This window comes from Micromonospora sp. NPDC093277 (assembly GCF_044765245.1).
Lineage (GTDB): Bacteria > Actinomycetota > Actinomycetes > Mycobacteriales > Micromonosporaceae > Micromonospora.
In genome coordinates, this window is record NZ_JBIWJO010000009.1 from 286,632 (window position 1) to 337,437 (window position 50,806).

Sequence of the window (50,806 nt, forward strand, 5' to 3'; positions counted from 1 at the left end):
CCTTCCGCCCGGCGGTAGCCTCTGGGTCGATCCTCACGCTCGGCGGGGTCCGGCGCCAACAGGTTCCAGAACCGTAACGAGCAAGGACCTGTCAATCACGGTCGAAACGAAGGCCGGGTTTAGGCAGGTGAGCCGGGGGTAAGGCGCCGAGGTGCGCCAGGGGCCGCTCGCGAAGAGTTATCCGGGAGCCGTGGCCCTCGTCGTCTGTTCCCTGGTCCCGTACCTGGTCCTGACGGTGGCCGTCCTTCTGCTCGGAGAGCTCATCTCCACGGGCCTGGGCATCTCCCGCCCCACGCTGCAGCTGACCGTGAGCCTTTCCGCCGGAGCGTATGCCGTCGGTACTCTGCTGGCCGCCCAGTTCGCCATGCACTTCCCGCCACGACGACTGCTCGTCGGTTATGAGGTCTGTTTCTTCGTCGCGTCCCTGCTCGCTGCCGGGGCCCCGAACGCGCCGGTGTTCATCACGGCCTTCATCGCACAGGGGCTGTTGACCAGCCTGATGCTGATCGCCGCGTTGCCTCCGCTGGTCACGTCGTGGCCGGCGACCAAGATACCGATCAGCGCCGGCATCTTGAACCTGTGCATCTTCGGTGCCGTGGCCGTCGGCCCGACTGTCGGCGGACTGCAGGCCGCCGCGGGTAGCTGGCGGATGTTGTTCTGGGGCGTCGCAGCGGTGTCCGGCTTGGCGCTCCTGTTCTCCGTGCTGACCTTCAGCGACACCCCGCCCCAGGACCCCGGCGCGCCCTGGGACATCGTTGCGCTGGTTCTGGGCGTCACCGGCTGCGGCGCGGCCTTCTATGGAGCGGGTGTACTGCAACCCGGGACGAGCGTCGGCGCGCGCTCGCTGGTTCCCCTCATCGTCGGAGTCGCCCTGATCGCGTTCCTGGTCGCCTACGAGTACCGGCTGCCCCACCCGCTCGTACCGGTCAAGGCGCTCACCACCTCGGTGCCCCTGGCAGGGCTCTTCGCCGCGCTCACCACCAGTGCCGCCGCGTTCGGTGCCATGGAGCTGCTCCTGGTGGTGCTGCGTACCGCCAGCACACCCATCACCACTGCTCTCATCTTCCTCCCCGAGTTCGTCGCCGCCATCGCTGTCGCCGTGCTGTTCGCGGCACTGTTCCGTACCCGGTTGACGCCGTTGCTGACCGCGGGCGGGCTGGTGATGGTAGTGGCGTCCGCGGCGCTGCTGGTGGTCGCACTCCCGGCGATCGGTCCCGCCCTCGCGGCGGCCACCGGCCTGATCGGGCTGGGCGTGGCTGCGGCGGTCTCGCCGGCCCTCTTCCTGGTGGGCCTGTCCCTGCCGGCGAGATTGCTGCAGCGGGTGTTCGCCCTGGTCGAGTTGCTGCGGGCCGTGACCGCTTTCCTGACCGCTCCGATCCTTGTATTCCTCGCCGGAATCCTGGGCAGAGACCAGACGTCCGGCACTCGTGGTGCGCTCTGGATCTGTCTCGGCATCGCCGCCGTGGGGCTCGCCGGAGCATCCGCGCTGTACCTGTCGGGCCGTCCCCGCCTGGAGGCGCCGGACCTGGAACGCTGGCAGGGCCGTGGGGAACCCGCGTGGGAGTCCCCGCCCCTGCTCAGTGCCCTGCCACGCAAGCGGCGGTAGGCGCGGTCGCCATGCCCGCTCAGGCGGCCGGCGACGGATGTGCGAACTCCCTCGGGGCGTGGCCGACCTGCCTCAGGGGAGGCCAGACCCCTTGCCCGCCGAGCGTGCTGTAGCTAATCTCCATGGTTCCTGCCCGTCTTGCAGATTTTTTTAGGCAGCTCGACGATGGAGGGTGCATTGACATTGACAAAACGAACGCTGGCAGTCCTCACTGTCGCCGTCCTGGCGCTGGGCCTGGGTACCCCGGCGAATGCGGAACCGGAAACGGTGACGCCCCAGCAGTGGCGCAGCTACTGGGTCGACGGGTTCAACGAGGGCATCTACAACCCCGCACAGGTCACCAATCTCGTCGAGGACGCCAAGAAGATCAACGCCAATGCGCTGATCGTCCAGGTTGGTCGGCGCTATGACTGCTTCTGCAATCGAGCGCTCTACCCGCGTACCGACGCGGCGATCGCGCCACTGCCCTACGACCCGCTCGACGAAATGATCACGCAGGGCCACGCGGCGGGCCTCGAGGTACACGCCTGGGTCAACGTCAACACCATGTGGAACTCGGCCACCCGGCCTTCCTCACCCGAGCATGTCTTCAACAAGCACGGGCAGTCCGCCACGGGATCCGACCGCTGGCTCAACAAACGCCACGACGGCCAGGAACTCGTCGGCGCCAACGCATTCATGGATCCGGCCAACCCGGGTGCGGTCAACTACATCGTCTCGGGGATCCAGAGCATCGTGCGGCAGTACGACGTCGACGGCATCAACCTCGACTACGTGCGCTACCCCGACTACAGCTCCACCACCACGCACAGCGACTGGGGTTACAGCGAGACCTCGCTGGCCCGGTTCCGCGCCGTCACCGGCCGCACCGACACACCCCTGCCCGCCGATCCACAGTTCTCCGACTGGCGGCGCGCGCAGATGACCAACCTGGTCCGCAAGATCTACCTCGGCATGTGGGAGGTGGACCGGCAGGCACGCCTGTCCATGGACGGCATCACCTACAGCTTCGGCCCGCAGACCATGGGCGGTTGGGAGAAGACCCGGCCGTACACCGAGGTGCTGCAGGACTGGAAGGGCTGGATGGCCGAGGGAATCATGGACACGGTCGTGGCCATGAACTACAAGCGCAACTGGATGCCCGACCAGAAGCAGATGTACGACGAGTGGACAGAGGTGCTCGCCGACTGGCAGGGCGAGCGGCAGGCGGTGATCGGCCCGGCCCTCTACCTCAACGACATCTCCGACAGCGTCGAGCAGGTCCGCCTGGCGCTCGCCTCGACCGCCTCGGGCAACTCCGCCGCGGGTTGGAGCGGCTATTCCTACGCCAACCCGACCCAGGCCGGCGTCAACCAGTCGCCGTCCGTCCGCAGTGCCGAGCGGGACCGGCTGGCCCAGGCGTTGACCACCGGGCCGGACGCCCCGTTTGCGAACAAGGCGGCCGTGCCGGTGATGCCGTGGAAGGCGAGCCCCACCGAGGGGCACATCTCCGGCCGCGTGACGCTGCGTACGGGCACGCCGCTCGATCAGGTCAGGGTCACCCTGCGGCCGCTGACCGCCAATGGTGCGCCGATCACCCGGCTCGCCGACGGCGACGGATGGTTCGGCTTCGTGCACCTGCGTCCCGGGGTGTATCAGGTTCAGGTCGACCTGCCCAACGGCGTCGTCGGCCAGCCGATCGCGGTTGCCAAGGTCCGCGCCGGCGCGGTTTCCAAGGTGGACCTGACCAACCTCGTGCAACATTAGCCAGGTGCGTTCCCGCCCATCCGAGAATGGATGGGCGGGCCGCATCCTCCGGCTGCACCCAGCCGGTCACCCAGGAGTGCTTGGCGGAGCAGACCCGCCGGCGGCTGTTTCCGGCCAGTGCCTTGCCGCCTGAGCAGCCGTTCGACAACGGGCGGTGGGAGGCGGTCTCGGTGGAGCCCGGCGTGCCGGACCCGCCGGAAACCGTGCCGGAACCGGAGGCACAAGCCAGTATCGAAGGCCGTCGTAGCCGAACCGTACCGGGCGCGAAAGCGAATTATTCCCGCAACTAGACTCCGGCGGGTGGACGAAACCGCCGTCATTCCCCCCGTACCCGAACCGCCCCCGGTCTTCGTCGACCCGAGCGGACGGCGGCGGCGGTGGCTACGCCGCCTCGCGTACGGCTTCGGCGCGCTCGGTGTCGGCTACACGGTGGCGGTGGGGGTGAGCTTCGCCGGCGGTCCGGCGCGTCCCGAGACCATCGTGCCGTTCGTCGAACCCACTGTGAGCCCGACCTGGCAGCCGCCCCCCACCCTGGCACCCGACTCGTCACCCACCACCCGCACCTCGGCGAAGCCTTCGTCCCGGCCCACCCCGCTTCGTACCGGCACGTCAACGGCCGGCACCAGCGCGACACCCCGTAACTCCGCGTCGCCCAAGGCAACCGCGTCCCGCCCGTCCACCCAGGCCACCACCCCCACGCCGCGGACCACGTCGCCGAAGCCCAAGCCGGGGACGTCAGCGCCCAAGTCGCCGGGCCCGACCGGGTACGGGCATGTCGGTGAGTAACCGCAGTGGCGCGCGGCCGGGCGCGCAGCCCCGCCATCCCCGCCGGGCCTACCGGCGCATCGTGCCGCGCCCCAGTTGGACGGTCCTCGCGATGGTGCTCGTGCTCCTCGGGGGACTGCTCTTCGTCGAGGCGTACGCCAACGCCGCCTTCGTACCCGATCACAAGGCCACCTCGGGAGGCCAGAACAGGGTGCCCGCCGAGGTACTCGCCGGCGGGCCCATCCTCAACGTCGGCGCCGACGGGCGCACCCAGTCACACCGCCTGCCGCCCCGCACCCTGGCACTGACCTTCGACGACGGGCCGGATCCGCGCTGGACACCGGAGGTGCTCCGCGTGCTGGACCGGCACCAGGTGAAGGGGACCTTCTTCGTCCTGGGCACCCAGGTCGTCCGGCATCCCGAGTTGGCCAGCAAGATGGTGGCGGCCGGCCACGAGCTCGGCGTGCACACCTTCACCCACGCCAACCTCGCCGACCTGCCCGCCTGGCAACGCCAACTGGAGTACGAGCAGACCCAGATGGCGATCGCCAGTGCCACCGGCATCCGGACCTCCCTGCTGCGCTTCCCGTACTCGTCAGAGGCGGACGCCTACACGGACGTGGACTGGCCGTTGCTGCGGCAGGCCGGTGAACTGGGCTACCTCACGGTGGTCAACGACGTCGACAGCAGGGACTGGGCGAAACCCAGCATCGAGACGATGATCGCGAACGCCACACCGTCGGGCTACGCGGGAGCTGTCGCGCTGTGGCACGACGCCGGCGGTGACCGCTCGGGCACGATCGCCGCCCTCGACCGGTACATCCCCCTGATGAAGGCGCGCGGTTACCGCTTCACCACCCTGACCGAGGGGCTGAACCTCACGCTGGCCGACGCGGGCGTCGTGGTGGCGGGGCACACCCCGGCGGTGTCCGGCGAGCAGTGGCGCGGTGACGTGCTGGCGCTCGCGGTGCGCGGTGCCGATGCCATGTTCAGCGTCTTCGGTGTGCTCTTCGTGATCGTCGGGGTGCTCACCCTCGGACGTACCGCCCTGCTGTTCGTGCTTGCCCTGCGGCACGCACGCCGGCGCCGGCGTCACGACTGGTCGTGGGGTCCGCCGGTGACCGAACCGGTCTCGGTGGTCGTCCCGGCGTACAACGAGAAGGAGGGCATCGCCGCGGCGGTGCGGTCCCTGGCGGGCGGTGACCATCCGGGCGGAATCGAGGTCATCGTGGTCGACGACGGATCCACCGACGGCACCGCCGACATCGCCGAGGCCCTCCGGCTGCCGAACGTACGGGTGGTTCGCAAGCCGAACGGCGGCAAGCCGAGTGCGTTGAACACGGGTGTCGCGTTGGCCCGGTTCAATCTGATCGTCATGGTGGACGGGGACACCATCTTCGAGCCCGACTCGGTCCGGCGACTGGTCCAACCGTTCGCCGACCCGCGCGTGGGTGCCGTGGCCGGCAACGTCAAGGTGGGCAACCGCGGCAGCCTGATCGCCAAGTGGCAGCACATCGAGTACGTCATCGGCTTCAACCTGGATCGCCGTCTGTACGAGACGCTGCGGTGCATGCCCACCGTTCCGGGCGCGATTGGCGCGTTCCGCCGGCAGGCGCTCAACCAGGTCGGCGGAATGACCGACGAGACGCTGGCCGAGGACACCGACATCACCATGGCGCTGGGCCGGGCCGGCTGGCACGTGGTGTACGAGGAGACGGCCCGCGCGTGGACCGAGGCGCCGACCACCGTCGGACAACTGTGGAAGCAGCGGTACCGCTGGAGCTACGGCACCATCCAGGCGATGTGGAAACACCGGCGCTCGGTCCTCGACCAGGGCACCTCGGGACGGTTCAGCCGACGCTGCCTGGCCTTCCTGGCGGTGTACGGGGTCCTGCTGCCGCTCAGCGCGCCGGTGATCGACCTGCTCGCCGTCTACGGCCTCGTCTTCCTCGACCGGACGGAGACCGTGCTGGCCTGGCTGGCGATGCTCGGCCTGCAGTTCGTCACCGCGATCACGGCGTTCCGACTGGACCGGGAGAAACTCGGAGTGCTCTGGGCGCTTCCGCTGCAGCAGTTCGCCTACCGGCAACTGATGTATCTGGTGCTGCTCCAGTCGGTGATCACCGCGTTGACCGGTGGACGGCTGGGCTGGCAGAAGCTGCGCCGGACCGGGCTCGCGCCGCCGGCACCCAGCCGGCCGTAGCTGGCGCCCGTCCTATGGTGGTCCCGGGCCTGCCCGGGCTGGTGACGCCGTGGCAGCCCGGGTCAGCCGGCCGGATTGCGGGCGAGCCCGAGGGCGTACTCGGGCCACCAGGCCCCGCGCTCGGGCTCACCGGGGCGGCAGGCTCCGTCGGACTCGCCCGGGTACTTGATCCAGAGCAGCGCGTCGACCCGGTCCAGGCCGGGGGAGTCGGTGGGTTCCTCGCCGAGCGCGCGGCCCGGCGGGTTGCACCAGCTCGGCGCGCCGTCCACGGTGGCGCCGGCGGCCGGGCCGTTGCCGTTGCGGCTCGTGTCGATGACGAACCGGACCTCGCCGCCGAGCGCGTCGGACAGCCGGTGGCCGTAGCGGACGTTGTCCTGCGTACGGATGAAGTTGGCGACGTTGAGCGCGAAGCCGTCGGCGTCCCTGACACCGGCCTGACCCAGGGCCGTGGCAAGCGATGCGGTGTCGCTGATCCAACCGGGATGCCCGGCGTCCAGATAGACCCGGGCCGTGCCGGTGCTCTTGAGCACGGCGACCGCGTCGCGCAGCAGCAGGAGCCGTTCCTTGAGGTTACGGGCGCACCGATCCACGGTGTCTGCGACCGCGCCGGGTTCGAGGACCACGGTGACCGGCCTGCCCTTGATCCCGGCGGCCAGTTCCCGGATCCAGCGCTGGTACTCCTGGCCGGTCGCGGCTCCCCCGGAGTCCTGCCGGCCGCAGTCCCGGTCCGGCACGTTGTGGATGACCAGGATCGGTGTCTGGCCCGTGAGCGCCGCCTGGGTCAGGTAGGAGTCAACCTCCTTGCGAACCGGCGCATCGCCGCTGACCAGCCACTTCGCGCTCGGGCGGGTGCTGATCCGGCGGAGCGTCTCCGCGTCGGCGGCCCGGCCGGCACGCTCCCACCGGTCGACCTCCTGAGCGGCCTCGCTCTCCGGGTCCACGTAGAAGACCGGTGGCGGCGGTGGCGGCGTGAACGGCGCCGAGTCGTCGGTGCCACGTTCCGGAGCACCACCGCCACAGCTCGCCAGCAACGCGGTGAGTACGATCCCGGCCGGCACAAGAACCCAGCGGCGCCGCGCGGGGCGGTAGACGGTGCGAACCACGGCGGCCAGGCTACCCGCGTCCCCCGCAGCGGCTCGGAGGTGTCTCCCCGATCTCCGCGGAACGCGGACCGGCCGCCTGGTTTCCCTGTCCGGCGGTCGACCCGGTACGGACAGGTCGGTGCATCAGCACCGCCAGTGGCGGGCCTATGCCAGCTCGGCCTGGTGGGCGGTGGCGTACAGCCGGACGGCGTTGACGGTGGCGCGGGCTGTGTCGAAGAACATCGCGTCGGTCTCCGCGACGAAACCGTTCTCCCGTCGGCTGCGTTCGACGCCCGATGCTGACATGGTGGCGATCAGCGTGAACGCGAGCCGGCCCTTGTCGTCCTCGCCGATCTCGTTGCTGATGGTGGTCAGGTAGGGGCTGTCCAACTGCTCGAAGACGATCCGGTGCTGCGGTTCGAGCAGCACCCGTTCCCGTACGGTGATGCTGCCGCGGACGACGATGCGGCGGAGGAACTCGTTGCCGGCATCGTCGATCACCTCCGAATTCGTGATCGAGGGCACGAACAGCTTCGGATTCCTCGACTTGTGCATGAGGATCGTCCACAATTGGTCGGCCTTGAGCTCCGGAAGTTCGTCGTCGCCGTTGACGGGGACGGTGTGCACGAAGTTGATCAAAGCATTCCTTCCGGTGCGGTCATCCACGTCGGCTGGCGAGGAGAATTCCTCAGCAGCCTTCCGCGCCGGCCCGCACCGAGGCATCCCGCATTCCCGTGATCTGTGATCGCCGTGGCGAGGTGTTGCGCCGATATCGCGACAACGCGTGATGCCGCCGCGACCGCCGGCCGAAACGATGGGGTGTCGACCATCGTCGACCTTGCGGGCAGGCGAGCCGGAGAGCGATTGCGATATGGGTGCTGCTGAGGTCGGAACCTACGGCGCCGGAGTGGCGCGCGTCGCCCCGCGGAACCCGTGGACGATATTCTGGGTCCTCGCCCTGATCGAGTTCATCTCGGTCATCGACGCGTCCGCGGTGCACGTGGCACTGCCCAGCATCTCGGCGGGGCTCGGCTTCTCGTCCACCACGATCGCCTGGGTCGTCGACGCGTACATCGTGGGTTTCGCCGGGTTCATGCTGCTGGCCGGCCGCGCGACCGATGTCGTCGGACGGCGCCGGCTGTTCATCGTCGGGGTCGTCCTGTTCGCGGCCTTCTCGCTGGCCTGCGCCCTGTCGGTCACGCCGTGGCAGTTGGTGGCCAGCCGCCTGTTCCAGGGGCTCGGCGCGGCCCTGGTGACCCCCGCGGCGCTGGCCCTGATCACGGACATCTTCCCCGAGGGCGCCGGGCGGAACCGGGCGTTGGGCATCTTCAGCGGCATGGCCGGCCTCGCCGCGCCGGTCGGACTCGTCCTCGGCGGTCTGCTGACCAGTGCGGCGTGGCAGTGGATCTTCCTGATCAACCTGCCGATCTGCCTCGGGGTGCTGCTCGCCGCGCCACGCCTGCTGCCCCGGTCCGGGCGCCTGCATCAGGTGCGGCTCGACCTCGTCGGCGCGGTCGCCGTCACGAGCGGCCTGGTCCTGCTCATCCTCGCCGTGTTAAGGGGCAGCGCGCAGCGATGGACCTCCGGCCTCACCCTCGGTGAGTTCGTCCTCTCGGCCGCCCTGCTCCTGGTATTCGTGCTGCGTCAACTCCGTGGACCAGCACCGCTGCTGCCGACCGAGCTGTTCGCGCGACGCAACGTCGCGGTCGGCAACCTGATCTTCCCGCTGGTCGGCGCCGTTCTCATCTCCACCCTGTTCTTCGTCGCCCTCTTCCTCCAGCAGGTCCGCGGCTACCGCCCCATCGAGGCGGCGTTCATCACCCTGCCGATACCGCTGGCCATGCTCGCCGGCACCCAGACGGCACCGAGAGTCCTCCGTTGCGGCCCGCCGAACGTCCTCGCCGCCGGACTGCTCATCCAAGCGATGGCGCTGGGCCTGTGGGCGGCGGTGATCAGCGACAGCCGGTCCATCGCGGTCGCCTTCGCGCTACCCGCGGCGATCTGGGCCTTCGGCGTCGGCATGTCGATCGTGTCGTCGTTCGTCGTGTGCACGACGGGCGTCACCGGCGCTGTCGCCGGCGCGGCATCCGGTCTCGCCACCACCACGTACCAGGCCGGGGGAGCGCTCGGTCTCGCGGTCCTGGCAGTGGTCGCGGACAGCCGCACCGCCGCGGTCACTGGCCGGATGGACGGTACCGACGCGGTGGTCTCCGGCTACGCGTGGGCCCTGTCCTGCGCGCTCGCCGCAACGCTGTTCGGGGCCGTACTGACCCGCTTGATCGTGGCTCGCACCACCGCCGCCACCGCGTCCACCTCTGGTTGATCAGTTGTCCGAATCGTCGAGGTCGGGGCTGTTGGTCATCACCACCCGGGTCAGCTCGACCCTGCTGGACAGTTGCAGCTTGCCGAAGGCGTGCCGGACGTGGCTGTCCACCGTGTGCCGGGAGAGAAAGAGCTGCGTCCCGATCTCGCGGTTCGTGAGCCCCCTGGCGACCAGACGGACCACCCGCAGCTCCGACTGGGTCAGGCTGTCCCATCCGGTCTTGGGCCGTCGCGAACCACGCCTGGACGAACGCCGCGAGGTCATCGCCCGCAGCCGGTCCCTGGCCCGCTTGGCGTCCCGGCGGGCACCCGCGTCGGCGTAGAGGCTCAGCGCCAGCTCCATCGACTGCGCCGCGGCGTCACTGCTGCCGCGGCTCTGCTCCGCCACGGCCAGATCCTCCAACGCCGACGCCCGGCACAGCGGCCGCGGACTCGCCCGATACGCGGTCGCGGCCGCGCGCAGCGCGTCCAGGTCGCCGCCGAGCAGCCCTTCGGTGTGCAGGGCGGCGCCGGCGAGCGAGCACACGGACGGATTGCGATCGGCCAGCCGCCGGATCGCAGCGGCCACCGTCTCCGCCTCGTCCCGCGCGGTGGCCTGGAGCGCGAGCCGGGTCAGGTGCGGCGCCGCCAACGGCTCCTGTACCAGCAGATACGGCCGCCCCCGAAGCGTCGGGTAGATGCCCTTGACGGTCTCGAAGGCGGTTGCCGGATCCCCCTCCGCGTCTTGGAAGAGCGCCAGTTCCCAGCGCACCTCCTCGGGCGTGACGCTCACCCCCTCGTCCAGGTACTGCCGGACCCGATGCAGGTACCGCCGGGCCGCCAGCTGGTCGGCCCGGCGGACGGCAAGGTGTGCGAGGGTGGCCAGCAGCGAGGGTGCGCAGGCGGTGGCGCCCAGCTGTTCGGCGGCGAGCAACCCGGCCTCGGCCTCCGCTTCCGCGTCCGCGAGCTGCCCGGTCGCGAGCAGCAGGTCCGCCCGGAAGAGATAGGACAGCGGGTGGGACCAGACCGTGCCGAGCTGCTCCGAGATCCGCCGGTCGGCCGCGAACACCTCGGCGGCCTGTTCGGTCTGGTCCAGTGCCGCCAGCGCCAGGCCCAGCCACAACCGCGGGTGCCGGTGCCGTGCCTCGCCGTGCACCCGATTGGTCAGGGCGACCGCGTCGTCGGCGTGGCGCAGTGCCACATCCAGCTCGCCGCGGGCGTACGCGACCGCGCTCTGCGCCGAGCCCCCGGAGACGATGGCCGGATGGTTGCCGCTCAGCTCGCCGAGTTCGATCGCGCGGCCGGCGCTCTCCTGGGCCGCCGGAAGGTCGTCGAGCTGCAGCAGCGCGTGCGCCTGAACGGCGAGCAGGTTGGCGCAGTCGCGGGTCGGCACCCCCTGCTGGTCGAGGGCGCGCGAGGTGTAGCCCACCACCTCGCGGTTCTGGCCCACGTGTTTGAGCGCCTCGGCCAGCCCGAGCTGGATCGCCGCCGCGTCCGGGATGGGCAGCTCACAGCCGAGGTAGATATCGCCGAGCCGCTGGGCCTCGGCGAGCCGGCCGGCCGAGGCGAGCAGGCGGATGGCGTCGGCGATGAGCCGGAGCCGGGCCGGGTCCTGCTCGGTCAGCAGGTCGAGCGTACGCAGGATGAGGTCGGCAGCGGCACCGGGTGTGGAGTGTGCGACCTCGTCCAGTGCCTCACGGAGGATCTCCATCGCCTGCGGGCCGACGTGCTGCGCCCCGCTCACGAAATGCGCGGCGACCTCGGGAGAGGGGCGCCCCTCGGCGCGCAGGACGGCCGCCGCGTCCCGGTGCAGCGCCTTACGCGCCGCGCCGGGTAGCCCGTCGTAGACGGCGTCGCGGATCAGGCTGTGGCGGAACCACAGCCTGCCGGCGTCGTCCACCAGCGTTTCGCTCTCCACCGCGCTGCGGGTGGCATCGAGCAACTCGGCCGCGGGCTGCGCCAGCAGACCCGCCACCTCGTGCAGGGTGAAGGGGCGTCCGAGCACCGATCCGGCTTCCAGCAGCCGGCGCGTGCCGGCCGGAAGTTCGGTGAGTCGGCGGTCCACGGCCGTCACGAAGCTGCCCGGCAGTCGGTCCCCGGAGATCTCGGCGAGGTCGTCGACGCGCCTGATCCGGCCGGCCGACTGGAGCGTGGTGAGCAACTCCTCCAGCAGGAACGGGTTGCCGCCGGCACCGTCGACGAGGGCGAGCAGGTTCGGGCCGGGTCGGGCATCCAGCAGGTTGGCGGAGAACGCCGCCGCGACGCCGGGGTCCAGTGGGCCGAGCGACAACCGCCGTGCCCCCTCGCCGACCAGCCAATCCACCGTGTCGTCCGCAGGGGACCGGGCGGCCGGATGGCGTCGGGCGAACAACCAGAGCAGCGGCGCGGAGCTGAGCGCGGGCACCATCATCCGCAGCGCCAGGGAGGTGAGTTCGTCCAGCCACTGCGCGTCGTCCAGGGCGATGACCAGGCAGCGGTCCCGGCAGTAGCCCTCCACGAACTCGCAGAGCCGGTCGACGAGCCAGAACTTCGCGTCCTGGTGCCGGGTGAGGTCGGCGAGTCGGGACTCGTCGAGCACCGGCGGCGCTGAACCACGCAGGGCTGCCAGGAAGGTGGTCAGCGGGGCCACCCGGTCCAGCTCGGTGGCGCGCCCGGCGGCGACGCTGACGCCCCGCGCGCCGGCCAGCTCCATGGCCGTCGCCAGTATGCGGGACTTGCCGATCCCCGCCGGCCCCTCGACGACGACGCAGCCGCCCGTTCCCCGGGCCACGGCCGCCACCGCGCTGTCCAGCACCGCCATCGTGTCGTCCCGGCCGACGAGCGGGAACTGGCGTGGCATCCTGCCGCCTCCTCGGCTCGATCGCTCACCGGCACGAACGAGCCACACCCCCGCGGCCGGCAACGGATCAACGGACGAACGCGCCCATCACCGGGTGCAGCCTACACCTCGCTGATCGTCGACATCGGCACCAAGTGGCCTCCACGGGACAGGTCGTGCGGTCGGGTCGGTGACACCATCGGGCACCGGGCATGACGCGCCACACCCGGTGCCCACCTGGCAACCCCAGGATCGGAGGTCAGAGGATTCCGCCATCGGCGTAGATGGTCTGGCCGGTCACCCAGGCGGCGTCCGGTCCGGCCAGGAAGGCGACCACGGCGGCCACGTCGGCCGGTTGCCCCAACCGGCGCAGCGGCGTCTGACCGGTGATCGCGTCGAGGTTGGCACGGGCGTCCGGTGCCAGCAGGTCGGTGTCGGTCGGCCCGGGGGCGACCGCGTTGACGGTGATGTTGCGCGGCCCGAACTGGTGGGCGAGGGAACGGGTCAACACGTCCACGCCGGCCTTGGTGGCGCCGTACACGCCGAGCATCGCCACCGCCGCGACCGGGGTCCGCGCCGAGATGTTGATGATGCGGCCGCCGTCGGACAGATGCCTGGCCGCCTCCTGCGCCGACACGAAGACACTGCGCAGGTTGACCGCGATCACCCGGTCGAAGTCCTCCTCGGAGATGTACTCGACCGGGCCGCCGACCACCGTGCCGGCGTTGTTCACCACGATGTCGACGGCGCCGAACTGGGTACGGGCCACCTCGTACAACGCGCGGATGTCACCGGCCACCGCGACGTCACCGGAAACCGAGACGGCCTCGCCACCGGCCTGCGCGATGATGCTCACCACCTGCTCGGCCGCCTCCTTGTTGTGCTGGTAGTGCACGACGACCTTGGCGCCGTCGCGGCCCAGCCGCTCGGCCACGGCCCGGCCGATCCCGCGGGAAGCACCGGTGACTATTGCGACCTTGCCCCGAACACCCATTCGATCTCCTCCGTCGATCACAGTTCGGCCGCGTCCCGCCGAGGTTCACGGCCCTCCACGATCCTCGTGAGCTGACCGCGTGACGGCATCACGCGCTTTCGTGATTTTTCGCCGGCCGGGCGGGACCGGAAGCGCTCAGGCCCGCCCGGGCAGCCGTACGGACTGGGCGTGCCGGAACACGTCCGCCGGATCCCAACGTGCCTTGACCCGTTGCAACCGGGGGTAGTTGTCCTTGTAGTAAAGGGTCTGCCAGCCCAGCCCCGACCGGTTCCACCGGTCGTCTCCCAGGTCGCCGTCCGGGTAGTTGATGTAGCAGCCGTCGGTCAGGTCGTTCGGCACGGGCACACCACCGCTTTGCGCGAAGAGTTGCCCGTAGGTCTCCCGGACCCAGCCGATCTGGGGCCCGTCGTCGGCGGCTTCGGACCAGAACGATTGCACCAGCAGCTTGAGCACCGAGTCACGCTGGGCGACCGCCGTCGCCGACGGTGCCACGGCGTTCACCCGTCCACCGTGCGAGAACAGCACCACCCCGGCTCGGGGATTGGCCGGTCCCGCCTCGGTGAGCTGCCGGTACAACACCTGGCTCGACTGCTCCGGGAGCGCCCGCCGTAGGTAGGCGGCCTTGTGCGCGCCGCGTTGCAGGGGATCGGTCAGCGCCGGCGTGTTCGTGCCCAGGTAGCTGGTCGCGTGCAGCCACGGCCAGTGGCGTGGCTGCGCCAGCGCCGGCATCGGGCCCAGGTGACCCAGCGGTGCGGTCGGCTCGGCCGCCCGGGCGGGGTCCACCACGCCGTCGAGCACGGCCGCGAAGAATCCGTCCAGCAACCCGGCCGCGTCCCGGGCATCGCCTGCGACCTGCGCGAGCAGCGCGTTGCCGCCCGCACTCAGGTGGTTGAGCGCGAGCACCGCGCTGAGCGCCGTCGCGGGCGAGCCCGGCGCGCTGTTGGCTTCGTGCCAGCGCCCGTAGTTGGCGACCAACCGGACGAACCGGTCCTCGTTCAGGCTGGCCCAGTCCAACCCGCTCGCGCGCAGCAACACGGTGCTCGGGGGGCGGGGCAGCGCCGACGCCGGGTCGGTCCCGGTGGCGTCGGGCGACCGCAGTAGATACCGGGTGACGATCCCGAAGTTGCCTCCTCCACCGCCGGTGTGCGCCCACCACAGATCGTTGTTCGCGTCGTCCCGGGTGGCGACGACGCTGCGGGCGCGCCCGGCGGCATCGACCACCACCACCTCCACCCCGTAGAGGTGATCCACGGTCAGGCCGTGCCGGCGGGACAGGAAACCGTAGCCCCCGCCGACGATGTGTCCACCGGCGCCGACCGAGTAGCAGCTGCCGCCCGGAATCGTCACCCCCCAGCGCCGGAACAGGGTGCGGTAGACCTCGAGGAGCGTCGCCCCGGGTGCGACCGAGATCGACCGGAAGTGCGGATCGAAGTCGATGTCGCGGAACTCAGACAGGTCGATGACCACCTGGGCGTTTCGGTGGTAGACGAAGTCCTCGTAGCAGTGCCCGCCGCTGCGTACCGCGATCCGCCGGCCGGCGTCGACCGCGGCCTGGACCGCCGCGACCACCTGCGCTGTGGACGTCGGGAGGACGACGTACCCGGGCCGCGCCACCCACCGCTGGTTGTTGCCGGTGACGAGTTCCGGATAGCGCGGGTCGTCCGGGCGCACGGTCACCGGGGCGGCCGTTGCCGCAGGTGCGGCACCGGCCGGCGCGCCTCCCACCATGGTGACGCCCAGGGCCGCGGAGGCCCCGGCGAGCAGCCGGCGGCGAGGAAGTGCGGTCATGCTGGAACCTCCGGATCGGAATTCGAAAAGGTGAAGCTATCCAGTGCGGACCAGCGTGGTCCATACCGCAGATACGCGAAACGGCGTCAGCGGGATCACGCAATCACGTGATGACTCCGGCCGGCCGCATATTGCTATTGTCCGCGATGGATAGGCTAGGACGCGCGAGCCGGAGGTGCCAATATGGAACGAGCAATGGGTCCACGTCTGGACAATTACGCGGAGGCGGCACTCCGCCCGCTCTACAAGGCTCATTACCGCTTTCAGTTTCTGAGCGCTGCCTTCCGGGCCGGCCTGTTCACGCTGCTCGCCGCCGAGCCCGGGCTGTCCCGCACGGAGATCGCGAAGCGGCTGGGGTTGGATGAGCAGCCGACGAGGGTCCTACTGCTCGGCTGCACGGTCGCCGGCCTGGTGTCGAAGGACGGCAACGGCTACTTCAACACGGCGGTGTCCGAAGCGTTGGCCGGTGATCCCACCGACCTGCCGGGTGCCTTCGTTCCGTTTGAACAGCACCTTACGTACCGGGCCATGGGCTGGTTCTACGAGTCGCTGAAGGCAAACACCAACATCGGGTTGCGGCGGGAACTCCCCGGCGAGGCATCCACGTTGTACGGCCGGCTGGCCGGCCACCCGCAGCTCGAGACGACGTTCCACCACATGATGGGTTCGGTGAGCCGCTCGGTCGCCACCGACCTGGCCCGCAAGCTCGACCTGTCCGAGTGCCGCCACCTGCTCGACGTCGGCGGTGGCACGGCCGTCAACGCCACCGCGTTGGCACGCCGGTGGCCACACCTCGAGATCACGATCCTCGACCTGCCGACCGTCGTTGAGGCCGCGCGGGAGCGCATCTCGGCGGCGGGACTCGGCGACCGGGTCCGCGCGATCGGTCTGGACGTTTTCCACGACGAGTTGCCGAGGACAGGGGACTGCCTGATCTTCGCCCATTTCCTCGAGATCTGGTCGATCGAACGGAACCGGCTGCTGTTGGGGAAGGCGGCGCGGGCGTTGGACCCCGGGTCGAGGATCTTCATCCTGACGCCGGGCCAGGACGACGACGAGACCGGTCCTGAACTCGCCGCCTACCTGTCGGCGTACTTCCAGACCATCGCGTCGGGCGAGGGGATGGTCTACACCGCCGGAGAGTACGAGCAGTGGCTCGCCGAGGTCGGCTTCGAGCCGGCCGGCCGGTTCTGGGTCGGCGGTCTCAGCGACGTCCTGATCACCGGGGTGAAGCGGGAGAACGGATCCTGAGGCCGGTGGTGGGGGGCCATCCGCGGGCCCCCCCCACGGCTCTACCTGCCGGTCCCGGCCACCCGAAAGGGATGGACCTCCTGGTCCGCCGAGGTACAGGTACGGATGATGCGCGCGGCCCGGTCGCCGGGATTGCGCCAGGCGTGACTGACGCCACCGGACAAGAGCACGTAGTCGCCCGGCCCGACCGGAAACGACCGGCCGTCGGCCGCTATCTCGAGTTCACCGTCCAGAACGTAGATGGACTCGTCGAAGTCCTCGTGAACCCGCGCGCGGGCACCCTGCCCGGGCGGCACGACCGTGCACATGACGACGAGAGCGGTGTCACTCACCGTCGTGGCGATGAACGTGGTCAACAGGGCGTCGCCGTGCTGGCCGCCCATCTGATAGCACAGGTACTCGTCCGTCACCGACATCGTCATGACCTCGGTGGCCGGAACGTGCACCACCGAACCGTGCCTCGGTGTCACCGCTCCCCACCAGCCCGGTCACGAGGGGAGCCGGATCGACTGAGCGTGGCGGAACGCGTCGGTGGGGTCCCACCGCGCCTTGACCTGTTGCAGGCTCGGGTAGTTGTTCTTGTAGTACAGGTGGTGCCAAGGTACGCCGGACGTGTTCCACTCCGGGTTGCTCAGATCGATGTCGGCGTAGTTGATGTAGCACCCGTCCGTCACCGCGTTCGGCACCGGCACGCCACCCGTGCCGGCGTACACGTCCCGGTAGAACCTGCGAAGGTAACCGATGTGCAGGGCGTCCTCGGCCTCGTTACCCCAGCCCACGAGGTAGTGCATCTTCATCACGGAGTCCCGCTGGGAAACCGCCGTCGCGGTGGGCGAGACCGTGTTGGTCTGGCCGCCGTAGGTCGAGAGCTGGAGGATCGTGACCGGGTTGCGGTAGTCGGGGCTGGTCAGGTGCCGATAGAACGCCGCGATGTGCGAGGCGGGGAAGGCGGTCCGCATGTACGCGGACTTGAAGTCCGCGCGGCCGGTGGCGTCACCGCCGAACATCGCGCTCCAGGTGGTGGTGTGCAGCCAGGGCAGCCGCCGGTGGTCCCACACCTGCGGCGCCGGAATGCCCGCTCCGACCGCCGCGACGAATTCCTGGATCATCCGCTCCGCGCCCGGCAACGCGGCGTCGATCTGGGTGACCATGTTGATCGTCCCGTTCGCCTGGTGGTTGAGCAGGAGTCGGCTGAACAGTTTCGTCCACGGCGAACCGGGGCTGCTGTTCCGTTCGCACCAGTTGCCGAAATTGCCGACGAGCCGGCCGAAATCCGCCTCTGTCAACATCGCCCACGGCCACGCCACCTGGTTGATCCACAGCTCGTGGGGCGGTCGCGGCAGAAGTGTCGTCGGATCCGATCCGATCGCGCCCGGCGTCTTGAACCAGTAACGGGTCACCACGCCGAAGTTCCCGCCACCACCGCCCGTGTGGCCCCACCAGAGATCCCGGTTCGGGTCGTTCGCGGCTGAACTGGCGATCACCTTCTGCACCGTACGGTTGGCCCTGATCACGACCACCTCGACCGCGTCCAGGTAGTCCACGAGTAGGCCGTGCGAGCGATTCAGCTGGCCGTAGCCACCGCCCGCCACCTGGCCGCCGAACGCCACGGAGGGGCAGGACCCTCCCGGCACGGTCACCCCCCAGCCCTTGAACAGGGCCTCGTAGACGGACCCCAGGGTCGCGCCCGGCTCGACGGCGAAGGCCCGGCGGGTCGCGTCGTAATAGACTGCCCTCATCCCCGACAGGTCCAGGATGACCTCGGTCTCGGCGTTGTCGACGAAGTCCTCGTAGCAGTGGCCGCCACTGCGTACGGCGATCCGCTTGCCGGCCGCCACGGCGGCCCGCACCGCACCGACCACGTCGTCGGGGGTCTGCACCAGGCGGACGTATTCCGGCGTGCTCACGAACCGCACGTTCCGACCGCGGACCAGGTCGTCGTAGCGGAAGTCCTCGGTCCTCACCGTCGTGTAGAGCGGAGAAGGGATCGTCTCCGTCGATGCCACCGCCGGCGTCCCCCTGGTAACCAGGCTTCCGCCCACGGCCGCGGTGCCGGCCAGCAACGCACGGCGTGTCATTTCACCCACTGGTCCTCCAGACATACGGCAATTCGCCCAATCTGTGCCTGGCCGCGCGTCGACGTTCCCCCGCTCGATCCATGGCGACGTGGCGAGAATCCCTCGTGTACCCGGCCTACACATCACGCTTTCGCGTGATACCCGGAACATCAGCCGGCAAGACCGCTGTCGGATGTGGGCAGTTGCCGCTGGCCGATCGCGAATCATCACGTAAGAGCGGGATACCCGTCGCGGATCCCGCTATTGACTACTCACGTGAGTAGTGGGTGTGGACCGGTTCCGCGAATACATTCGGGTTGCAGGTCATCGAACCCAGCCGACGAGATCGATGTGACGGCCGCACCGCACGAGGCTTGAAGGGACACCTGTGCGCAGCGACTCGCCATTGGACGTAGTGCGTAATGTCGACCAACCGCTCCTGACCTCGAATTCCGTCAATTCCGAACCGCCCGCGGACCAGCAGCCCGACTGGCCGGACCGTGGCCTGGCGGCCAAGGTCCGCGACGAGGTGGGGCAGCTCCCTCCACTCGTCGCCCCCGACGAGGTGGATGCCCTCGCCGAGCTGCTCGCTGAGGTGGCCGCCGGCCGGGCCCGCGTGGTGCAGGCCGGCGACTGCGCCGAGGACCCCGCGGAGTGCACACCGCACCATCTCGCGCCCAAGGCCGACATGCTCTGGTCGCTCGCGGACCGAGTCGCCGGCGCGACCGGCCAGCCGGTGGTGCCGGTCGGCCGGATCGCCGGACAGTTCGCGAAACCACGCTCCGCGTCGCATGAGCGGATCGGCGCGATCGACCTGCCGGTCTATCGCGGGTCGCTTGTCAACGGCCCGGAACCGGACGCGGCCAGCCGCTGCCCCGACCCGTTGCGGATGCTCGCCGGATACCAGGCGTCCGCGCAGGCGATGCGGTTCCTCGCCACGGCCGGGACGGGCACCGGCCGTCGGGTGTGGACCAGCCACGAAGCGCTCATCCTGGACTACGAGTCGGCCCTGGTCCGCCACGACGGCGACGGCCGCCGCTACCTCACCTCCACCCACTGGCCGTGGCTCGGCGACCGGACCCGCCACCTCGACGGCCCGCACGTGGCGTTCCTCGCCGCCGTGCGGAACCCGCTGGCATGCAAGGTCGGACCGGGTACGGACGCGGCCGAACTGGTCGCGCTCTGCGATCGGCTGGACCCGCGACGGCAGCCCGGCCGGTTGACGCTCATCGCCAGGTTGGGCGCCGACGCGGTCGCCGATCGGTTGCCGCCGCTGGCCCGCGCCGTACGGCTCGCCGGTCATCCGGTCATCTGGCTCTGCGACCCGATGCACGGCAACACCGTCCGCGCCGCCGACGGCCGCAAGACCCGGTTGGTGCGGACGGTGCTGCGGGAAGTCGCGGTGTTCCAGGAGGTCCTCACCTCGCTCGGCGTGGCGCCGGGTGGGCTGCACCTGGAGACGACCCCGGCGGCCGTCGACGAGTGCGTGACCGACCAGTCCCAACTCGACCGCGTGGGCCTGGCCGGCTACACCACGCTGTGCGATCCGCGGCTGAACCCGGAGCAGGCCGAGACGGTGGTGTCCGCATGGCGATCGTGACGGCGCCGGTCGAATCCCCTACCAGCGAGGAGCGGAAGTGAGCGAGCACGAGCAGCACTGCGCGGCGACCGAGACGCCGGTTCTGGTGGTCGGTGCCGGCCCGGTCGGCACGGTCCTGGCCCAGGAACTGGCCCACCACGGGATCCGCTGCCTGCTGGTGGACCGGGCGCGGTCCGCGTCGCGGCACCCCAAGATGGACTACCTGAACGCCCGCAGCATGGAACTGCTGCGCCGGCTGGGTGTGGCGGACGAGATCCGGGCACACGGCGTGCCGGACGACCATCCGTTCACCTTCCTGTGGTCCACCAACCTGGCGGAGCCGCCCGTCTCCGCCTGGACCTACCCGTCGGTGGCCGGACTGCGCAAGACGATCGCCGACGACCGCGACGGCACCCAGCCACGTGAGCCGTACCAGCGGATCGTCGGGTCCCGGCTCGAGGAACTGGGCCGGGCGTGGTGCCGGGCGAGCGACCTGGTCGAGCTCCGGGAAGGCTGGACGTTCGACACCCTGGAGACGGGCCCGGACGGGGTCGACGTCGTCCTCGCCGAGACCGGCACGGGCGTCCGCGAACGCGTGTCCGCCCGCTTCGTGGTGGGCTGCGACGGCGCCAACAGCGCGGTCGCCGCTGCGGCCGGCATCGACCGGGACGAACTCGGCCCGCGCGGGCACCACTGCGATGTCTACTTCCGCAGCACCGACCCGATACTGCGGCGGCACGGGCGATTCTTCCTCACCGTCGCCGCCGCCGGGCTGACCCTGATCGCCCGCGACGGCACCGAGACGTGGACCGCCACGTTCCCGGTCGACACCGACCGATCCTTCGACGGGGACCCGCTCGACGAGGTCCGGCGACGGCTCGGCGTGCCGCTCGACGTCGCCGAGGTGCTGAGCGTGGCGCACTGGGAGGGTCGGCTCGCGGTCGCCCGCCGCTACCGCCAGGGGCGGGTCTTTCTCGCCGGTGACGCGGCACACCAGTTCTTCCCCACCGGTGGGCACGGCGCGAACACCGGCATCGCCGACGCGGTCGACCTGGGCTGGAAGCTCGCCGCCGTGGTCGGCGGCTGGGCCGGGCCACGACTGCTGGACAGCTACGAGGCCGAACGCCGGCCGGCCGCCCTGTTCAACCGGCAGATGTGCCTCAACCTGTTGGAGGTCTGGCGCCGTTACTCCACCCTGTGGGCCGAGGGCGCGACCAGGGCCCGGCTGTCCGGCTTTCTCGACACCGAGCGGCACCAGGTCGACAACATCGGGGTGCACCTCGGCCACCGTTACTCGGACTCCCCGGTGATCTGCCCGGACGGCTCGCCGGAACCACCCTGGGACTGGCACCGCGTGGTACCGACCACGTGGCCGGGAGGCCGCGCCCCCAGCGTGCGGCTGGCCGACGGCAGCTACCTGGCCGATCGGCTCGGACCCGGATTCACCGTGCTGGACACGTCCGGGCGCGACGCGGGCCGACCGTTGGCCGACGAGGCCGCCCGGCTCGGCATCCCGCTGACCCGCCTGAGCGTCGTCGACGACCGGATCCGGGCCATCTGGGAACGTGATCTGGTGCTCGTCCGCCCCGACCAGCACGTGGCCTGGCGCGGCGACCGGGTACCGGACGACTGCCGCGCGCTGCTGCACCAGGTCACCGGCCGCACGGGAGACAGCGATGCCCGTGCCTACTGACGCGATCCGGACGCCGTGGCCGTCGGTCACCCCACCCTTCGCCCTGCTGCACCGCCCCGAACTGGGCTCACCCGACCACGTCGACCTGCTCACCGGCCCGGTGTCGCCGGTGCGGAGCCTGGCGGACCTGCCGGTCCGGACGGGCGCGCCCGCCGGGGGATCATCCGCGCACGACCTTCTCGCCCTGGTGCCCTACCGACAGGTCGGCGAACGCGGGTTCGCCTGCCACGACGACGGGGTCCCGCTGCTCGCCATGCGGGTACGAGAGCACCTCGTCGTGCCGCTCCGCGAAATCACCGACCGGGCCGACGCCGCTCCCGTGCGGGTACGCGACGCCCGGTTCGACCTCGACGACGAGGCGTACGGCGCCCTGGTACGCCGGGTCGTCGAGACCGAGATCGGACGTGGGACGGGCGCGAACTTCGTCCTCAAGCGATCGTTCCTGGCCACGGTCGAGAACTTCTCCGTTCCCGTGGCGCTCGCCGCCTTCGCCCGCCTGCTGCTCAACGAGTCCGGGGCGTACTGGAGCTACCTGGTCCACCTCGGTGACCGGGTCATCCTCGGCTCCTCGCCCGAACGCCATCTCAGCGTGGTCGGCGGCACGGCCGTGATGAACCCGATCAGTGGCACGTACCGCTATCCGTCCGCCGGCGCGACGGTGGACGGCGCGCTCGACTTTCTCGTCGACCGGAAGGAGTCCGACGAACTGTTCATGGTGCTCGACGAGGAGCTCAAGATGATGGCCCGCGTCTGCCGAGGCGGCGGGCGAGCGCTCGGCCCGCGGCTCAAGGCCATGTCCCGCCTCGCGCACACCGAGTACCTCATCGAGGGGCCGACCGACCTCGACGTACGCGAGGTGCTCCGGGCCACGCTCTTCGCGCCCACCGTCACCGGCAGCCCGATCGAGTCGGCCTGCCGGGTCATCGCACGCCACGAGCCGACCGGGCGGGCCTACTACAGCGGGGTGGTGGCACTGATCGGCCGGGAGCCCGACGGGCGACAGCGGCTGGATTCGACGATCACGATCCGGACGGCCGACATAGACGCCACGGGTCGGCTGCGTATCGACGTCGGGGCCACCCTGGTACGCCACTCCGATCCGGCCGCCGAGGCGGCCGAGACCCGAGCCAAGGCGGCGGCCCTGCGCGACGCGTTCGGCGCCGCCGGAACCGGCGCCCCGCCGGCCCAGCCCACGAGCGGTCCGAACGGCTGGACCGAGCATCCCGCCCTGCGCGAGGTGCTCGCCGGACGCAACGAACACCTGGCCGACTTCTGGTTCGGTGCCCGCCGCACGCCCGACGTCCGTACCGGGTCGACCGGGCGCCGCATCCTGGTCATCGACTGTGAGGACAACTTCACTCTGATGCTGCGGCACCAACTGGCCGCGCTCGGGCACACCGTGCTGGTCCGGCGGTTCGACGAACCCTGCGACCCGGCCGGCTTCGACCTGCTGGTGGCCGGCCCCGGGCCGGGTGATCCGACCGACCGCGGCGATCCCAGGATCGCCCGGATGTCCCGGCTCGTCGCCGGGTTCCTGGCCGATCGGGTGCCGTTGCTGGCCATCTGCCTCGGCCACCAGATCCTGGCCTCGGTGCTCGGCCTCGAACTGCGGCGCCGAGCAACCCCCAACCAGGGCGTACAGCTCGCCATCGACTACTTCGGGCGGGTCGAGCGCTGCGGCTTCTACAACACCTTCTCCGCCCGCGCCGCGAGCGACCGGGTCAGACCCCTGTTGGCCGGTGGCGACGTCCAGCTGTGCCGGGACGCCGGCTCCGGAGAGGTACTGGCCATGCGCGGGCCGCGGTTCGCCTCGGTGCAGTTCCATCCCGAGTCCGTGCTCACCGAGCACGGCATCGAGATCATCGACGAACTGGTCGGCCGACTCCTGCCCGCGTCGGATTCCAGCCGTCCGCAGCCGGAGGCGGTGGGCCGATGACGGTGGTCGTGCGCAAATACGGCGGCTCGTCCCTCGCCGACGCCTCCTGCCTGCGTCGGGTAGCCCGGTCGATCGCCGGGTCGACCGGACCGACGGTCGTCGTGGTGTCCGCCCAAGGCCACACGACCGACCAGCTGCTCGCCGCAGCCGAGGCGACCGGCGTATCGCCGGGCACCGTGCTGCCGGCCCGGGAGGTCGACCAACTCCTCGCCACCGGGGAGCTGATGTCCGCCGCGCTGCTTGCCCTGCACCTACGCGCGCTCGGCGTCGCGGCGGTGTCGCTCAGCGGCGCGCAGGCCGGCATCACGGTGTCCGGACCGCACGGCGAGGGGCAGATCGCGGCGATCTCGACCGGACGGATCGAGCAGTTGCTGGCCGACGGCAACGTCGTTGTCGTCGCCGGCTTCCAGGGCATCGACGAGTGCGGTGACGTGATGACGCTCGGGCGCGGCGGATCGGACACCACGGCGGTGGCCCTCGCCGCGGCGCTCGGCGCCGACAGCTGCCAGATCTACACCGACGTGGACGGCGTCTACAACGCCGACCCACGGGTGGTGCCGCAGGCGCGGCGGCTGCCGGTGGTGCATCCACAGGTGATGGTCGAGATGGCGTTCGCCGGAGCACGTGTCCTGCACGCCCGGTCGGTCGAGCTGGCCGTCGCCCGCGGGCTCGAGGTGCACGTACGCAGCTCGTTGCGATCCGGGGCGGGCACGGTGGTACCGGGTCGCAGCGGTACGACCGAGCTGGAGGACCTGGGCATCGTCGCCGTCGTCCACGACTTGGACGTCGCCCGGGTTCTGGTCCGTGCCGACCGGGGACACGGCGATCCCGCCGTCGAGGTTCTGAACCTGTTCGCCCGCCACCACGCGCCGGTCGACCTGGTCGCACGCTCGGGACCGCACGAGGACGAGTTCCGGATGGGTTTGCTGATGCGCCGCAGCGACCTGCCCAGCGTTCGGCCGGACCTCACCACCGCCGTCACGGCCGGCGGCGGTTCCGTCCGGTTCGACGAGGAGGTCGCCAAGGTCTCCCTCGTCGGTACCGGGCTGCTCAACCGCCCGCGGTACACGGCGCGGATGCTGTCGGCGCTCGCCGCCGCCGACATCGTCACCAGTTGGGTCTCCATGTCCCAACTGCGAGCCTCGGTCGCCGTGGCCGCGGGACGGGTGCTCGACGCGGTGGCCGTGCTGCACGAGGAGTTCGAACTCGGCCAGCAACCCGCCCACCCGTCGCGGCTGATCCATTCCTGAGCGTCCGAAAGGGAGGACACGTGCACATCAACAGCTCCTTCGCCCGCCAGGTGCGGCTGCGGCGACTCCACCGGCACGCCGACGACCGGTTGTTCGTCGTGCCCCTCGATCACTCGGTCACCGACGGGCCGGTGACCGGTGGCCAGCGGGTAGACCGCCTCATCGGTCAGTTGGCCGAGAACGGCGTTGACGCCGTCGTGCTGCACAAGGGCGTGCTCCGGTACGTCGACCCGCGCTGGTTCGCCGACCTCGCGCTGGTGGTGCACCTGAGCGCCAGCACCGTCAACGCGCCCGACCCGGACGCGAAGTACCTGGTCGCGACCGTGGCGGAGGCGCTGAGCCTGGGTGCCGACGCGGTGAGCGTCCATGTCAACGTCGGATCCCGGGAGGAGTCGCGGCAGATAGCCGATCTCGCGGCGGTGGCCGAGGCGTGCGAGCGGTGGAACGTGCCACTGCTCGCCATGATGTACCCGCGCGGCCCGAAGATCACCGACCCGGGCCGGGCCGACCTGGTCGCGCACAGCGTGATCCTCGCCGCTGACCTCGGCGCCGACCTGGTCAAGACGGTCTACCCGGGGTCGGTCGAGGCGCTGCGGACGGTGACCGGGGACAGCCCGGTGCCGGTGATCGTCGCCGGCGGCCCCCGCCGCGGCCAGGACGACCTGGCGGCCTACGTCGACGACGTGGTGCGGGGCGGCGCGGCCGGCGTGGCTATGGGGCGCAACGTCTTCGAGGCGGAGGACCCGGGCGCTGTCGCCGCCGCCCTGGCCGCCCGGATCCACCCGATCCTCGGCCGACCCGCACTCCGCGAACTGCGGTTCGCGGTTCCGTGAGTCCCGAGCCCGATCCGTCGAGCCCAGACCCACCGGCCCGGGCCATCTGAGCCGGCTGACATCCGTTCGCGTACCACCCACCCGAGAGGAGCCAGAGTGAGGATCTGCTGGATGGACCTCCGCGATGCGCGGGACATTCGGACCGCTGTGCTGGAGGAGGCGGTGCACCAACGGGTCGACGGCATCGTCGCTGCCGACCTGTCGGCCTTCGACGGCCTGCCGCCGACCGTACGCAAGGTCCTGGTGCTCGGCGACGCGCCGCTGCCGGGCGACCCGACCGGCGCCGACGTCGTCATCGTCGACCCGGCCGTGCACGGATCTACCGACGAACTGGCCCGCAAGTATCCCGACGTCGAGTTCGGGCGGTTTGTGGAGATCATCGACGCGGCGACCCTCGACCAGGCGTGCGTCGCCGCCCGCACCGAGCGCTGGAGCGTGCTGCTGTTCCGCGACCCGACGAAGATCCCGCTCGAGATCGTCCTGGCGGCGGCGGCCGACGCGAACGGCAGCATCATCACCGTCGCCCAGGACGTCGAGGAGGCGAGGATCATCTTCGGGGTGCTGGAGCACGGCTCGGACGGGGTGATGATGCGCCCCCGTGCGGTCGGGGACACGACCGCCCTCAGCGCCGCGGCACAGGCCCAGTCACCCGACCTCGACCTGGTCGAACTGGAGGTGACCGAGATCCGCCGGGTAGGCATGGGCGAACGCGCCTGCGTGGACACCTGCACCCAGTTCCGCGAGGACGAGGGCATCCTGGTCGGGTCGCACTCCAAGGGCATGATCCTCTGCGTCAGCGAGACCCACCCGCTGCCGTACATGCCGACCCGCCCGTTCCGGGTCAACGCCGGGGCCATCATGTCGTACACCCTCTCCACGGAGGGCCGGACCAACTACCTGAGTGAGCTGCGCTCCGGCAGCCGGGTCCTGGCGGTCGACGTCAAGGGCCGCACCCGGGTCTCGACCGTCGGCCGCGTCAAGATCGAGACTCGGCCGCTGCTGGCGGTCGACGCGGTGGCGCCGAACGGGGTGACCGTCAACCTGATTCTCCAGGACGACTGGCACGTCCGGGTCCTCGGCCCCGGCGGGGCGGTGCTCAACTCCACCGAGCTGAAGCCGGGTGACAGGGTGCTGGGCTACCTGCCGACGGCCGACCGCCACGTGGGGTACCCGATCGACGAGTTCTGCCGCGAGCAGTGAGCGCGGACGACGTGCGTACCGCGCAGCCGGTCTTCGACTTCCACGTACGGCTGGCACCCCGGCCGGGCGCGGCCGAGGCGCTGCTGCGGCTGCTCGACGACTGCGGCATCGAGCGTGCCGTGGTCTGTGCCGGCGGGACGATGGACCGGGTCACGCTCTCCCGGCAGCTCTCCGACGGCGGACATGTCGAGACGGACGCCGACAACGAGGCGGTGCTGGCGGCGGCGGCCCGGTCCGCAGGCCGTCTCCTACCGTTCCACTTCGCCAACCCGCATCGAGGGCCCGAGGTCTACCGGGCGGCGGCGCCCGACGTATGCGGACTGGAGTTGTCGCCGGTGGTGCACGGGGTCGGCCTCGGTGATCCCCGGGTCGCCGCGCTGGTCGCCGTCGCGGGGGAGTTCCGCCACCCGGTGTACGTCGCGCCGCTGCACCGCCCCGGCAGTGGGGTGGCCGACGTGGTCACGCTCGCCGGCCGGTTCCCCGACGTGACGTTCGTGCTGGGGCACACCGGCGTCGGGAACATTGACTATCACGGCCTCGACCTGGTCGCCGCCGTGCCGAACATCGTGGTCGAGACGTCCGGCGGCTACACCGACGTGCTGCGGTTCGCGATCGACCGGCTCGGCCCGTCCCGGCTGCTGTTCGGCACCGAGGCGCCGCTGCAGCACCCCCAGGTCGAGCTGGCCAAGTACGCGGTGCTGCGCCTGCCGCCCGACGCCTGGCAACAGATCGCCTGGGACAACGCCGTCCGGCTGTTGACGGCGGGCACGAACGCGCCGACATCCGAGGAGGAAGGAGGGTACGGTGACGACGATCACCAGCCGACTGCCGCAGCTCGGTGACTGGCGGGACACGTCCGAGCTGACCGCGATCCAGGACGCCCAACTCGGGCGGACCCTGGAGTGGGCTCGGCGGTCACCGTTCTACCGGTCCCGGCTCGCCGGTTCGATCCGGACCCGGGCCGACCTGGCTGCGCTGCCGCTGACCACGAAACAGGATCTCCGCGACGCGTACCCGTTCGGCATGCTTGCGGTCGGGCGGGCCGAGCTCGCCACTTACCACGAATCCAGTGGCACGGCCGGGACACCGACCCCGTCGTACTACACCGCGGACGACTGGATCGACCTCGCCGAGCGGTACGCCCGCAAGTGGGTGGGCATCTCGGCTGAGGATATTTTCCTGGTCCGTACCCCGTACGCGCTGATGATCACCGGGCACCTGGCGCACGCCGCCGCCCGGCTGCACGGCGCGACGGTGGTCCCCGGAGACAACCGATCGCTGGCGATGCCGTACTCCCGGGTGGTGCGGGTGCTGCGCGACCTCGGCGTCACGCTGACCTGGTCGATGCCGACCGAGACCCTGCTCTGGGCCGCCGCGGCCCGGGCTGCCGGTCATCGGCCCGGTGCCGATTTCCCCGGTCTGCGCGCGCTGTTCGTCGGTGGTGAGCCGCTGAGCCCGGCCCGACGGCGCCGGATCAGCGCCATCTGGGGTGTGCCGGTGGTGGAGGAGTACGGGTCGACCGAGACCGGCAGCCTGGCCGGCGAGTGTCCGCAGGGGCAGCTGCACCTCTGGTCGGATCGGGCGATTTTCGAGGTCTACCAACCGCAGACCGGCAAGATCACCCCGACGGGTGCCGGAGAGCTGGTGGTGACACCGCTGTTCCGGGAGGCGATGCCGCTGCTGAGGTACAACCTGGGGGACAACGTCGAGGTACGTGCCGACGGGTGCGAATGCGGCTGGGCGTTGCCGACGATCCGGGTGCTGGGGCGGGCGGCATTCGGATACCCGGTCGCGGGTGCGACGGTCAGCCAGGGTCGACTCGAGGAGTTGGTCTTCGGTCTGCCCGAGGCGTACGAGGTGATGTTCTGGCGGGCCCGCGCCGAGCCGGACCGGCTGCGGGTGGAGTTCGAGGCATCGGCGGCAGCCGGGCCGGCTGCCGCCGAAGCCCTCCGCGCGTCGATCAGCGCGGAGTTCGGCGTGCCCAGCGAGGTCGTCGCGGTACCGCCCGGCACCCTCGTGCCCGAGCACGTGCTGACCGGGGTCCACGACGTCGTCAAGCCGCGCAGCCTGTTCGGCGCTGACGAGGACTGGGACCGGGGACTCCTCTACTACTGAGGTCCTGCTCCGCAGGAGTCCGTTTTCTCCCGGGCCTGCGGGCCGGGGTATCCACGGAAGGAATCTGATGACGGGCTGGCGACCGCGGGTCACGATCGTCGGGGCGGGGATAGGCGGCTGCACTCTGGCGGCCGAGCTGCACGCCGCCGGGATCGACTGCAGGGTGTACGAACAGGCGCCCGCGCTGAAACCGGTGGGTGCTGGCGTCCAGTTGGCGCCGAACGCCGTCCGGCCGCTGCACCGGCTCGGCCTCACCGACCATTTGCGAGCGGTCGCCGTACCGGTGGGCGCGATCCAGATGCGACGGTGGAACGACGGCGCCACGATCTCTCGCCTGCCGTTGGACGGGTGCGTCGAACAGTTCGGCGCTCCCTACCTCACGGTGCTCCGGTCCGACCTGCACCATGGGCTGGTCGGGCTGTTGCCGCCCGGTTCGCTGCGGCTGGGCCGGCGCGTCGTCGCCGTCCACGACGGCCCGGACCAGGCCGAACTGGAGTTCACCGACGGTGCCCGCGAGCGGGCCGACGTGGTGGTCGGGGCGGACGGTATCCACTCGGTGGTCCGGGCCGGTCTGCACCGCGATGAGCCGCGCTTCTCCGGGCAGCTCATCTTCCGCGGCCTGGTGCCGGCCGATCGGGTCCCGTCTCTCACCCAGGACCCGCGGGTGCAACTGTGGCTCGGACCGAACCAACACTGCGTCGGCTATCCGGTCGCCGGCGGCCGGATGGTCAGCTTCGGCGCGACGGTTCCCGCGACCGCTGGCCAGCAGGAGTCGTGGTCCGCCGTCGGGGAGCCCGGTGAGCTGGCGCTCGTGTACCGGGACTGGCATCCGGAGGTGCGGAAGCTGATCGGGTCGGCCGACGAAATGGGCCGTTGGGCGCTGCATGACCGGGATCCGGTCGTCGGCTGGAGCGGCCGGCGGACGGTGCTGCTCGGCGACGCCGCCCACCCGATGCTCCCGTTCCTGGCCCAGGGGGCCAACCAGGCGATCGAGGACGCGGTGGCGCTCGCCCGGTGCCTCACGGCCGCCGATCGGGACGACGTCCGGCCGGCGCTGCGGCGCTACGAGCGGGTCCGCCGCCCGCGTACCGACGAGGTGCACCTGCGCTCGCGGGCGAACAACCGGACCCTGCACCTCGCGGACGGCACCCGCGCGCAGGAGCGGGACGCACGGTTGGCGACCGCCGCCAACCTTCGTGATCAGGAGTGGTTGTACGGCTATGACGCAGCGGCGGCGGTTGCGTGACCGGCTATGACGCAACCGCCGCCGACAACCCGAGGCAGGGAGCGTGGGCATGACTCTGACGACACATCACCGCACCGATGGCGCAATCGAGCGCGAGTTCTCCGGAAAGGTGGTCGTGGTGACCGGTGCCGCCCAGGGCATCGGCCGGACCGTGGTGGAAGCCTTCGGCGCGCGGGGAGCCCGGGTGGTCGCCATCGACAACAACGCGGACGCCCTGGCGAAACTCGGCCGGCTGGTCGACGACGGCCTCGATGTCGTCACGGTACCCCTCGACGTGAGCGACAGCCGGGCGGTCGAGACCGCCGTTGCCACCATCGAGCGGGAGCGGGGGCCGGTCGAGGTGCTGGCGAACGTGGCCGGCGTGCTCGTCCTCGGGCCGATCACCGAGCTGACCGACGCCGAGTGGTCCCGGGCCTTCTCGGTGAACACCGACGGCGTCTTCTTCCTGGCCCGCTCGGTGGCCCGGCGGATGGTCGGACGCAGACGCGGCGCCATCGTGACCGTCGCCTCCAACGCCGCCCAGGTGCCCCGGATGCAGATGGCCGCGTACGCCGCGTCGAAGGCCGCCACGACCTCGCTCATGAAATGCCTCGGGCTCGAACTGGCCGGCTACGGCATCCGGTGCAACATCGTGTCGCCCGGCTCCACCGACACCCCGATGCTGCGCGGCATGTGGACCGACGACGCGGGCCCACGGGCGACCCTGCACGGCTCGCTCGAGCAGTACCGAGTCGGGATCCCGCTGCGGAAGCTGGCGAGCACGGCCGACGTCGCCGAGGCGGTGCTGTTCCTCGCCTCCGAGCGGGCGGGGCACATCACCATGCAGGACCTGCAGGTCGACGGCGGCGCCGCCCTCGGCAACTGACCCATCCGGATCCGCCCGATCGGAGATTCATGAGCATCCCGACGATCGACTCGTACGCCCTGCCTGGCCCCATCGAGGTGCCGCCGAGCGCGGCGGACTGGAAAGTCCGCCCCCGGCGGGCCGCGTTGCTCATCCACGACATGCAGCAGTACTTCGTGGACTTCTTCCCGCGCGGCGAATCACCGATGCCGGAAGTGATCCGGCACGTCGCCGCGCTCCGGGAGGCGGCGGTCGCCACCGGCATACCGGTCTACTACACGGCACAGCCCGGCGGGATGACGCGTGAGCAGCGTGGACTGCTACGCAGCTTCTGGGGCGGCGGCATGAGCACCGAACCGCGGCACCGGCGCGTCGTACCGCCGCTCGCGCCGGGCCCCGACGACGTCGTACTGACCAAGTGGCGTTACAGCGCCTTCGCCCGTTCGGACCTGGAGCGCCGGCTTCGCGCCGCCGGGCGCGATCAGCTCGTCATCTGCGGGGTGTACGCCCATCTCGGCTGCATGCTCACCGCGTTCGACGCTTTCGCCCGCGACATCGAACCCTTCCTGGTCGCCGACGCGGTGGCCGACTTCACCCGGGACGAGCACCTGATGGCGCTCGACCTGGTCGCCCGACGGTGCGGTGTGGCCACGACGACCGGCGCCGTCCTCGCCGAGCTGGCCGCCGATGCCCCGGCGGTGCGGTGACCGGGAATCCCGGCCACGAGCACAGAGTCAGTCGCCGGCTGGGCCGCGGGGATGGTCGTGCGGGTGCCGCCCCGCGGTGATGCCTGCCAGTGCGACCCGGGACGCGATGCCCAGTTTTCGGAAGGTGTTGCGCAGGTGGTAGTTCACCGTGTGCGGCGACAGGAACACCCGCCGGGCGATCTCCCGGTTCGTCAGTCCCTCACTGACGAACACCGCGATGGTTCGTTCCGTGTCCGTGAGGGCGCACCAGGGGCACGCCGGGCCGGTGTCGCTGCCGTGCGATTCGCCGCGCCGGGGGCGGCTCGGGATGGCCTGGTCGGCGGAACGGTCCCGGGACGCGTCGCCGGGGTCGCCCGTCTTCACGATGGCCCGCAGCAGGGCCGGCATGCTGTTGCGAACGGCCAGCCAGGCCAGGACACTCCGGAACCGGACGTAGGCATCGGACCGTCTGAGCAGGATCGAGGAGCTTGCCTGGTCAAGCACGTCGCGCTCGGCGCCGCTGAGTTGCGCGATCGACCGGATTCTCAGTGGGTCAGGCCGGCCGCTGAGTGCGGCGGCGACCTGGAGCAGTTGCTGGTACGGCCGGGGCAGCGCCGCGAGCCGCTGGCGCACCAGGAGCTCGACCCGCCCGGACGGGACGGCGCGCAGCATCGCCGAGCGATCGTTCACCACCCGGACCGCGCCCTCCTCCACCAACCCCGTGATCAACTCAGTCACCAGCAGCGGGTTGCCGCCGGCCTGCGCGGCGAATCGGGCGAGGGTGTCGGTCGGTGGCGCGCCGACGCGGCGGGCGATAATTTCGCGTACGGCGTCCTGGGTGAGCGGGCGGAGCGACAGCCTGGTGACGGCGGTGTCGTCGGCGGGTAGCCAGTCGGCGGTGCCGTCGTCCCGCTGACGACCCGCGGCCGCCAGCACCACCGGCGCGTTCGCGGCTTCCTGCGCCCGGACGTGCAACATGACGAGATCATCGGCTCCGGTGAGGTGCGCCTCGTCCACCGTGAGCAGAACCGGCGCGTCCTGTGGTACGGCGCCGAGCGCCTGACGCGTCCCGGCAGCCAGCGCCTCCCCGCGTCCCCGCGGTCCCAGCCGATAGCCCAGCCGGCGGCCGATGTCGGCGGTCTCGGCCAGGACCCGTGAGGTGCCCGCGCCTTCGGTGCCGGTGATCGCGATGATCGGCACGTTCGGGTGACCGGACGCCAATCTTGCTCCTGCCAATATTCTGGCAATTTCCCGTAATTCATGATCGCGTTCCAGCATATCGTCGCTCATGAGATCCCCCGAAATACCTGAGCCACCACCGACCACTGGCTACAAAGCCAACACCGCCACCGAACTCTCCGGCGACGTAAGGAACTTCACACGTGGTAGACAGGGTCGACTTGCTGGGGGGCTTAGTACTTTCGGTTGAAATCGTTCATTCGAAGTGATGAATAGCACCTTGACTCGACCGCCTAAGCTTCGGGCCTGACTCCGCGAGCCGCTATTGATCCACGGTCGTCGTGCGCAGCGCCGCGAAAGATCAGCGGCCGAGCAGGGAAGCGGGCGACATGAAGCGGTCAGCGCCTGATCACCGGGAATCGATCAGGATCTCCGGTGTGGCGGTGGCCGTGGCGAAATTCAACGCTGCCGGGTCAGCTTCACCCGCAGGATGTCACGTACGGCGTGCTCACCAGCCAGGCGACCGGTCAGCCGAGTTCCTCGCAGCGCTGCCGCATGGAGTCTGGCTTCAGCATCAGATTTCGGGCTCGGCCGACTCCAGAATCTGCTTGATCTCGAGGATGCCCCGCTCGACCCGGGCCCGCACCGCGTCAGCCATGGCATGCGGGAGCACATCGGTCAGCCAGACAAGGCGACTGTGGTCGCCGGCGGCGGCCGGACCTCCCATGGCGCGATCTTGGCGGCTAGCGTCTCACAATCTCACCCGCCAGGGTGTTCGAGGACCTTCCTGAGGAGCGCGAGGTCGCTGTTGACCAATGCCGTGTCCCGTTCGAACTCCGCGTCGGTCATCCCCGGCGAGCGGCGGAGCGTGAAGACCACTTCGCAGCCAGTCCCGTTCACGATCACTCGCAGCGGTACGTACACCGTCTCGCCGGCGGGCGTCAGCACCTCGTGGTCGAGCACCCCGTACTCGTTTTTCGGGGCGAACGTCACCCGAATCCGGCCCTCGGGCGTCCCGACGAACCAGTTGTCGTCGATCCGCACCACCGAGTTGCCCAGACCGGGCGCCCACCGAGGCAGGTTCTCCGGGTCGGCGGCGAAAGCGTAGACCTCCTCCACCGGCCGGTCGATGTACACGGAAAGGTGCCGGGATTCAGCCGCCATGAGGCGATGATGCCACGGCCTGCGCCGCCTGATCGCCGGGAATCGCCGCTGGCGACCACTCTGAACACTCCATCCATCTCTACAGTGGGGCACCATGGGGATGTACGCGTCGGCTAGCGGCTGGCTGCAGATCGCGACTCCGGCTGGGCCGTTGACCGCACCCCGAGGGGAAATCAGCGCCGACGCATGATCGCGTACGTCAGGTGACTTGAGGTGAACTCGGAGATGGTGACGAGTTCCCAGCCGAAGGCTTCGAGCGTCTCCGCTGCGGCGACGGCCTGTGTCACCCGATCGGCGCCGATGCCGTGGGCCAGGACGGAGAGCAGCCGATAGGGGTAGGCGCGCAGGTCGACGTGGTTGGCGAGGATTGCGTTGGCGGTGACGGTGCGGGTGCGGATGATCTGTTCGAGGCTCTCTCGGCCGGCCATAGGCCGAACCATATCCGCTGTTCGCGCGGACGATGCGAGTCGGTCACCGGCGGTATGGTCGTGGTCGTGCCTGCCCCGATGCGTGCTGCCGCCGCGGCGGCTGCGTTCGCGCTCGTTCTTGCGATGACCGGTTGCGATCGCGACAACGGTGATCCCTTCGTCACGCCGACCGCAGCCGTCGCGGCGTCGTCCGGTGGCCCGGGAACGACCACTGCCGCTGATGGTGCCACCTACCGTGCCGCCGGCCTGGACCTGTGCGGGCGCACGGATCTGGAGGCGCTCGCGGACCTGGGGTTGACGGTGCGCCGGACCGATCCGAGCCCACCGGCGGGTCGTCCGGGGGCGGCGTGCCTGTTCGAGATGCGTACCAAGGCGGGATACGAGGCGAACCTGCGGGTGGAGGCGTCGACCCCCGAGACGGTGGAGGAGGCCCGCCAACTGTATCGGGGCACCCGTGGGGCCACGGGTATGAACCCGGTCGGAGCAGTGAGCGGCCTGGGCGGGGAAGCTGAGGCGTTCACGAAGCAGTCGGCGCCCGGGTTCAAGTACGCGGAGTACATGGTCCATGCCCGTGCCGGGAATCTGGTGGTGAAGGTGTGGCTCGCCGTCGGCGGCAAGTCGTATGTTCCCACGTCGACGCTGGAGGCGAAGACGCTGGCCATCGTGAAGGCGACCCAGTCGGCGGTGCCGACAGCCTGAATCCTCGCAGCCAGGGTCAGGCCGGCGAGGTCGCAGCCAGCCGGCCGGGCGGGCTGCGACCTCTCGCACGCGTGACTCGCCCGTCGCCCGTGCGGGTACGTGTCTGGGCGAGGGCGGTTCAGCCGCGTACGGCTTCGGGCCACTGTCCCCCGGGCAGTTTCGAGTGGTCGCCGACCTGGGTGGCGATGTCCCGCACGTTGCCCAGCGCATCGATGAACCGCTGCCCGATTTTGAGCAGGGTGTTCAGCCCGGCGGTGACCAGATCACCAACGGCTTTGGCGAGCGCGTCAACGGCCCACAGCAGATCGATGAGGCTGGCGGCGTCGACCGCGGCCTGGGCCAGCTTGCCGGCCAACCCGGTCACGATCTTGGCTAGTTCGACGACGTAGTCGACGTTCGCCTTGGCAATCTTGAACAGCCACTGGCTGATGAACTCCGCCTTGGTCACGGACTCGTCGACCGCGGCCTTCTGCTTGCCGGCCTTGGCGTTGTAGGCGCTGGCGGCGTCCCCGCTCCATTTGGCGAGATTCTCGTTCGCCGGCTCGGTGGTGGCGAAGGACAGGTCCGAGATCGGGTTCTTCACCTCGTTGACCCACCGGAAGCTGATATTGATCAGCGAGAGGACCGGCAACTGGTGCTCCAGGGCGTAGTCGACCCGGTCGAGGACCGAGTCCAGGCCGTGGCGGACGTCGTCGAGGTGGTCCTTGATCCACCACATCGCCAAGGGTCCGAGCAGCCACTTGTGCCCGTTGGCCCGGTCGACGATCTCGTTGAACTTGTCGGCGGCGGTGTCGATACCGGATCGGATCTGGTCGAACGCCTTGTTGAACGGCTCGCCGTACTCGATGTCCGTGGCTCCTGGCTGCACTGTTCGTGTGTCCTTCTGCTCAGGCCGTGTAGATCTTGTTGAGATCGAGGGAGATCACCTCGTCGGCGCGGTCGTACTCGTCGGCGATGTGTCGCAGCGCCCCACCGACCTGCTCGAATTCGGTGACCGCGCCGGTGAGGATCGTGACCATGAAGTTGTGGAAGTCCTGGTACGCCTTGGCGTGGACCGCGGTGGTGCCGTCCCCGACGAAGAACGCCGAGGCGTCCAGGGTGAGATCCTCGGTGGCTGTCTTGATCACGGCGACCCGGTCGGACAGGGTGAGCCACTTGTGAGCCTCGTCGCGCAGCGAGTCGGTGATGACGGTGAGCTCTTTCATGCCGGCGCCTCTCGGTTCCGCGGGTGGGCCAGGTCGTAGCTGCGCAACACGTCGAGCGCCTCGTACCGGAGCTGGCCCACGTCCAGCCGAGCGAGGCGCGCGACATCGCCGGTGATGGCCGTGATGCTGCCGGCGCGAACGTGCACGGTCAGGCTGCCCTCAGGGCTGGGGATCGTCTCTTCGGCCGGCGGGCCCGGCTCGTGGGTCAACCGCTCGAGGTCGGCGTCGATCTCGTGGAGGGTCTGCCAGGTACGGCGCAGCCAGAGGTGCTCGTCGACCTCGTCGGGCTCCGCGGTGGCCGCCTGGGCCGCTGGCGGGGAAGCTGCCTGATCCCGCTGCAACGCCCGTAACGCTGCTGCCTCGAGTGTTGCCTGCAGCGCAGCAACGTACGCCTCGAAGAGGGCTTGGGCCGCACCGTCGAGACCAAGGTGGGTCCGCCAGTCACGGCCGACCGATACGTCCTCAACCTGGCCGGCGGCACTCACCCGCACCATGATGGACCCGGTCCTGTCGTGACCGGCGAAGGCATCGGGTGCGGGGCGGCTGTCCACCTCCCGCATGGCGTGCTCGACCTGGGCCCGCAACTCCGAATCGGTCCCGAGGACGTCAAGGCTCGCCAAGGACAGGCGTACGTTCCGTCTGTCTCGCTCCATCCGTCCTCCGTCAATCCACTCGCAGCGTATGAAAATCGCCCGTCACGGCGAAATGCGATCACGGTACGCGAACCACGTCGGCCCGTGGGGGCGAGGCCGGGCCGACAAGCTCTCCCACGGGATCGTCCCGTCGTTGCTGACGGTTCGTGTCGGTCACGACGGGCGAGACGGCTGGCCGACGACACCGAGGGCACGGCCGAGGCGGACCGCTGCGGGGTGAGAGGATCAACCAATGGAAGGCGGGCTCGCGGCGGCGATCGTGAGCACCTCACTCAGGTGTCTGGGAGGCCGGCGGTGAGGCGCTGACACGGGCGGGTGGCGAGCCGGGCGCGTGGGCGGCCGAGGAATCGCCGCCGGATACGGCCGGCTCGGCCGGACGGGGTAGGTCGAGGGGCTTGTCCACCGCCGGGTGCAGCCGGCGGATTCCCGGCACCGCCAGGCCCACCAGCAGCAGCCCGACGCCGGCCCACGTCAGGAACGCGAACGAGGTGGAGTGGTCCGCGGACAGGATCCCGAGCCCGGGGCGGGCCACGGCGATGCCCAGCCCGCTCAGGCAGCTGATCACGCCGAACGCCAGGGCCCGCACCGGCTGAGGGGTGACCTCGTTGGTCAGCACCTCCAAGACAGTCATGCCCAGGGCGTAGCCGAATCCCATCAACGGCAGGAACAGGAACGGGCCCAGCCACAGCACCTGACCGGTGGCCACCAGGGCGGCGAGGATGAGCAGGAACGCCGCGGCCAGGGCGGGCCGGCGGTGTGACCGTCCGACGTATCCGGCCGTCAAGCCGCCGAGCACGGAGGCCGCGGCGAACGCCGCGTACATCGATCCGGTCAGTTCGGCGGACAGGCCCAGTTCGAGCGCCAGCGGCTGGAACAGGATGCGGGCACTCCACCCGAACAGCAGCAGGAGGACGCCGAGCCACCCGACCCGGCGCATCCGGGGATCGGCTGCCGCGCGACGGATGTCCGCCATCACCGACGACAGCCTGGAGACCACCTGGGGTTTGCGGATCTCCGGCAGGGTGAGCGCGAGCAGGAAGGCCACCGCAGCCAGGGCGGCGGTGACCGCGAACGGCAGCCGGTGGTCCACCTCGTACAGGTAACCGGCCGCGAGAAGCGAGAGCAGCACGGATGCGTTACCCGCTGCCCGCACCAGCCCGAAGGCCTTGGCCGGGCTGATCTCCAATTCGTCCTGGTCGCACAGTTCGTACAGGTAGGTGCTGGCCGCGCCGGAGGTAAGCGCCCAGAGCACCCCCCAGAGCACCCACGTCCCGAACAGCATCTCCACGGATCGGATCTGGGTGATCGCGGCGAAGGTCAGCACCGTTCCCGCGGCCAGGGCCAGGTAGGTGCGGCGCCGCCCGATCAGGTCCGCGACAACCCCGACAGGAAGCTCGCACACCACCACGACGATCCGGAACACGCCGTCGGCGAGTACCGCCGTCGTCAGTGGAAAACCCAGATCCAGCAGGTAGATCAGCCAGAGTGGGAACCAGAACTGCACCTCGAGCAGGAACTGGGTGATCGCGAAGACACGGATCGGGCGACTGCGCAGAGCCGTTCTCATGTGCTCTTGTCGCGCCGGAAGAACAGGTACAGGATCACCAACAGCACCGACACCACCCCGGAGGAGACGACGACCGCGTCGGCCGGCTGCGCGGCGATCCACTCCACGATGGAGGACCTGCCCAGGTCGTAGGCCGCCATCTCAGGGTCGTTGGCGATCGACCGGCCGAACTCGGTCACCGTCAACGCCGTGCCGAGGATCGAGGTCACCGCGATGCCCAACAGGATGAGGTCGGTGAACATGGCCGAACGGGCCGTGCGGCGGGTGGCGAGTTCCGCCAGCTGACGCTCGCATATCCCGATCTTGAATCGGACTGGCTGTTCGAGCAGGCTTTCGTAGTCCCAGAACGCCAGGATCGCGTCCATCTCCGCACGTACCGCGCGCTTGAGGTACTTCGACAGCTCCCAGCGCTCCATGATGATCAGTTCGGCCCGCTGGCTCAGGCTCATCAGATGCCCCTTGAGCCGTTCGAGCTCCCACCGCGAGCCCGCCGCCGCGGAGTCCGCGAGGATCTTCGACAGCCGGCTGTCTATCCGGTCCAGCACCCCGTAGAACACCTGGGCGTACCGCAGCGCGTCCCACTGGTCGCGGAACGGGTCACCGGGCAGCATCCGGCCGCCCGCGCCGCTCCGGTCGACGAAGACGTAGTTCAGCCAGCGGACGAGTTGATGGAGCTCGCCGTTCAGCAGTCGGTCCGCCGGATCGCCGTCGTCCCCGGGCGCTACCACGTCTTTGACCCAGTGCCGTATCGCCCGCTCGGCACCCGGCTCGGACGGATCGACCACGAGGCTGCGGGTGACCCAGAGCGCCTCGCCGAACTCCACCGTCACCGGGTCACCGGCCGGGGTCGCCGCGACGACCAACCGCTCCTCCCGGTCGGCCCGGCGCAACAGCCCCAACACCGGGTCCACGTACCGGCGAACCGCCTCGCGCGCCACCTTCTCACCCATCGCCACCGCCCGGGCCTGGATGCCGTCGAGGTGGGCTTCGAGTTTGGCGGTGTGCTCGGCGAGCGGACCCACGTCCGTGAGGATCTCCAGCAGCATCAGGCCGTGATCGAACAGCCGGAAGCTGATCTCGGTGACCCCGCGGTGCAGGGCGTCGGTGGCACCGGCGAACTCGTCCGGCAGGTGCTCCGGGCGCAGCGTGCCGGTGAGGATGTGCAAGGTGCGCTCGACCGCGTAGTCGTCGATGGTGCGGTAGAGGTTCAGTGAGCTCGTGGCCCGGGTGTGCTCCAACGCGACGGTCGGCGGCGGTGGCCCGGGCTCGTCCGTGGCAGCGGGCGAGAGAACTCTCATCAGGTCGTCGACTGCCGGTTGCTGCGCGGCCCAGAACCCCGCGTACCCGTGGGGATCGCGCAGCGAGGCGCCGGGGACGGCGTAGTAGTCCACCACCACCGGAGCGAGGATCCGTAGCTGGGTCATGACACCGTAGCTTCGAGCAGCAGGGCGCGGGCGTCGACGTGCAGAACCCGTCCTCGCGCCGGGCCGTTGGTGATCTTCACCTGAACGAGAATCCGCTCGCGGCGTGTGCCGGCGGAGCGGACGAACTGCTCGGGCCAGGTGAGCACCTGGGCCCGCGTGCCCTGCGGCGCGACCAGCACCAGGTTGCCCTTGTCGTCCAGCAGCTCCACCAGCCCGGTCTCACCCACCGGGGTAAGCGTGACGTCCCGAAACGCGGACGGCTGGAGGCCCTCGACGAACTGCTCGTATTCCGTGCTCCGGCGGAGCTCCGCCAACACCCGGTTGAACCTCTCCAGCACGGGCGCGGCCTCGGGGGTTCTGGCCATCATGAAGTACACGCCCTGCACCGAGTGCGCCAGCGGATTGTTGCCCTGCAGGTAGCCGAAGTCGCGGGCATCCCCGGCGAAGGACGGGTCGGCCAGCGCCGCCTGGCCGGGGAGCAACCCCTCGGCGAGTACGTCGATCCGGCCGTCCGCCAGCGCCTGGAAGCCTTCCAGAGTCGAGCCGAACTCCACCATCCGGGGGACCGCGGCCTCCAGGTCGGTCCAGTAGTCGTACCCGCTGATCCCGCCGACGCGCAGGGCGCGCAGGTCCGCGGCGGCGGTGACCCGCGGCGTGCCCTTGCGGCGGTCATAGAAGAGCACGTATTCGAAATCGATGAGGGAGTCGGAGAGGAGCAGGTCCTTCCGCCGTGACTCGCTGCCCACCAGCGGGAACGCCCCGATGGTGGCCCCGGACCGGACCTGGTCCTCGGCCAGGGACCACGACGTGTACCTGACCTCGGGAGAGTAGCCGGCCCGGTTCAGCACCTCGACGACCAGCTTCGTGACCGGTCCGCCGTCGGGCAGTTCGGGCCCGACGAACGGCGCCCAGTCGCCGGTCGAGACCAGCACCGGTCGGGCCGGTGAGGTGGGGGAGGGGCGTAGACCGACGGCCACGGTCGCCGTGGCCACGACCACCAGTACGAGCAGCGCCACGACCGGCCCCCAGGCCCGGAACGGCCGTAGCAGCGCCGGGCGGCGCCAGTTCGGGGACATGATCCGCATCGTAGCTGGACGAGACCAGGCCCACCGGGGGGCGCTGAGACGGTCCCCGGGGGCGTGCTCAGGCGTCAACCAGGTCTTGCGCTGGTCGGCGGCGTGAGTGTCGGTGCGTTACCAGGCGGCGTTGATCACGAAAGGTGCTGAGTTGTGGTCGTGCCACTCCTCCAGGCTGGGAGGAATCTCCACCCAGCGGTTCTCGCCGACCTCGCACTGCTGGACGGTCGGGAACCACAGGATCTCCGGCGCCTTCCGGTCGATTCGGAAGCCCATGCCGAAGAGTTGCTGCTCCTGGTCGGGCAGTGGTCCGCCGGTCCATGCCACCTCGACGATCCGGCCGAAGCCCTGGCCCACGCCCACCGCCCGGGTCACCTGGAGCTCCCAGCCGGGTACGGAATCAGGGGTGACGAGGTGCAGGCCTTCGGGAATCCGCATCCGCACCGCGGTGGTCGCGGAGCCGGCGCAGCCGTGCGTCACCCGGAAAGCCGTGTGGAAGAACTTCGTGTCGGCCGTGTAGGGCTCGGCAATCATGTGGGCGCTGGCCGGCACGGCGGCGACGCCGATCGCCACGGCGGCGGCGACCAGGACGGCACCGGCCCGTCGCATCAGTTTGATCATCGTCTCCTCCAGGGGCTCTGGATGCTCGTCGCCGTCAACCCCTCGGCTTCCGGCCCGGCACCGGACTCAGCATGGTGAGGGCTCTTCACCGTGTCTTCGCTCAGATTGCTGCGTTCGCTCGGGCTGGGGTGACTGGTCCCACCACACCGGTCCGTCGGGGCGCCGGTAGGGGTCGGGGTGGGAACGCCGCTGGTGGAAGAGGCCGCGGCTGACAGCGGCGTGACGGAGAGCTACTCGACGGGGCGGTCGGTCGGGTGAACGCCTGGTCGCTGGGAGCCAGGCGGTGGCGCGGTCGCTGCGGTGGACGAACTGCTGGCCAAGGCGCGCGGCTCGGCGGAGCAGGCGGAGCGGAAGACCCTGTACGCGCGGGCGGGCAAAACGATCTGGGACGATGCCGTCGGGATCTTCCCGGCGACCATCACCACCGCCTAGGCGGTGCGGGACTCGGTGCGGGGCTTCACGCCGGTACCCAGCAACCAACCAGATCTGTCCACAGTACAGACGGGAGGCTGAGCGGTACCCCGCAAGCCGCTCAACGTCACCATGAACCCACCTCGACGCGTCACGCTGCAAGACATCGCGACCTCGGTCGGCCTGTCGGTCAACACCGTCTCCCGCGCGCTCGCCGGCAAGAGCGCGGTGAACGAGGCGACCCGGGCGATGATCAAGGTCGAGGCCGACCGGCTCGGCTACGTCCCGAACACCATGGCCCGGTCACTGGTCCTCGGCCAGGCCATGACCATCGGGGTGGTCATCACCAACCCCTCCAACCCGTTCTACTCCCGCATGATCAGCGCCATCGAGCAGCGCGGCAGCGTGCTGGGCTACTCGGTGCTGCTGGTGGTGTCCGAGGAGAACCACACCAACGAGCTGCGGGCGGTGGACTCGATGCGGCGATGGGGCGTCGACGGCGCACTCGTCGTGCCGGTGCAGCCGGAGGTGGAGCACTGGCGGCGCCTGATGGCCGCCGGTACAGAGATGGTGCTGGTCAACCGGGACCTGCCCGAACTCGACTGCGATCTGGTCGGGATCGACTACGAGCGGGGCGCCCACGAGGCCACGCTGCACCTGCTCGACAGCGGCGTCGAGCAGGTCTACCTCCTGGAGGAGGACCTCCAGATCTCCACGGTGCGGGCCCGGGTGGACGGGTTCCACCGGGCGCTGGCCGAACGGGGGGTGCCGCCGGAGTCGGTGCGTGAGCTGCGCGTACCGACCCGGCGGCGCGCCGCGAACACCCTGCCGTGGGAGCCGGCCGAGGCGTACGAACTGGCCCAGCAACTGGCCGCCGACGTCCCGCCGCGCTCGGGCATCCTGGTCGGCAACGACTCCTTCGCCCTGGGCGTCTACCGCGCTTTCAGTGAGGCGGGACGGGTGATCGGCGGCGAGGTCGCCGTCGTCGGCTTCGGTGACCATCCCTTCGCCGCGTATCTCACCCCGGGCCTGACCAGCGTCCGGCTCCCCGCCGAACAGGTCGGCGCCGCCGCCGTCGACCAGCTCGTCGGCCGGATCGGCCGGCGCGGATCCGCGGCGCCCAGGACCCGGATCAGTTTCCCGGGCGAGCTGGTCGTCCGCGGCTCCTCCACCCACCGGCAGCCCGCTGCCGCCGACGCCGGGAGCAGCTGATGCTCAGGTTCGTCCTGACGCCTTGCGCAGGCACTGCTGATCGTTCTGGCCTCGCTGACCGTGGTCTTCCTTGTGGTCCGGGTGGCCCCCGGCGACCCCGCCGCGGCAGCGTTACTGATGCTCGGGCTCCACTGTCCACGGCCGGAGCTTGTCGGGGTTGCGCACCGCCCAGATGCGCGTGATCCGGTCGCCGGCGACCTCGAACGCGTACACCGACACGGTGACGCCGTCCCGCTGGGCGATCAGGCCGGGTTGGCCGTTGACCGTACGCTCCAGGATCGTCTGGTCGCGGAACCTGTCCTCGAGATGGACCAGGGAGCGCAGAATCCGCTCGACGCCTTCGACGGGGCGGAGCACGGTGCTGACCACGCCGCCACCGTCGGAGATCGCCGTGACGTTCGGGTCGAGGAGGCCGATGAGGGCGTCGATGTCCCTGGCTTCCCAGGCCTGTTTGAAGTCCCTGACGATTCGGGCCTGCTCGGCCACCGGAGTCGTGGGAGCCTGTGCGGCGCGGATGCGGCGGCGGGCCGACGTGGCCAGTTGGCGGCATGCGGCCGGGGTGCGGCCGACGATGTCGGCCACCTCGGCGAAGGAGTAGCGGAAGACGTCGTGCAGGATGAACGCGACGCGCTCGGCCGGGGTCATCGATTCGAGCACGACGAGGAAGGCCATGTTGATCGACTCGTCGAGCGTGACCCGGTCGGCCGGGTCGACGGTGATTCCGTCCGGCCGCCCGGTGATCCACTCCCGGGGTTCGGGTAGCGGCTCGGGGATCCATTCGCCCACGTAGGTCTCGCGCCGGACCCGCGCCGAGGAGAGCACGTTGAGGCAGATGCGGCTGGCGACCTTGGTCAACCACGCACCCGGGGAATCGATGGCGTCCTGCTCGGGTCGGGACAGGGCGTACCAGCGGGCGTATGCCTCCTGAACGACATCCTCGGCGTCGGCCAGGGAGCCGAGGAGCCGGTAGGCGAGATTGATCAGCTGGCGTCGCTCGCTCATGATCGCGCTCAGGCCGCAGTCAGCCGGAACGTGTCCTGGCTCGGATCGGGTCGTCATGGCGTCGCCGGCTCCCTTGGTCGCAGTCTGCCCTCACCAGTTCGACCGGACAGCGCGGTGAACTGTGAGGTCGGCACGTCGCCGCACCGGTCGCCTCACATTCCGGGGTGCTGACTTGTCGGATTGGCGAGACACCACCCACGACGCACGGTAGCCGCCCCCGACGGGTGCACGCGGATCGCCGTCGAGAACCTGAGCTCGAGAAGGGAAACCTCGCCATGCCCACACCCGGAAACCACACACCCAACAAGGTCGTCGTCATCGGCGGCGGTTACGCCGGTACGCTCGCGGCCAACCATCTGCGGATGCGCGCCGACGTCGACATCGCCCTGGTCAATCCCCGCCCGACGTTCGTCGAACGAATCCGGCTGCACCAGTTCGTGGCTGGCACCGGCGAGGCCGCCGTCGACTACGGCACGCTGCTCGGTGAGGGCATCCGGTTGGTCGTCGACAGCGCCACGCGCATCGACAGCGCCGCCCGCACCGTGCGGCTGGCGTCGGGCCGAGCGCTGGACTACGACTACGTCATCTACGCGGTCGGCAGCACCGGGGCGATACCGTCCTCGGTGCCCGGGGCGGCCGAGTTCGCGTTCGACATCGCTGAACTCGAATCCGCGCAGCGGCTGCGTGCCAGGCTGGCGGAGTCGCCCCTCGACGCTCCGGTCACCGTGGTCGGCGGTGGGTTGACCGGCATCGAGACGGCCGCCGAGCTGACCGAGCAAGGACACCGGGTCACGCTGGTGTGTGGCCGGACCCTGGCGCCGTCGCTGAGCGCACCGGGTCGCGGCTCCGTGGCCAGGTGGCTGTCCCGGCACGGCGTCGCGGTGCTCGAAGGCGTCGTGGTGAGCGAGGTGCGGCCGGATGCGGTCGTCTTCGCCGACGGTGCGGTGCGGGCGAGCGCACTGACCATCTGGACGGGTGGTTTCGGTGTGCCCGCGCTGGCGGCCGCGAGCGGGCTGTGCACCGACGCACTCGGCCGGCTGATCACCGACGAGACGCTGACCAGCGTCGACGACGATCGTATCGTCGCGGCGGGGGATGCCGCCGCACCGTCGGGCCAGCCGCTGCGGATGAGCTGCTACGCCGCCGGGCCGCTCGGCGCGCAGGCCGCCGACACCGTGCTGAGCCGCATCGCGGGAACCGATCCGGAAGTGATCAACCTGGCCTTCTCGGGGGCGTGCGTCAGCCTCGGCCGGCGCGGTGCCCTACGGCAGCTCGCCCGCAAGGACGACACCGCGGTGAACATCTACGTCAGCGGCCGAGTGGCCGCGGCGTACAAGGAGATGGCCTGCAAGTTGGCGGTGTGGAGGATCCGACGCGAGGCCCGAAAGCCGGGTTCCGCGGTCTGGCTCAAGGGCGGCAAGCGTCCCGGTCAGCCGGCCTCCGACGCGCGGGTCGTCCCGGCTCCGTGACCACCGACGACATCGGCCCCCGGCGGGGTTCAGCCATGCCGGCTCCTCCCGCCGGGGATGGGACGAGGCTCAGCGGGTGGATCTTGCGGGCCGTCGCCAGCGCGCACGTGGTCGCGATCTTCGGTCAGCCGGTCTTCGCCGGGGTGTATCTGAGCGGTGACTATGACGCCTTGCGTTGGCATGCGGCCGGCGCCGACGTGGTCACTTCCATCGGCTACGCGCAGTTGATCGTGGCGATCGTGGTCTGGGTACGGCTGCGTCAGGTCTGGCCGGTGCTCGCCACGTCGGCGGTGGTGTCCGCCGAGACGGTGCAGTACTTCGCGGGTCTGGACGGCGCGCTGTGGTTGCACCTCCCGCTGGGGGTGATGACCATCGTCGGGCTTGTCGTGCTGTTCATCGCCGTGTGGCGTCGGCCGCTGCGGCGACGGCGCCGCCCGCGCGAGCGGGTGTGGACCACGCGGGAGCCCGAGCAGGAGGAAGCCAGCCATGCGTGAGCGACATCGCGACGGATCAGGGCCAGCACACGGCATGCCCAGGCGGCAGGTGCTGGGCATCGGTGGGGCGCTCGGGTTGATCGCAGCCACCGGGCTGTCGGCCTCGGCCGCGCTGTCCCGCCGCCCGCCGGTCACCGGCGCCGAGCTGCGTAGCGCCGTGCCGCTGCCGCCCGCGTTCCAGGTGCCGTTGCCGATTCCCTCCGTGCTGGCGCCGGTCAGCACCTCGGGCGGTGCCGACCGTTACGAGATAACCCAGCGCGAGGCGACCGTGGAGATCCTGCCCGGCGTCAGGACGTCGTTGTGGACGTACGACGGCACCTTTCCGGGGCCGACGATCGAGTCGCGCCGCGGCCGGCCGATCATCGTTCGACATCGCAACGACCTGTCCGTGCCGACCGTCGTGCACCTGCACGGCGGGCGGAGCCCGGCAGCCTCCGACGGCTACCCGACCGACCTCGTCCTGCCCGAGGACTGGCCGGACGCCGCCCACCTGACGCACGCCGGCGACGGTGAGCACGGCCCTGAGCACGGCATGCCCGCCATGCGCGATCCGCGAGCCGTGCAGACCAGGCTGACGCGGGACTACGCCTTCCCGCTGGACCAGCGGCCGGCGCTGCTGTGGTACCACGACCACCGGATGGACTTCACCGCCCCCGCGATCTGGCGGGGCCTGGCCGGGCTGCAGATCGTACGCGACGACGCCGAGGACTCGCTCGGCCTGCCCGCGGGGCGGCGCGAACTGCCTCTCATGATCGCCGATCGTGCGTTCGCCGCCGACGGCAGCCTCGACTACCCCGCCCTCGATCCCACCCTGCGCGAGCGGCCGGGTGTTCGCGAGCCCTATCTCGCCGGCGTCCTCGGTGACGTGATCCTGGTCAACGGTGCGCCCTGGCCCGTGCACGACGTCGACGCGGCCCGATACCGGCTGCGCCTCCTGAACGCCTCGAACGCCCGTCACTACGAGCTGGAAGCGGTCAGCGACGACGGACGCCGGCTGGATCTCGTCCAGATCGGCGCCGACCAGGGGCTGCTCGCGGCGCCGGTCACCCACCGGCGCCTACCGGTCGCGCCGGCCGAACGCTACGACGTGATCGTCGACTTCTCGCGCGTCCCGGTCGGCAGCCGCGTCCGGATCGTCAACCGGCTGGGCTCCGGGCGTACCCGCGACGTGATGGCCTTCCGGGTGGCCCGCAAGGCAGCCGACGACAGCCGCATCCCGCGTACCCTTTCGAACGATCTGCCGACCTGGCGCCGGTCGGACGCCGTCAGGGTGCGCGACTTCTCCTTCCGGGCGGGGCGCATGCGCGGCGACCATGGCTGGCTGATCGACGGCCTGCCGTTCGACCCCGCCCGCTCCGATGTCACCGTCCGTATCGGGGACGTCGAGGTGTGGCGACTGGTCGCCGACGTCCACCATCCCGTCCACCTGCATCTGGTCGGCTTCCAGGTGCTCTCGCGCGGTGGCCGGCCACCGCTGCCCCATGATGCGGGCCTCAAGGACACCGTCTCCTTGCGGCCAGGGGAGTCGGCGGAGATCATCACCCGCTTCGACGGCTACCGCGGCCGCTACCTGTTCCACTGCCACAACGCCGAACACGAGGACATGGGAATGATGGCGAACCTCGAAATCATCTGACGTGCGCAACACGTCATGCCGGGGCGCTGCCGTGCCGTCACTGAACGTAGAGCTCCGGGATGGCATCCCTGATCCGCCTCACCGTCGCGGCGACGTCCAGAGTGGTCGTGTCAATGCCGATGTATCGGTAGTCGGCATCCGTCGCCTGCCGGATGGTTCGATCTTCCGGAATCAGGTCGACCAGGTCGCGCCACTTCTGCGTGGTCCGCTTCGCCCGGGTGATTCGTCGGTAGTTACGTACGTCATTGTCGACCAGCAACTCCACCAGAAATACCGCGGGGGACCGCGTCAGCAACTGGCGGAAGGCCAGGTAGTCGGGATAGTTGCGCAGAAAGCTGCCCGCAATGACGTTGTCGTAGCCGGCGGTCCAATAATTCTCCACCAGGCCGGCGACGTTGCGACGAAGCAGGCCGAAGAACTCGTCGTCCATCGGGCAGGGGTTGGTTTGTCCGATGTCCTCTGCGTCGATCCGGGCGCTCCTGGGCGTATGGGGCAGCAGCGCGCGGATGATGGTGGACTTGCCGGCACCCTCCTCGCCGGTCACGAGAACGAGACGTTGCCCCGCCGGCGCAGCTGCCGGCCGCTGCGGAGTGGACACCGGTTGAGTATGGCCCACTCCGAAAGGGGACAGCTCCCCGCATCGCCATCGGTGGATCAGGAAACCGGAGCGGTCCGGCGCCAACCACCGATCATGACAGATCAGGCCAGTGCGTCGACGGGGTGGTGTCCAGCCGGGGGCAGATCGCCGGACCGCGTATGACCAAACGCTCCGCGGCGGTCGACAAGACTTAAATTCTCATAAAGGACTCGTGCTTGTGTTGCGTGCTGTGCCCAACATTGGTAGAAATCCACGGGCACCGGATCGATCCTCCGTGCCGCCGGTCACTCTGCGTAGCGCGGACCGCCGGAACCAACAGTGCAGCGGGTCGCGAACGTCGGAGGTGACATGGACGGTGCCAGGACGACCCGGTCGCCGCTTCGCGCCGCGGGACTGGGGGCCCGGCCCACGCGCCGCCGCGGCACGCGGCGACTCGCCGCCGGCGGGGCCGCGGTCCTGGTCGTCGCCGCGGCTTTCACGCCGTTCGGCAGGGCTGCCATCGCCGGCTCGTTCTCGTTTCTGGAATTCTTCACCGGCGTGTTCAGCCTGGTCGGCCTCTCGATCACGGTGATGGTCGGGCTGGTCGCGACCGACCGGCTGCTGCTGCTGATCCGTCATCGGATCCTGCTGCAGATCGTGCACCGGGCCACGGCGACCACCGCCATGGTGTGCCTGGCGATCCACGTCGCGACGAAGCTCATCGAGGCGCACGCTCACCTGTGGGACCCGCTGGTCCCGTTCCTCGCCAGCCACCGACCCGTTGAGGTCGGGCTCGGCACGCTGGCCAGCTACCTGATGATCGTGGCGACCTGGACCGGGGTCACCCGCGCCTCGTACGCCCAGAGCCGGCAGCCGGGCCTCTGGCGGGGCCTGCACGTCACCGCGTACGTGGCCTGGGGCCTCGCCCTGATCCACGGGCTCAGGTCCGGCCGGCCCGCTCCCACCTGGGTGGTGGTCAGTTACAGCATCTGCATCGGTCTGGTCGCACTGGCCCTGCTGGTGCGTCTGTTTGTGGTGTTGAGTCGCCGTACGCATCTGGCCTCGGCGCAGACCACCCACCGGATGCGCCCGACCGGCCGGCCGGAAGCGGCGGCCACCGCCGCGCCGTTGGCCACGAACGTGCTCATCCCCACCCTGGCGGGAACCGAGTGGGACGACGTGGAACCAGACAGAGCGGTTCACCGGCCGGCTCACGCGGCTGCCGCGCCGGTGGCCGAGCGCCCCGTGACCGCCCCGTCGGCGGAGCACGCCGTGACCGCGCCGTCAGGTGAGCGTCCCGTGGTCGCGCCCAGCCGGAGCCGGGCGAGCGACTACCGTCCGTACCGGCCGATCCGTGACGAACGACCGGCGCCGCCGCGCAGCCCGGCTCCTGCGGGTGCCCAGTACGCCGAGCCGACGCGCCCGGAGCGTGGGGTGCGTCCGGAGCCGCCGCGTCAACCCGCCGCGGCACCCAAACTCGACGAGACCGCCGTGATCACCGACGAGCAGTTCTTCGCGTACCTTCGTGACGAGGTCGGTCGGTGAGCGTTCCCGTTGTCGGGCATCTCGGCCGGCCCCGGTTGACCGCCGGCCTGGACCGGGCCGAATGCCTGGACCACCGGGCACACCAGGCCGTACACGGACCACTGCGCCCGCTGCGCCTGGCGACGATCCTCGACCTCGCCAAGGAGATCGGCCTGAAAGGCCGCGGCGGGGCCGGGTTTCCGTTCGCCCGCAAACTCGACGCGGTCGCCCGCTCGGCCAAGCAGCGGGAGCTTCCGGTCACCGTGGTGGTGAACGGCACCGAGGGCGAACCGGCCAGCTGGAAGGACAAGACGCTACTGACCCGCGCGCCGCATCTGGTCCTCGACGGCGCCGCACTCGCCGCGCACGCGCTACGAGCGGAGGGCATCGTCATCGGGGTCACCGACGACGGGATAGCCGCCGACTCGGTCCTCGCGGCCGTCGCCGAACGCCGGATGCCCGCCCCGACCAG

45 protein-coding genes and 1 pseudogene are annotated in these 50,806 nt (G+C 70.4%); 26 read left to right on the top strand and 20 right to left on the bottom strand.

Features of this window, described 5'->3' with window-relative positions; all coding sequences use genetic code 11:
• The first annotated feature begins 190 nt into the window (after nt 1–190).
• From ACIRG9_RS21695 to ACIRG9_RS21715, 5 genes are all read left to right on the top strand, one after another.
• Nucleotides 191–1,606, top strand: a complete 1,416-nt coding sequence (locus tag ACIRG9_RS21695) for an MFS transporter (protein WP_402858633.1) — start codon at nt 191–193, stop codon at nt 1,604–1,606.
• 183 nt (nt 1,607–1,789) lie between these two features.
• On the top strand, nt 1,790–3,352 hold the full coding sequence (locus tag ACIRG9_RS21700; RefSeq protein WP_402858636.1) for a family 10 glycosylhydrolase: 1,563 nt from the start codon (nt 1,790–1,792) through the stop codon (nt 3,350–3,352).
• Between the two features lie 80 nt (nt 3,353–3,432).
• Nucleotides 3,433–3,642: a hypothetical protein gene (locus ACIRG9_RS21705; RefSeq protein WP_402858639.1), complete on the top strand. Its 210-nt coding sequence runs from the start codon at nt 3,433–3,435 to the stop codon at nt 3,640–3,642.
• A gap of 10 nt (nt 3,643–3,652) precedes the next feature.
• A complete protein-coding gene (locus ACIRG9_RS21710; protein WP_402858642.1) occupies nt 3,653–4,138 on the top strand; it encodes a hypothetical protein in 486 nt (161 codons plus the stop codon).
• Nucleotides 4,125–6,320: a bifunctional polysaccharide deacetylase/glycosyltransferase family 2 protein gene (locus tag ACIRG9_RS21715; RefSeq protein WP_402858645.1), complete on the top strand. Its 2,196-nt coding sequence runs from the start codon at nt 4,125–4,127 to the stop codon at nt 6,318–6,320. The genes ACIRG9_RS21710 and ACIRG9_RS21715 overlap by 14 nt, the downstream gene beginning before the upstream one ends.
• Before the next feature lie 62 nt (nt 6,321–6,382).
• On the opposite strand, the gene ACIRG9_RS21720 is transcribed toward ACIRG9_RS21715, so the two are convergent.
• Nucleotides 6,383–7,423: a glycoside hydrolase family 6 protein gene (locus tag ACIRG9_RS21720; protein WP_402858648.1), complete on the bottom strand. Its 1,041-nt coding sequence runs from the start codon at nt 7,421–7,423 to the stop codon at nt 6,383–6,385.
• A 144-nt stretch (nt 7,424–7,567) separates the two neighbouring features.
• Nucleotides 7,568–8,041: an AtaL-like protein gene (locus tag ACIRG9_RS21725; protein WP_402858651.1), complete on the bottom strand. Its 474-nt coding sequence runs from the start codon at nt 8,039–8,041 to the stop codon at nt 7,568–7,570.
• 268 nt (nt 8,042–8,309) lie between these two features.
• Here ACIRG9_RS21725 and ACIRG9_RS21730 point away from each other — a divergent pair, with 268 nt between their 5' ends.
• Nucleotides 8,310–9,725: an MFS transporter gene (locus tag ACIRG9_RS21730; protein ID WP_402858654.1), complete on the top strand. Its 1,416-nt coding sequence runs from the start codon at nt 8,310–8,312 to the stop codon at nt 9,723–9,725.
• Here ACIRG9_RS21730 and ACIRG9_RS21735 read toward each other — a convergent pair whose 3' ends face one another.
• The 3 genes from ACIRG9_RS21735 to ACIRG9_RS21745 all read right to left on the bottom strand — a co-directional run bounded on the left by ACIRG9_RS21735 (nt 9,726) and on the right by ACIRG9_RS21745 (nt 15,303).
• On the bottom strand, nt 9,726–12,542 hold the full coding sequence (locus ACIRG9_RS21735) for an AAA family ATPase (RefSeq protein WP_402858657.1): 2,817 nt from the start codon (nt 12,540–12,542) through the stop codon (nt 9,726–9,728).
• 238 nt (nt 12,543–12,780) lie between these two features.
• Nucleotides 12,781–13,515 carry a glucose 1-dehydrogenase gene (locus tag ACIRG9_RS21740; protein WP_402858660.1) on the bottom strand — a complete coding sequence of 245 codons (735 nt, stop codon included), beginning with the start codon at nt 13,513–13,515 and terminating at the stop codon, nt 12,781–12,783.
• Between the two features lie 135 nt (nt 13,516–13,650).
• Complete coding sequence (locus tag ACIRG9_RS21745) at nt 13,651–15,303, bottom strand: FAD-binding oxidoreductase (RefSeq protein ID WP_402858663.1); 1,653 nt, start codon at nt 15,301–15,303, stop codon at nt 13,651–13,653.
• Nucleotides 15,304–15,498: 195 nt separating this feature from the next.
• On the opposite strand from ACIRG9_RS21745, the gene ACIRG9_RS21750 reads away from it, so the two are divergent.
• Nucleotides 15,499–16,554, top strand: a complete 1,056-nt coding sequence (locus tag ACIRG9_RS21750) for a methyltransferase (protein ID WP_402858666.1) — start codon at nt 15,499–15,501, stop codon at nt 16,552–16,554.
• 41 nt (nt 16,555–16,595) lie between these two features.
• Here the strand turns inward: ACIRG9_RS21750 and ACIRG9_RS21755 are convergent, their stop codons facing one another.
• Nucleotides 16,596–17,000 (bottom strand): cupin domain-containing protein, encoded by a 405-nt coding sequence (locus ACIRG9_RS21755; protein ID WP_402858669.1) that lies wholly within the window; start codon nt 16,998–17,000, stop codon nt 16,596–16,598.
• A gap of 42 nt (nt 17,001–17,042) precedes the next feature.
• Nucleotides 17,043–18,632 carry an FAD-binding protein gene (locus ACIRG9_RS21760; protein WP_402858672.1) on the bottom strand — a complete coding sequence of 530 codons (1,590 nt, stop codon included), beginning with the start codon at nt 18,630–18,632 and terminating at the stop codon, nt 17,043–17,045.
• Nucleotides 18,633–19,026: 394 nt separating this feature from the next.
• Here ACIRG9_RS21760 and ACIRG9_RS21765 point away from each other — a divergent pair, with 394 nt between their 5' ends.
• The 11 genes from ACIRG9_RS21765 to ACIRG9_RS21815 all read left to right on the top strand — a co-directional run bounded on the left by ACIRG9_RS21765 (nt 19,027) and on the right by ACIRG9_RS21815 (nt 32,014).
• Nucleotides 19,027–20,211 carry a 3-deoxy-7-phosphoheptulonate synthase gene (locus tag ACIRG9_RS21765; protein ID WP_402858675.1) on the top strand — a complete coding sequence of 395 codons (1,185 nt, stop codon included), beginning with the start codon at nt 19,027–19,029 and terminating at the stop codon, nt 20,209–20,211.
• A 37-nt stretch (nt 20,212–20,248) separates the two neighbouring features.
• On the top strand, nt 20,249–21,883 hold the full coding sequence (locus tag ACIRG9_RS21770) for an FAD-dependent monooxygenase (protein ID WP_402858678.1): 1,635 nt from the start codon (nt 20,249–20,251) through the stop codon (nt 21,881–21,883).
• Entirely contained in the window at nt 21,867–23,819 is a 1,953-nt protein-coding gene (locus tag ACIRG9_RS21775) for an anthranilate synthase family protein (RefSeq protein WP_402858681.1), read from the top strand. Before ACIRG9_RS21770 ends, ACIRG9_RS21775 begins: the two co-directional genes overlap by 17 nt.
• Nucleotides 23,816–25,069, top strand: a complete 1,254-nt coding sequence (locus ACIRG9_RS21780) for an aspartate kinase (protein WP_402858684.1) — start codon at nt 23,816–23,818, stop codon at nt 25,067–25,069. Before ACIRG9_RS21775 ends, ACIRG9_RS21780 begins: the two co-directional genes overlap by 4 nt.
• A gap of 20 nt (nt 25,070–25,089) precedes the next feature.
• Entirely contained in the window at nt 25,090–25,902 is an 813-nt protein-coding gene (locus tag ACIRG9_RS21785) for a 2-amino-3,7-dideoxy-D-threo-hept-6-ulosonate synthase (RefSeq protein ID WP_402858686.1), read from the top strand.
• Between the two features lie 111 nt (nt 25,903–26,013).
• Entirely contained in the window at nt 26,014–27,102 is a 1,089-nt protein-coding gene (locus ACIRG9_RS21790) for a 3-dehydroquinate synthase II family protein (RefSeq protein WP_402858689.1), read from the top strand.
• The gene (locus ACIRG9_RS21795; RefSeq protein ID WP_402858692.1) at nt 27,099–27,944 is read left to right on the top strand and encodes an amidohydrolase family protein; all 846 of its coding nucleotides are present in this window, start codon (nt 27,099–27,101) and stop codon (nt 27,942–27,944) included. The genes ACIRG9_RS21790 and ACIRG9_RS21795 overlap by 4 nt, the downstream gene beginning before the upstream one ends.
• Nucleotides 27,907–29,217 carry a phenylacetate--CoA ligase family protein gene (locus tag ACIRG9_RS21800; RefSeq protein ID WP_402858695.1) on the top strand — a complete coding sequence of 437 codons (1,311 nt, stop codon included), beginning with the start codon at nt 27,907–27,909 and terminating at the stop codon, nt 29,215–29,217. The genes ACIRG9_RS21795 and ACIRG9_RS21800 overlap by 38 nt, the downstream gene beginning before the upstream one ends.
• 67 nt (nt 29,218–29,284) lie before the next feature.
• A complete protein-coding gene (locus ACIRG9_RS21805; protein ID WP_402858698.1) occupies nt 29,285–30,463 on the top strand; it encodes an FAD-dependent monooxygenase in 1,179 nt (392 codons plus the stop codon).
• A gap of 49 nt (nt 30,464–30,512) precedes the next feature.
• Complete coding sequence (locus ACIRG9_RS21810; RefSeq protein WP_402858701.1) at nt 30,513–31,328, top strand: 2,3-dihydro-2,3-dihydroxybenzoate dehydrogenase; 816 nt, start codon at nt 30,513–30,515, stop codon at nt 31,326–31,328.
• A 29-nt stretch (nt 31,329–31,357) separates the two neighbouring features.
• Entirely contained in the window at nt 31,358–32,014 is a 657-nt protein-coding gene (locus ACIRG9_RS21815) for an isochorismatase family protein (RefSeq protein ID WP_402858704.1), read from the top strand.
• A 27-nt stretch (nt 32,015–32,041) separates the two neighbouring features.
• Here the strand turns inward: ACIRG9_RS21815 and ACIRG9_RS21820 are convergent, their stop codons facing one another.
• The 4 genes from ACIRG9_RS21820 to ACIRG9_RS21835 form a co-directional block, all read right to left on the bottom strand.
• Nucleotides 32,042–33,319, bottom strand: a complete 1,278-nt coding sequence (locus ACIRG9_RS21820) for a LuxR C-terminal-related transcriptional regulator (protein ID WP_402858707.1) — start codon at nt 33,317–33,319, stop codon at nt 32,042–32,044.
• A gap of 427 nt (nt 33,320–33,746) precedes the next feature.
• Nucleotides 33,747–33,899 (bottom strand): hypothetical protein, encoded by a 153-nt coding sequence (locus tag ACIRG9_RS21825; protein ID WP_402858709.1) that lies wholly within the window; start codon nt 33,897–33,899, stop codon nt 33,747–33,749.
• A gap of 32 nt (nt 33,900–33,931) precedes the next feature.
• Nucleotides 33,932–34,336 carry an SRPBCC family protein gene (locus ACIRG9_RS21830; protein ID WP_402858712.1) on the bottom strand — a complete coding sequence of 135 codons (405 nt, stop codon included), beginning with the start codon at nt 34,334–34,336 and terminating at the stop codon, nt 33,932–33,934.
• A 173-nt stretch (nt 34,337–34,509) separates the two neighbouring features.
• Nucleotides 34,510–34,764: a transcriptional regulator gene (locus ACIRG9_RS21835; protein ID WP_402858715.1), complete on the bottom strand. Its 255-nt coding sequence runs from the start codon at nt 34,762–34,764 to the stop codon at nt 34,510–34,512.
• Nucleotides 34,765–34,830: 66 nt separating this feature from the next.
• Between ACIRG9_RS21835 and ACIRG9_RS21840 the strand changes: the two genes are divergently transcribed.
• Nucleotides 34,831–35,463: a hypothetical protein gene (locus ACIRG9_RS21840; RefSeq protein ID WP_402858718.1), complete on the top strand. Its 633-nt coding sequence runs from the start codon at nt 34,831–34,833 to the stop codon at nt 35,461–35,463.
• Nucleotides 35,464–35,581: 118 nt separating this feature from the next.
• Here the strand turns inward: ACIRG9_RS21840 and ACIRG9_RS21845 are convergent, their stop codons facing one another.
• The 7 genes from ACIRG9_RS21845 to ACIRG9_RS21875 all read right to left on the bottom strand — a co-directional run bounded on the left by ACIRG9_RS21845 (nt 35,582) and on the right by ACIRG9_RS21875 (nt 42,009).
• Nucleotides 35,582–36,331: a hypothetical protein gene (locus ACIRG9_RS21845; protein ID WP_402858721.1), complete on the bottom strand. Its 750-nt coding sequence runs from the start codon at nt 36,329–36,331 to the stop codon at nt 35,582–35,584.
• Between the two features lie 19 nt (nt 36,332–36,350).
• Nucleotides 36,351–36,668 carry a hypothetical protein gene (locus ACIRG9_RS21850; protein WP_402858724.1) on the bottom strand — a complete coding sequence of 106 codons (318 nt, stop codon included), beginning with the start codon at nt 36,666–36,668 and terminating at the stop codon, nt 36,351–36,353.
• On the bottom strand, nt 36,665–37,321 hold the full coding sequence (locus ACIRG9_RS21855) for a hypothetical protein (RefSeq protein WP_402858727.1): 657 nt from the start codon (nt 37,319–37,321) through the stop codon (nt 36,665–36,667). The genes ACIRG9_RS21850 and ACIRG9_RS21855 overlap by 4 nt, the downstream gene beginning before the upstream one ends.
• Nucleotides 37,322–37,589: 268 nt before the next feature.
• Nucleotides 37,590–38,888 carry an MFS transporter gene (locus ACIRG9_RS21860; protein ID WP_402858730.1) on the bottom strand — a complete coding sequence of 433 codons (1,299 nt, stop codon included), beginning with the start codon at nt 38,886–38,888 and terminating at the stop codon, nt 37,590–37,592.
• A complete protein-coding gene (locus tag ACIRG9_RS21865; protein ID WP_402858733.1) occupies nt 38,885–40,312 on the bottom strand; it encodes a hypothetical protein in 1,428 nt (475 codons plus the stop codon). Before ACIRG9_RS21865 ends, ACIRG9_RS21860 begins: the two co-directional genes overlap by 4 nt.
• Nucleotides 40,309–41,388, bottom strand: coding sequence for a substrate-binding periplasmic protein (locus ACIRG9_RS21870; protein ID WP_402858736.1), 1,080 nt, complete (start codon nt 41,386–41,388; stop codon nt 40,309–40,311). The genes ACIRG9_RS21865 and ACIRG9_RS21870 overlap by 4 nt, the downstream gene beginning before the upstream one ends.
• A 117-nt stretch (nt 41,389–41,505) precedes the next feature.
• The gene (locus ACIRG9_RS21875; RefSeq protein WP_402858739.1) at nt 41,506–42,009 is read right to left on the bottom strand and encodes a DUF1775 domain-containing protein; all 504 of its coding nucleotides are present in this window, start codon (nt 42,007–42,009) and stop codon (nt 41,506–41,508) included.
• Nucleotides 42,010–42,309: 300 nt separating this feature from the next.
• Between ACIRG9_RS21875 and ACIRG9_RS21880 the strand changes: the two genes are divergently transcribed.
• Together ACIRG9_RS21880 and ACIRG9_RS21885 are read left to right on the top strand one after the other, a co-directional pair.
• Nucleotides 42,310–42,441 (top strand): hypothetical protein, encoded by a 132-nt coding sequence (locus ACIRG9_RS21880; RefSeq protein ID WP_402858742.1) that lies wholly within the window; start codon nt 42,310–42,312, stop codon nt 42,439–42,441.
• A gap of 111 nt (nt 42,442–42,552) precedes the next feature.
• Nucleotides 42,553–43,632, top strand: coding sequence for a LacI family DNA-binding transcriptional regulator (locus ACIRG9_RS21885; RefSeq protein WP_402858745.1), 1,080 nt, complete (start codon nt 42,553–42,555; stop codon nt 43,630–43,632).
• A gap of 111 nt (nt 43,633–43,743) precedes the next feature.
• Here the strand turns inward: ACIRG9_RS21885 and sigJ are convergent, their stop codons facing one another.
• Entirely contained in the window at nt 43,744–44,634 is an 891-nt protein-coding gene (gene sigJ / locus ACIRG9_RS21890) for an RNA polymerase sigma factor SigJ (protein ID WP_402858748.1), read from the bottom strand.
• Nucleotides 44,635–44,909: 275 nt separating this feature from the next.
• On the opposite strand from sigJ, the gene ACIRG9_RS21895 reads away from it, so the two are divergent.
• The 3 genes from ACIRG9_RS21895 (at nt 44,910) to ACIRG9_RS21905 (ending at nt 48,233) form a co-directional block, all read left to right on the top strand.
• On the top strand, nt 44,910–46,103 hold the full coding sequence (locus ACIRG9_RS21895) for an NAD(P)/FAD-dependent oxidoreductase (RefSeq protein ID WP_402858751.1): 1,194 nt from the start codon (nt 44,910–44,912) through the stop codon (nt 46,101–46,103).
• 107 nt (nt 46,104–46,210) lie between these two features.
• A complete protein-coding gene (locus tag ACIRG9_RS21900) occupies nt 46,211–46,597 on the top strand; it encodes a hypothetical protein (protein ID WP_402858754.1) in 387 nt (128 codons plus the stop codon).
• 34 nt (nt 46,598–46,631) lie between these two features.
• Nucleotides 46,632–48,233: a multicopper oxidase family protein gene (locus ACIRG9_RS21905; protein WP_402858757.1), complete on the top strand. Its 1,602-nt coding sequence runs from the start codon at nt 46,632–46,634 to the stop codon at nt 48,231–48,233.
• A 37-nt stretch (nt 48,234–48,270) separates the two neighbouring features.
• Here ACIRG9_RS21905 and ACIRG9_RS21910 read toward each other — a convergent pair whose 3' ends face one another.
• Nucleotides 48,271–48,831 (bottom strand): hypothetical protein, encoded by a 561-nt coding sequence (locus ACIRG9_RS21910; RefSeq protein ID WP_402858760.1) that lies wholly within the window; start codon nt 48,829–48,831, stop codon nt 48,271–48,273.
• Between the two features lie 348 nt (nt 48,832–49,179).
• On the opposite strand from ACIRG9_RS21910, the gene ACIRG9_RS21915 reads away from it, so the two are divergent.
• The gene (locus tag ACIRG9_RS21915) at nt 49,180–50,355 is read left to right on the top strand and encodes a ferric reductase-like transmembrane domain-containing protein (RefSeq protein ID WP_402858763.1); all 1,176 of its coding nucleotides are present in this window, start codon (nt 49,180–49,182) and stop codon (nt 50,353–50,355) included.
• Nucleotides 50,352–50,806, top strand: a pseudogene (locus tag ACIRG9_RS21920) (NADH-quinone oxidoreductase subunit I); the annotation flags it as partial. The gene ACIRG9_RS21915 and the pseudogene ACIRG9_RS21920, both read left to right, overlap by 4 nt.

Excerpts from the sequence above, each read along its gene's own strand:
- ACIRG9_RS21885 (WP_402858745.1), top strand. The coding sequence starts at position 42,553 with ATGAACCCACCTCGACGCGTCACGCTGCAAGACATCGCGACCTCGGTC.
- ACIRG9_RS21745 (WP_402858663.1), bottom strand. The coding sequence starts at position 15,303 with ATGACCGCACTTCCTCGCCGCCGGCTGCTCGCCGGGGCCTCCGCGGCC.
- ACIRG9_RS21805 (WP_402858698.1), top strand. The coding sequence starts at position 29,285 with ATGACGGGCTGGCGACCGCGGGTCACGATCGTCGGGGCGGGGATAGGC.
- ACIRG9_RS21850 (WP_402858724.1), bottom strand. The coding sequence starts at position 36,668 with ATGAAAGAGCTCACCGTCATCACCGACTCGCTGCGCGACGAGGCTCAC.
- ACIRG9_RS21815 (WP_402858704.1), top strand. The coding sequence starts at position 31,358 with ATGAGCATCCCGACGATCGACTCGTACGCCCTGCCTGGCCCCATCGAG.
- ACIRG9_RS21790 (WP_402858689.1), top strand. The coding sequence starts at position 26,014 with ATGGACCTCCGCGATGCGCGGGACATTCGGACCGCTGTGCTGGAGGAG.
- ACIRG9_RS21855 (WP_402858727.1), bottom strand. The coding sequence starts at position 37,321 with ATGGAGCGAGACAGACGGAACGTACGCCTGTCCTTGGCGAGCCTTGAC.
- ACIRG9_RS21740 (WP_402858660.1), bottom strand. The coding sequence starts at position 13,515 with ATGGGTGTTCGGGGCAAGGTCGCAATAGTCACCGGTGCTTCCCGCGGG.
- ACIRG9_RS21865 (WP_402858733.1), bottom strand. The coding sequence starts at position 40,312 with ATGACCCAGCTACGGATCCTCGCTCCGGTGGTGGTGGACTACTACGCC.
- ACIRG9_RS21870 (WP_402858736.1), bottom strand. The coding sequence starts at position 41,388 with ATGTCCCCGAACTGGCGCCGCCCGGCGCTGCTACGGCCGTTCCGGGCC.
- ACIRG9_RS21715 (WP_402858645.1), top strand. The coding sequence starts at position 4,125 with ATGTCGGTGAGTAACCGCAGTGGCGCGCGGCCGGGCGCGCAGCCCCGC.
- ACIRG9_RS21835 (WP_402858715.1), bottom strand. The coding sequence starts at position 34,764 with ATGGCCGGCCGAGAGAGCCTCGAACAGATCATCCGCACCCGCACCGTC.
- ACIRG9_RS21780 (WP_402858684.1), top strand. The coding sequence starts at position 23,816 with ATGACGGTGGTCGTGCGCAAATACGGCGGCTCGTCCCTCGCCGACGCC.
- ACIRG9_RS21825 (WP_402858709.1), bottom strand. The coding sequence starts at position 33,899 with ATGGGAGGTCCGGCCGCCGCCGGCGACCACAGTCGCCTTGTCTGGCTG.
- ACIRG9_RS21775 (WP_402858681.1), top strand. The coding sequence starts at position 21,867 with ATGCCCGTGCCTACTGACGCGATCCGGACGCCGTGGCCGTCGGTCACC.
- ACIRG9_RS21810 (WP_402858701.1), top strand. The coding sequence starts at position 30,513 with ATGACTCTGACGACACATCACCGCACCGATGGCGCAATCGAGCGCGAG.
- ACIRG9_RS21830 (WP_402858712.1), bottom strand. The coding sequence starts at position 34,336 with ATGGCGGCTGAATCCCGGCACCTTTCCGTGTACATCGACCGGCCGGTG.
- ACIRG9_RS21735 (WP_402858657.1), bottom strand. The coding sequence starts at position 12,542 with ATGCCACGCCAGTTCCCGCTCGTCGGCCGGGACGACACGATGGCGGTG.
- ACIRG9_RS21895 (WP_402858751.1), top strand. The coding sequence starts at position 44,910 with ATGCCCACACCCGGAAACCACACACCCAACAAGGTCGTCGTCATCGGC.
- ACIRG9_RS21760 (WP_402858672.1), bottom strand. The coding sequence starts at position 18,632 with ATGACACGCCGTGCGTTGCTGGCCGGCACCGCGGCCGTGGGCGGAAGC.
- sigJ (WP_402858748.1), bottom strand. The coding sequence starts at position 44,634 with ATGAGCGAGCGACGCCAGCTGATCAATCTCGCCTACCGGCTCCTCGGC.
- ACIRG9_RS21875 (WP_402858739.1), bottom strand. The coding sequence starts at position 42,009 with ATGATCAAACTGATGCGACGGGCCGGTGCCGTCCTGGTCGCCGCCGCC.
- ACIRG9_RS21915 (WP_402858763.1), top strand. The coding sequence starts at position 49,180 with ATGGACGGTGCCAGGACGACCCGGTCGCCGCTTCGCGCCGCGGGACTG.
- ACIRG9_RS21860 (WP_402858730.1), bottom strand. The coding sequence starts at position 38,888 with ATGAGAACGGCTCTGCGCAGTCGCCCGATCCGTGTCTTCGCGATCACC.
- ACIRG9_RS21905 (WP_402858757.1), top strand. The coding sequence starts at position 46,632 with ATGCCCAGGCGGCAGGTGCTGGGCATCGGTGGGGCGCTCGGGTTGATC.
- ACIRG9_RS21750 (WP_402858666.1), top strand. The coding sequence starts at position 15,499 with ATGGGTCCACGTCTGGACAATTACGCGGAGGCGGCACTCCGCCCGCTC.